The sequence below is a fragment of the Streptomyces sp. NPDC101490 genome, assembly GCF_044767145.1.
GTDB lineage: Bacteria > Actinomycetota > Actinomycetes > Streptomycetales > Streptomycetaceae > Streptomyces.
Window position 1 is genome coordinate 1 of record NZ_JBIWNI010000032.1, and the last position, 51,615, is coordinate 51,615.

Genomic DNA, 51,615 nt, shown 5'->3' on the forward strand with positions numbered 1-51,615 from the left:
CAGCACAACCCACTCTTCGTCCGAGAGCTCATGCCGCCGCACCATGCACCACATGATGCCCCATCAAGGAGTCTTTGAAGACACGCCCTAGGGCCCCCGGGCCCCCGGTGGTCCGTGCGGGCGCGGCCGGGGGTCAGTGCGGGGTGACCTCGCCCAGGTACGCCGAGGTCTTCTCGGGGTCGTAGAAGAAGTTCTCGAAGTCCGAGGGGTCGTTGAAGCCGTTGGCGAAGCGGTCGGCGACGGGCTGGAGGGCGCCCGCCGCGCCGATGAGGTTCAGGACGTGCTCCGGCGGCGGGGCCAGCATCGCGTTCGTCCACTTCGTGACGTGCTGGGCCGTCTCCCAGTAGCGGTCGAAGGCGGCGCGCATCCACTCCTCGTCGAAGGGCCGGTCACCGTGCTCGACGATCGCCGCGAGATACGCGGCGGCGCACTTGGACGCCGAGTTGGAACCCTGGCCGGTGATCGGGTCGTTGGCCACGACGACGTCCGCGACGCCCAGGACCAGACCGCCGCCGGGGAGCCGGCCGACCGGGTTGCGCACGGTCGGCGCGTACCGGCCCGCCAGAGTGCCGCCCGCGTCGGTCAGTTCGACCCGGGTCGCCCGCGCGTACTCCCAGGGCAGGAACTTCTCCATCAGCCCCAGCGTCAGCGCCAGGTGCTCCGAGGGGTCCTTGATCCCCTTGAAGGCGTCGACCGGACCGCCGGGGACGCCCTCCCAGAACAGGATGTCGGCGCGTCCGCTCATGGTCAGCGTCGGCATCACGAACAGCTCGCCGACGCCCGGCACCAGATTGCAGCGGACCGCGTCGAACTCGGGGTGCTCGGGGCGGGGCCCCAGACCGTGGACGTACGCCACCGAGAGCGCGCGCTGCGGGGCGTCGTACGGCGAACGGGACGCGTCCCGGGCGAACATGGACACCAGCTCGCCCTTGCCCGCCGCGACGAGCACCAGGTCGTAGCTGCGGGAGAAGTAGTCGAGGTCACCGACGGCCACGCCGTGGATCACCAGCTGGCCGCCGCGCCGCGCGAAGGTCTCCATCCAGCCGGACATCTTCAGCCGCTGGTCGACGGAGTTCGCGTATCCGCCGAGCTTCCCGACCCAGTCGACCGCACGCGTCGAGTCGGGTGCGGCGACGGAGACGCCGAGGCCCTCGATCCTCGGCGCCTGGGACTCCCAGAAGTCCAGGCCGAGGTCCCGCTCGTGCTGGAGCGCCGTGTCGAACATGCACTGGGTGGACATCACCCGGCCGGAGCGGATCTCGTCCGCCGTGCGGTTCGACATGAGGGTGACCTCGTACCCCCGCGACTGGAGGCCGAGGGCGAGCTGCAGACCGGACTGGCCCGCGCCGACTATGAGTATCTTCCGCATGGGTGGAGCTCCTGGCGTGCTGGTGAGTGCTATTCGGGAGTGGCTTCGAGGGCGTGCGCGACCATCGCGAGCAGGCTCTCGACGACGCTGTACCGCTTGCGCGCGTCCATGATCACAACCGGGACGTGCGCCGGTACGGTCAGGGCCTCCCTGACGTCGTCCACCTCGAACAGCTCGGTGCCCTCGAAGTGGTTGACGCCCACGATGTACGGGATCCCGCAGCTCTCGAAGTAGTCCAGGGCCGGGAAGCAGTCCGTGAGCCGCCGGGTGTCGGCCAGCACGATCGCGCCGATCGCGCCGCGCACCAGGTCGTCCCACATGAACCAGAAGCGCTGCTGGCCCGGCGTGCCGAACACGTACAGGACGAGGTCGTTGTCCAGGGTGATCCGGCCGAAGTCCATCGCCACGGTGGTGGTGAGCTTGTCCGGGGTGGAGCTGAGGTCGTCGGTCTCCTCGCTCGCCCGGGTCATCAGCGCCTCGGTCTGGAGCGGGGTGATCTCCGAGACCGCGCGGACGAACGTGGTCTTGCCGACGCCGAAGCCGCCCGCCACGACGATCTTCGTCGCGATCGGGGCGCGGCTGTGGTCGAGCTGCCAGTCCCGCGCGCCGTCCTCGGGATCGGGGACGCCCGGGGCGGCGGCCCCGGGACGCGGGGCGGGCCTGTGGAACAGGTCCGTCCCGGGCTGCACGGGAATGACCGGCGCCGCCGTGGTGGCGGAGGCGGCGGAGGCGTCAGAGACGACGGAGTCCACTCAGCACCCTTTCGAGGAGCGCGCGGTCGGGCTGGCCGGTGCCGTGACCGGTCCCGTACACACGGATCTTTCCCTGGTCGGCCAGGTCGCTGAGCAGCACCCGGACGACCCCCAACGGCATCTTCAACAGCGCCGAGATCTCCGCGACAGTCCGCATCCGGCGGCAGATCTCGACAATGGCCCGCATCTCCGGCATCAGACCCCGGGCCCCGGGTCCGCCGTCCGTCAGGACCTTGCGCTCGGCGGGCGCTTCGAGCGCCGCCACGAAGGTCTCGACGAGCAGCACGTGGCCGAAGCGGGTACGGCCGCCGGTGAGCGAGTACGGGCGGACGCGCGCGGGGCGCCGCCCGTTCCCCCGGACCGGCAGCCGGTGGGCGTGCGAGGCTGACGTCACTGGACGCTCTCCATCGACTTGCGCAGCTCGCTGCGGACCTCGGGGGTGAGCACATGCCCGGCGCGGCCCACGAAGAGCGCCATGTGGTAGGCGATGACGCTCATGTCGCAGTCGGGCTCTGCGTGCACGCCGAGCAGCGAACCGTCGCTGATCGACATCACGAAGACGCTGCCCTCGTCCATGGCGACCATGGTCTGCTTCACTCCGCCGCCGTCCATGAGGCGGGCGGCGCCGATGGTCAGGCTGCCGATGCCGGAGACGATGGTGGCCAGGTCGGCGCTGGATCCTCGCGGTCCGCCGGGCCGGCCGGGCTCGGCGGCGGCCTTCGTGTTCTGCTGGGCGGCAGGGTCGGACGAGAGCAGCATCAGGCCGTCGGAGGAGACCACGGCGACCGAGCGGACCCCGGGCACCTCCTCCACCAGGTTTCCCAGCAGCCATTGCAGGTTTCGGGCTTCCGAGCTCAGTCCGTACGTTCCCGTCGCGGTCAACTGCGTGCCTCCTCGACTGTGTCCCCCGTCATCTCCTCTGTACGTGCAGTCCTTACGGCCTCCGTGCGCGCCGTGTCCAACTCCACTTCCACGTCTCGGCGGCCCGCTTTGGCCCCCTGGTGGAATCCGCCCAGGCGACGGCGGAGCGCCTCCGCGTCGACACCACCCTTTCGGGTGGTGGCGGCAGCGCCGGTCTGACGCACCACCTGCGGGGTGCGCTTGGGCAGTCCCTTGTCGGTCACGCGTTCCCACTGCGCGGGGCGCGGTCCGGGAACCGTCTGCCCGTCCTCGGGCACGGCGGGGGCCTCCGGGGCGGGTGCGGCGGCCGTGTCGGCGGCGCGCTCGTGGGCGTCCGGCTCCGGCGGCGGGACCGGCAGCCGTACCTGGAGCGTGGTCTCGGAGAGGGACTCGCCGAGCGGGGCGCGCGGGGGGGGTTGCGGGGCCGGGGCCTCGGGGGTGGCGGCGGGCCCGTCGTACAAAGACTCGTGGCGGTCCCCGGGGGCCCCGTATCCGGGGGCGGGCGCCGGGTCGTGGGGGCGTCCGGGGGCGGGTGCCGCCGGGTGCGGCTCGGCGGAGCGGGGCGTCCACTCCTCGGCGGGCCGGGATGTCCGGTCGTCGGCGGGCGGGGGCGTCCGGTCTCCGGCGGGGGCGGGCGTCCGGTCCTCGGCGGGGGCGGGCGCGCCGCCCATCGCCTCCAGGAACGCGCGTTCCGCCGCTTCCACGAGCGGGTCGCGGTTCCGGGACGGCAGGGTGTTGGAGTTGGCCTCGGCGGCCGAGCCGGGGAGCTGGATCACCGGGACGGTGCCGGAGCCCCGTACGGGCTCCGTGACCGACGCGGGCGGGGTGGCGGGCAGCAGCGGCGGCGGCAGGACCACCACGGCCGCCGTGCCGCCCGGCTGCTGCTCCCGGAGTTCGACGCGGACGCCGTGGCGGGCGGCGAGGAGGGCGATCACCCGCATGCCGAGGCCCTCGCCGTCGAAGGCGTCCGGGTCGGCCCCGGACAGGCGCGCGTTGAGCTCGGAGAGGCGGCCGGGCGTCATGCCGATGCCCGCGTCCTGCACGGAGAGCATGACCTCGCCGGTCTCCAGGAGCCAGCCGGAGAGCTGGACCGAGGCGTCCGGCGGCGAGAACGAGGTGGCGTTCTCCAGGAGTTCCGCGACCAGGTGGCTGAGGTCGTCGGCGGCGAATCCGGCGATCTGGGCGTGCGGCGGCAGGGAGTGGATGGTGACCCGCTCGTACCGCTCGATCTCGCTGACGGCGGCGCGCAGCACGTCGACCAGGGGGACGGGACCGGCGTGCCCGTGTCCGTGCTCGTGTCCGGCGAGGACCAGCAGGTTCTCGCTGTGGCGGCGCATGACGGTCGCCATGTGGTCGAGCTTGAAGAGGGTCGCGAGGCGGTCCGGGTCCTGCTCGCGCTCCTCCAGCTTCTCGATGACGCCGAGCTGCCGCTCGACGAGCCCGAGGCTGCGGAGCGAGAGGTTGACGAAGGTGTGGTGGACGGTGCCCCGGAGCCGTTCGAGGTCGGCGGTGAGGAGGGCGACCCGCCCCTGGAGTTCGGCGCGCTGGGTGGCCAGCTGGGTGCCGAGGGCCTCCTTGGCGGCGGCCAGGTCGGCCTGCCCGTCGCCGATCCGGTCGGTGAGCGACTCGTTGTGCGCGACGAGCCCGGACAGCTTGCCGTGCAGGGTGTTGAGGGAACGTACGACCTGCGCGAACTCGTCGTTGCGGCCGGTGAAGCGGACCGGCTCCTCGGTGTGCGCGGCGGGCGCGGCGGCGAGCCGGGCGGCGCCGATGCGGAGCACGGCGAGGGGCCGGGTGAGGGTGCGGGCCACGTAGGTGGAGATGCCGACGGCGACGAGGAGACAGCCGCCGAGGAAGGCGATGCGCAGTTCGAGGCCGGTGACGTCGTCGTCGCGGAGCGCGGCGAGCCGCTCGACGCGCTCGGCGGCGAGCGTGGACTCGACGCCCCTCATCTGGTCGATCCGGGCGGACAGGGCCGCTTCCAGCGCCACCGGGTCGGTCTCGCGCTCGGTCCGCGTCAGCCTGGGCTGGTCGGTGAGGGAGGCCAGGGAGCGCTCGGCGCTCTTGACGTCGGGTCCCGCGACGGTGGCGGCGAGGGAGTCGCGGGCGGTGGAGCCCGCCGCCTGGTCGAAGTCGCCGAGGGCGGCGAGTTCCCGGACGCGGGCCTGCTGGGCGGCGGCGGTGAGGATGTCGCGGGCCCGCTCGGCCTCGGCGGCGCCCTCGGGCTCCTCGGTGACGTTGGTGCCGGTCGTGGGGTCGTAGTGGGTCTCGCCGGTCCCCTGGGGCTGCGGCACGGAGAGCGCGGCGACGAGCAGGCCCCGGGTGGCGGAGGCCTGCTCGACGGCGCGGCCGAGAGCGGCGGGGGCGCGGGTGGCCTCGGTGAGCGCGGTGTCGGCGGCGCGGGCCGGGGTCCTGTCGGCCAGTTCGTCGGCGAGGGCCTGGAGCTTGCCGACGACCTCGGTGTACGCCCGGTGGGCTTCGAGGGCGGTGCCCTTGCCGGTGAGGGCGGTGCGGCGGATCGAGGGGACTCCGGCGAGGTCACGGCGGAGTTCGGTCGTCGCGCCGGGCCGGATCTCGTCGATCTGCCGGTCCACGCGGGTCGAACGGACACTGGTGACCTGGCGCTTGTGCCGGGCGTCGGCACTCTGGTTGTCGCGTCCCGCGGCGATGTACGCGACGACCTCGTCGCGCTCGTCGGAGAGGGAGTGCGCCAGGGTGACGGCCTGCCGGTCGAGTTCGGCGAGGGTGACCAGGCGCTGGGAGTCGTTGAGCTGGGTGGAGGCGGTGAGGAGCACGGGGGCCCCGGCGACGAGGACGGTGATGCCGACGAGGGCGACGCCCGCGACGAGCCGGTTGCGGACGCGCTTGGAGCGGCCCTCGGGAGGTGCCGTGGCCGTGCCGTCCGGGGTCGGTGCTGCGCCGGGGGTCCGGCTCCGCGTGCCGTTGTTGCTCCGAGGCCGCTTCATCTGCACCGGTGCTCGCATTCTTGACTCGTCCGCCCACAAAGCAGAGGTGACGACCGGTCACGTGGAGCGCCCCCCACCCCTGGTACGGCTTCCGACCATTCCAGCGCTTCCGGGAAGGAGACGCGCATCGGCCGCTCCGCCACCCGAACGAGTGAACAGCACTCCCGAGTTGGCGAACAACTTCCCCGGACGGCCGGTACGGGGCTCGGCGGAGCGTCGGTTGGATCTTCCGCGCGGGCTTTGGCAGGATGCCCGCCCGCAGTCCGGCGCGGAGGTCCCTTCCCTGCTCGGGAAGGGCTCCGGGGGCTTGGTACAGGCCATTTCCGGTCATTTGCAGGTCCAGTGAAGGAGTACGCCGGGGCGGGCACACTGGAGGACATGCGCAGTGATGTCGCCACCCTTCCCGGCAGCCCCGAACGCCCCAACGAGGACTGGGTGGCCGCCGCCCTGCCCGCCTCCGGCCGTGGGGGAACCGTCGTCCTCCTCGACGGCGTCACACCACCCGCGGGCGATGACGGTTGTGTGCACACCGTGCCGTGGTTCACGGCCCGCCTCGGCGGCGCTTTGACCGAACTGTCCGCTTCCCGGCCTGACGTGCCCCTGTCCGAGATCCTGTCCTCGGCCATCCGGCGCACGGCGGACGCCCACCGCGACACCTGTGACCTTTCTCACGTGCGTACGCCTCAGGCGACGGTGGTGCTGGTGCGGTGGGACGACGTCTCGGTCGAGCACCTCGTCCTCTCCGACTCCGTCCTCCTCCTGGAGGCCCCGGACGGGGCGGTGCGGGCGGTGCTCGACGACCGGCTGGACCGGCTGCCGGACGAGGTGCTGCGGTCCCTGGAGGCGACGGACCGGCTGCGGAACCGGGAGGGCGGGTTCTTCACGGCGGCGGCCGATCCGGCGGTCGCGGCGCGGGCGGTGACGGGTTCGACGCCCCGTGCGCGGGTGCGGTCCCTGGCCGCGCTGACGGACGGCGCGAGCCGCTGGGTCGACCTGTTCGGCGCGGGCGACTGGACGAAGTGCGTGGGAGTACTGAGGGAGGAGGGCCCGCTGGGGCTGCTGCGGCGGGTACGGGCGCTGGAGGAGGCGGACGCCGGGGCGGGCGGGGTCCGCCGCTGGAAGCGGCACGACGACGCGACGGCGGCCCTGGTGGAGTTCCCGGGCTGACGAAGGCCCGCCGGGGGCGGGGGCGGCCGGGGGCTGTGGGGCCCGGAGGGCTGGGTGGCCGGGCTTTGGCGGTGGGTTCGATCACCGGGGCGCCCACGCGGCCGTCCTCGTGCTCGCCGGGGACTGGGCGGATACGGCCCCCGCATCACCCTCCCCGGCCGCTCTCCCCGGCCACAGCCCCCGGGCCCGCCCGGGGCCGCCGCCTCGCGGGGCCGGTCACCCGGCGCACCGGGAGGCGTGTCCTCGTCGGCGCCGCCGGGCGCCCGGCGGGGCCTCACCCCTCCGAGCGGATGTTGAAGTGGTTGAGGAGGCGGGCCAGTTCGGCGACCTCGGCGCGGTCCCAGTCGGCGAGCTTGCGGACGTACCGCTCGCGCCGGGCGTCCCGTACGTGCCGGAAACGGTCGCGGCCCTCCTCCGTCAGCCGGACGAGCGAGGCGCGCCCGTCGGCGGGGTCGGGGTCGCGGGCGACGAGCCCGAGGTCCTCCAGGGCCCGCAACTGGCGGCTCATGGTCGCCTTCCCCACCCCGAAGTACCCGGCGAGTTCGGTGGCCCGCTGGGGCCCGGCGTCGTCGAGCCGCACGAAGAGGCCGTAGGCGGCGGGCTCCAGTTCGGGGTGCACCTCGCGGGCCATCTCGCCGGACTGGGCGCGGGCGCGCCGCAGGAACACCGCCAGTTCGCGTTCGAGCGCCAGGAACTCACGGTCGACCGTGGCGGGCGGGGACACCCGGCCCCCGCTTCCCGTACCGCTTCTGTGCACGACAGGACCTCCCACACGTTCTCCGGTGCCCGGCCGGTGGCTTTCGGGCCGCTGAAAGTTTCTTCCGGCCGAGGCCGTCGCCGCAGCTCCCCCAGTATTTCGCAGGAGTAGACCAACGGCGGAATCCTGGACCTCTTCCGTCGGCCGGGTCTCCGCGCGTAGCGTCGCACTCGGACCTGAAATGACATGTCCACACCAGGACATGGTCATGCCTCTCCCTCCACCGAGTCCCCCCACCGAGACGTTCGGAGGCACGCCATGCGTGTGCACGGATCCGGAACGACGACCCTCGCCGCGGCCGCACTCGCGGCGCTGGCCCTCCTCCTCCCCCTCGCCGGACCCGCCGGCGCCGCCCAGGACCCGGACGGGCGGGCCGCACCCCCGCGCGGTTCCGCCAGCATGGGCATGGGCGTCCTCAGCCACGACGGGCGCGGCTCCGCCCCCGGCGGGGGCTCCTCCCGGGCCGTCCAGACCGAGGGCGTGGACGTCTCCAGCCACAACGGCGACGTGGCCTGGCCCACCCTGTGGAACAGCGGCGTCACGTGGGCCTACGTCAAGGCGACGGAGGGCACTTACTACAAGAACACCTCCTTCACCCAGCAGTACAACGGCTCGTACGACATCGGGATGATCCGGGGCACCTACCACTTCGCCACCCCGGACACGACGACCGGCGCCGCCCAGGCCGACCACTTCGCCGACAACGGCGGCGGCTGGTCGAAGGACGGCCGGACCCTGCCGGGCGTGCTCGACATCGAGTGGAACCCGTACGGCGCCACCTGCTACGGCAAGTCCCAGGCCGGAATGGTCGCCTGGATCCGCGAGTTCACCGACCGGTACAGGTACCGGACCGGCCGGGACGCCGTCATCTACACCGCGACCAGCTGGTGGACCCAGTGCACCGGCAACTCCGCCGCCTTCGCCGCCACCAACCCGCTGTGGATCGCGCGGTACGCCGCCACGGTCGGCGAACTCCCCGCCGGATGGCAGTACTACACGATGTGGCAGTACACCTCCTCCGGCCCCACGGTCGGCGACCACAACCGCTTCAACGGGGACTACTCACGGGTGCGGGCGCTCGCCAACGGCTGACGCCCCGCGTGGGACGGCCCCCGGGGGCGGGGGGACCTGGGGGCAGGGGGACCCGGGGGCGGCACCCGGGGGTCGTCGCGGCTTTTTCCGCCCGACCCCTTGCTCATTGGTATGGACCAATGCGACGCTCTATCGCGGTAGCCCGGAATTCAACTTCCGTGCACTCAGCGCGCGTTGCTCGTACCTTTCCTCCCCCCACGAGAGAGAGCCCCCGCATGTTGTCCTACCGCCGTGCCGCCACCGGCGTCGCCGCCCTGTCCGCCGCCACCGCATTCGTCGGCCTGACCCCCACCTCGGCCGCCGCACACGGAGCTGTCTTCAACCCGGTCAGCCGCGTTGCCGCCTGTTACGCCGAGGGTCCCGAGGCCCCCAAGTCCCAGGTCTGCAAGGACCTCGTCGCCGACTCCGGCACCCAGCCGCTCTACGACTGGAACGAGGTCAACATCGCCAACGCCGCAGGTCAGCACCAGGCGCTGATCCCGGACGGCAAGCTCTGCTCGGCGAACCGCGCCAAGTACCGGGCCCTGGACTGGGCGCGCACCGACTGGCCCGCCACGGCGGTCGCCACGGGCGCCTTCAACTTCAAGGTCCGCGTCACGGCCGCCCACTCGGGCACCATGACCGTCTACATCACCAAGCCCGGCTTCGACCCCACGCAGCCCCTGAAGTGGTCGGACCTCGACGCCACCCCCGTCGCCGTCCACAACACCGCCCGTACCGCCACGGACGGCTTCTACAACTTCACCGGCAACCTCCCCGCCCGGACCGGCCGTCACATCGTCTACAAGGTGTGGCAGCGCAACGACAGCCCCGAGGCGTTCTACAGCTGCTCCGACGTCACCTTCGGCGGCGCGGCGGCCACGCAGGCGAAGGCCCAGGCGCCGACCGAGGCGAAGATCGCGGCGGGCGTCGCCCTGTCCACCGTGAGCCACGCGGGCCACGGCGGCGACGAGAAGGCCCCGGCGCTCTCCGCCGAGACCACGGGCACCTCGTCCTCGCCGCTGGTGCCCGCCCTCGCGGGAGCGGGTGCCCTCGCCACCTTCGCGGCGGGCAGCCTGCTCCTGAGCCGCCGCCGGAACTCCTCGGCCTCCTGAGGACCCGTCGGGCCCTGAGGGCCTCCGGACCACCGAGGGCCTTCGGCTCCCGAAGGCCCTTCCTGATCCGGGACCTCTCAGGGCCCCTCGGGGCCTCCCGGTCCCGGGGGTTCCCACGGCCCCCGGGGCCCGGTCCCTCCGCCCGCCTCCCGATGACGATCAGGAGGCGGGCGCCCCGACCGGGAAGAGGGCGGTGAGGCGGGGCAACGCCACCCCTTCCGAGCGGGACCCCCGCGAACCGCCGCCCTCTTCCCCCTCACTCATCCGGCCACCGGGGAAATCCGGCTCCCGGCCACCGGGGAACTCCGGCTCCCCGCGACCGCCCGCGAGCCCTCGGCCCGCCGGGAAGTCCCGGTCGCCCGGGAACTCCCGGCCCGCCGGGAACTCCCCGCCAACCAGCGGTCCGTGACCCTCCGGGAGCTCCCACTCCTCCCACTCCCCCGCCGCCACGGCGGCCTCCTCCGCCGCCTCGACGGCGTCGAGGAACTGCTCCCCGTCGTCGTCCTCCTGGCCGGTCAGCTCGTCGAACGCGTCCTGTGCCGCGTAGTCCAGCTCCTCCCACTCCGGCCACTCGTCGTCGTGCCAGAGGTCACCGGGACGGCCCGCCAGCGCCCGTATCCCCGGCAGACCGGCCAGCGCGTCCGGATCGTCGAGCACCGCCCCGTACACCTCGCTCCCCTGCGCCACCAGCCAGAGCGTGAAGTAGTGGAAGCCGTCGTCGGTGCAGGCCCCGCCCTCCACTCGGTCCACCGCCCTCCACAGGTCCTCCCGCTGGGCCACCGCGCAAGCCCGCTCCAGGCGTGCCTGGAACACCGCACTCTCGGCGGCCGGCCGCAGCAGCAGCCGCCCTGTCAGCCACTCCAGCCGCTCGTCCCGGTCACCGGGCCGTCGGCTCAACTCGTCGATGAGAGCCCAGAAGGCGTCTTCGTCCATGCGTACGAGCATCGCAGCCGCCACTGACAGCGGAGCACGACGAAGCGGGGTGTTCCGTACGGAACACCCCGCTCACCACTCACCGTTCACCACCGGCCGGTCCGTCACGGCCGGTCCGTACGGCCCCACCCGTCCGGACCGGCCGTAGGGTCACCTCCCGCGCACGACCGCCCCGGCCGTACGGTCGTCACTCCCGCACTGCCGTCTACTCCCGTACTGTCATGCCTCCCGTACAGTCACGGCTTCCGCACGGTCATGGCTTCCGTACGGAAGTCGTGACCGTTCCTCGCGGTCAGGCCGCCACGCCCACCGGGACCGATGCCGGGGCCAGCGCGATCTCCAGCACCTGCCGGACGTCCGTCACCGGGTGGACCTCCAGCTTCTCCAGGATCTCGGCCGGGACGTCGTCCAGATCGGCCTCGTTCCGCTTGGGGATCACGACCGTCGTGATGCCCGCCCGGTGCGCCGCGAGCAGCTTCTGCTTCACCCCGCCGATCGGCAGGACCCGGCCGGTGAGGGAGACCTCGCCGGTCATGGCCACGTCCGTACGGACCAGCCGCCCGCTCAGGAGCGAGGCGAGGGCCGTCGTCATGGTGACGCCCGCGCTCGGGCCGTCCTTCGGCACCGCGCCCGCCGGGAAGTGGATGTGCACGCCCCGGTCCTTCAGACCGGTGACGGGCAGCTCCAGCTCCGCGCCGTGCGAGCGGAGGAAGGAGAGCGCGATCCGCGCCGACTCCTTCATCACGTCGCCCAGCTGGCCCGTGAGGGTCAGTCCGGCGGCTCCGGTCTCCGGATCGGCGAGGGACGCCTCCACGAAGAGGACGTCACCGCCCGCGCCGGTCACCGCGAGCCCGGTGGCCACGCCCGGCACGGCGGTCCTGCGCTCCGCCGGGTCCTGCGCCGACTCGGGCACGTGGTGCGGTCGCCCGATGAGGTCCCTCAGATCGTCCGGGCCGACCGTGAACGGCAGCTCGCGGTCGCCCAGTTCGTGCTGGGCCGCGATCTTGCGGAGCAGCCGGGAGATCGCCCGCTCCAGGGTGCGGACCCCGGCCTCGCGGGTGTACTCGCCCGCCAGCCTCCGCAGGCTCGTCTCCTCCAGGACGACCTCGCCGGGCGCCAGACCCGCGCGCTCCAGCTGCCGGGGCAGCAGGTGGTCACGGGCGATGACGACCTTCTCGTCCTCCGTGTAGCCGTCGAGCCTGACCAGTTCCATCCGGTCGAGGAGGGCCTCGGGGATGGCGTCGAGGACGTTGGCCGTCGCCAGGAAGACGACGTCGGAGAGGTCGAGCTCGACCTCCAGGTAGTGGTCGCGGAAGGTGTGGTTCTGCGCCGGGTCGAGGACTTCGAGGAGGGCCGCCGCCGGGTCGCCCCGGAAGTCGGAGCCGACCTTGTCGATCTCGTCGAGCAGGACCACCGGGTTCATGGACCCGGCCTCCTTGATCGCCCGGACGATGCGGCCGGGCAGCGCGCCCACGTAGGTGCGCCGGTGGCCCCGGATCTCGGCCTCGTCCCGTACGCCGCCGAGGGCCACGCGGACGAACTCGCGGCCCATCGCGTGGGCGACGGACTCGCCGAGGGAGGTCTTGCCGACGCCGGGCGGGCCGACGAGGGCGAGGACGGCCCCGCCGCGCCGCCCGCCGACGACGCCGAGACCCCGCTCGGAGCGGCGCTTGCGGACGGCCAGGTACTCGGTGATGCGCTCCTTCACGTCGTCCAGACCCGCGTGCTCGGCGTCCAGGACGGCACGGGCGCCCCGGATGTCGTAGCGGTCCTCGGTCCGCTCGTTCCACGGCAGTTCGAGGACGGTGTCCAGCCAGGTGCGGATCCAGGAGCCCTCGGGGGACTGGTCGCTGGACCGCTCCAGCTTCTCGACCTCCTTGAGGGCGGCCTCCCGGACCTTCTCGGGCAGGTCGGCGGCCTCCACGCGGGCGCGGTAGTCGTCGGACTCGTCGCCCTCGGCCTCGCCGTTGAGGTCCCGGAGTTCCTTGCGTACGGCATCGAGCTGGCGGCGGAGCAGGAACTCGCGCTGCTGCTTGTCCACGCCCTCCTGGACGTCCTTGGCGATGGTCTCGGCGACGTCCTGCTCGGCGAGGTGCTCGCGGAGCTGGGCCGTGGCGAGCTTCAGCCGGGCGACCGGGTCGGCGGTCTCCAGGAGGGCGACCTTCTGCTCGACGCTGAGGAAGGGCGAGTACCCGGAGTTGTCGGCGAGGGCGCCGACGCCCTCGATCTGCTGGACGCGGTCCACGACCTGCCAGGCACCGCGCTTCTTGAGCCAGCTGGTGGCCAGCGCCTTGTACTCCTTGATCAGGTCGGTGACCTGGCCGGGGAGCGGTTCGGGCAGGGTCTCCTCGACGGTGCTGCCCTCGACCCAGAGCGCGGCGCCGGGGCCGGTGGTGCCCGCGCCGATGCGGACGCGGCCGATGCCCCGGATCAGGGCGCCGGGATCGCCGTCGGACAGCCGTCCGACCTGCTCGACGGTGCCGAGGACACCGGTCCCCGCGTAGGTCCCGTCGACGCGGGGCACGAGCAGCACTCTGGGCTTGCCCGCGCCGGGCCGCGCGGCGGCCTGGGCTGCCTCGACGGCGGCGCGCACATCGGCGTCGGACAGGTCGAGCGGTACCACCATTCCGGGCAGCACGACCTCGTCGTCGAGCGGCAGCACCGGCAGAGTGAGCGCCACGGACGGCTTGGACTCAGAAGCCATGATCTCCCCTTCGGCAGTCAAGTTGAGCTATGTGCACTCAATGCATGTGAGCCGGGGAATGTTCCCAACCGCCCGTTCGCTCTGAGCGATCAGTTCCGCCCCGCCCGCGCGGGGGCGGCGTCGACGGTGAGCCCGGGGCTCTGCTCCGTTCCCTTTCCGCCCCGCCCGTGCGGGGGCGGTCGGGACGCCGCTTCCGGTTGCGCCCGCCGCCCGGCGCACCGCTTCCGGAGGCGCGGAGACGGCGGTCCGGCTCTCCCCTGACGTCACCACACCGCCGTCCGGTCCCCGCATCCCCGGCGCCGCCCATGGTCACGATGCGACCAAGAATTCCACCGGACGCCGACAGCGGGCGCCACCTGCGGCTGTAATCCCTCCATGGATATCGCAGCCATTACATCTGCCTGGGTCGCGGGCTGGACCGTCTCCCGGGGCACCCCCGCCGCCGTCGCCGAGCCCTGGGGCCACCGGATCGACGTGGGCCTGCCCCGGCACGTCGTACGGCATGTGCTGCCCGCCCCCGACGCGGCCGTCGTCGGCTCGCTCTGCGCCCGGCTGACCACCCCGTACAGCTGGCTCAAGATCATGGCGGAGCCGGAGGAGGCGGCCGGGTGGATCGGTGAGGGGTGGACCGTCCCGGACGACCCCGGTTTCATGATGGTCAAGCCCCTCGACCCCGGCGCCCGGCCCGCACCTCCCGAGGGGTACGCCAGGACCACCGAGGTCCGGGACGGCGTCATCAGGGTCCGTGTCCTCGCGCCCGACGGCACCCTCGCCGCGCAGGGCCGGATCGCGCCGACCGGGCCGACCGCCGTCGCCGACCAGATCGAGACCGATCCGGCGCACCGGCGACGGGGCCTCGGCTCCAACGTCATGCTCACCCTGGAGGCGGCGGCCGCCCAGGCGGGCGCCGGTACGGGGGTCCTCGCCGCGACGGTCGACGGCCTCGCCCTCTACGACTCCCTCGGCTGGCGCCACCGAGCACCCCTGACCGGGATCGTGCGCGACGCCGACTGAGACCCCACCCCCCGCCCCACCGGACCGGCTCCGGAGCAGCCTCGAACGGGTTTCGAAACCGGCTCCGGACCGGCTCCGGACCGGTCGTCGGGTGCCCGTACGGGTGGCAACCCTCCGGTACGGCTGCGCCCGGCACCCGGGGCGGGCATCCTCGGACCATGGTGCGAGGCGTACGGGGAAGACGACGCGGGACCCTGCTGCTGGCCGGAGTCCTGGCCTTCGGAGCGAGCGGCTGCGGGCCCGGGGACGTACCCGCACCCGGCGGTCCGCCCTCGGTGACCAGCGGCGGCCCCGCCCTGCCGGACACGGCGACCGGCCCCGGCACCCCGGCGACCGAGCCCCGGCCGGACGAGGTCCTCGTCGAAGTGGTCGTCAGCGGCGGCTTCGCGGGCATCCACAACCGGCTCGTGGTGCGGTACGACGGGGCCTGGACCAGCGCTTCCGGCGGCGGTCCCGCCCGTACCGGCCGCCAGACCGCAGCCGAGGCGGGGGCCCTCCGGGCCGCGTTGGAGGACCCGGCGTACGCACAGGTCCCGGACCGGCCGACCGGCCGGCCGATCGCCGACGGGTTCCGGTACGAGCTGACCCACCGCGGCCGTCTGGTCGTCGCGGCCGACGGGGAACGCCCGCCTGCGCTCCAGCGGGTCTTCGCCGCGCTCCCGGAGGGCGGCCCGCCGACCAGCCCGTGACCGGTCGGCCCGAAAGGGTCCGTGACCGGTCCGCCCCACCGGGTCGGCCCCACCGGGTCGGCCCCACGGGATCGGCCCCACCGGATCCGTCGACGGATCGATCCGTCCGAGGGTCCCCGCCCGGCCCACCCAACCCGTCCTCCCCCTTTCCTTTCCCGAGTCCTCCTTCCCCTCTCCCTCCTCCCGCCCGACCCGCCCGCGCGCCGCTCCGGACCCGGGCCCGGACACGGCCCCGGCCCCGACGAGACGGCGAGAGCTCGCCACCCTCCCCGGGTTCACCCGGCGCGGGACCGGGGTACGCGCGGTCGGGGAGGCCCGTACCCATGACTCTTCCCAGGTTCGTGAACCGCCGGACCGGGTACGCGCGCGGTGGACCGGGCATCCGGCCGCCGCACCCGCCGGAAGGACCCCGGCGCGGCGACGGCCGGGGTGCTCATGGCCGGAACCGGTCCCTCCGTGCGGGCGGGGGACGCACCACGCGAACGGCCGGAACCCGCCCACGTCCCCGTAAAACGTTTGTCCCGTCGCCCGCGCCCGCGAAGGATGGGCGCGAGCGGTCCCCGAGCCGAGAAGCGGAGAGAACGCCCGTGCCCCCACCCCAGACCCTCGACCGCCGTGAAGGACCGTACGGAGAGGTCGTGCTGCGCCGCCGCGACGAGCACTTCGAGATCATCGCCAACGGGACCTTCCTCATGGACACCTCCGACGGGCGTTCCGAGCGGCTCCTGATCGACGCGGCGCGGGACGCGCTGCCGGAGCGGGCCAGGCCCGGGGCCTCGGTCCTCGTCGGCGGGCTCGGGGTCGGCTTCTCGCTCGCGCACGCCGCCGCCGACCCCCACTGGGGGCGGATCGCGGTGGTCGAGCGGGAGGAGGCGATCATCGACTGGCACCGGCAGGGCCCGCTCGCCTCGATCTCCGGGGCCGCGCTGGCCGATCCCCGGACCGTGATCCTGCACACGGACCTGGTGGAGTACCTCCGCACCTCCCCCGACACCTACGACGTCCTGTGCCTCGACATCGACAACGGGCCCGGCTGGACCGTCACCGAGGACAACGAATCCCTGTACGCGGCGGACGGGTTGGCGGCCTGCGCGGCACGGCTGAAACCAGGCGGTGTGCTCGCCGTGTGGTCGGCCCGGCCCTCCGCCGATTTCGAAGAGTCCTTGCGGAATGCCGGATTCAACGGGGTACGGACGGAAGAGGTGCCCGTTGCCCGAGGCGTCCCCGACGCGGTCCATCTCGCGGTCCGTCCCGGGAGACTCGCCGGATAGCCGGGACACCGCCGGTACCTCTAGGCTGCTGCACCGACATCGGCGACGCGAGGCGGGGCAATGGACCAGACACACACCACTCACCACGGTGCGGCGGCCACTCCCGGGGCCCAGCGGCGCGTCCTGGTGGTCGAGGACGACGCCACGATCGTGGAGGCGATCTCCGCCCGGCTGCGCGCGGAGGGCTTCCTCGTGCAGACCGCGACCGACGGACCCGCCGCCGTGGAGGCCGCCGAGGCGTGGCAGCCGGACCTGATGGTCCTCGACGTCATGCTGCCCGGTTTCGACGGTCTGGAGGTGTGCCGCCGGGTCCAGGCCCAGCGGCCCGTCCCGGTCCTCATGGTGACCGCCCGTGACGACGAGACCGACATGCTGGTCGGTCTCGGCGTGGGCGCGGACGACTACATGACCAAGCCGTTCTCGATGCGCGAGCTGGCCGCCCGGGTGCACGTCCTGCTGCGCCGGGTGGAGCGGGCGACGCTCGCCGCGACCGCCCCGCGCAGCGGCACCCTGCGCCTGGGCGAACTGGAGATCGACCACGCGCAGCGCCGGGTGCGGGTGCGGGCCGAGGACGTGCACCTGACCCCCACCGAGTTCGACCTGCTGGTCTGTCTGGCGGGCACCCCGCGCGCGGTCCTCTCCCGCGAGCAGCTGCTCGCGGAGGTGTGGGACTGGGCGGACGCCTCGGGCACCCGGACCGTGGACAGCCACATCAAGGCGCTGCGCCGGAAGATCGGGGCCGAGCGGATCCGTACCGTCCACGGTGTCGGATACGCGCTGGAGACCCCGGCGCCGTGAACCGGCGCGGGTCCGAGGGGCCGCGGGAGGCACGGGACGCCGACGGGCCGCGCCGGCCGGTGCGGGAGTGCGGCGCGGGCGCGCGGCGGGCGGCGCGGGGCCCGGGTCCCGGAGCGCCCCGGCACGTGCCCGGCGCGGGGGTCCGAAGGCCGCGGCGGATCGTGATCTCGATCAAGACGAAGCTGGGCGCGCTGGTCGTCGGGGCGGTGCTGCTGACCTCCGGTCTGGCCCTGGTGGCGATCCGTACGTCCACCGAGTTCCGGTACATCACGATCTTCGCGATGATCGCGACCCTGCTGATCACCCAGTTCGTGGCGCAGTCGCTGACGGCTCCGCTGGACGAGATGACCACGGTGGCCGGGACGATCTCGCGCGGGGACTTCTCCCGGCGGGTGCGGGGCGCGGACCGGCGGGACGAGCTGGGCGACCTGGCCTCGACGATCAACCGCATGGCGGACGACCTGGAGGCGGTGGACCGGAACCGCAAGGAGCTGGTCGCCAATGTGTCGCACGAGCTGCGGACCCCGATCGCCGCGTTGCGGGCGGTCCTGGAGAACGTCGTGGACGGGGTGTCGGAGGCGGACCCGGAGACGATGCGGTCGGCGCTGCGGCAGACCGAGCGGCTGGGACGGCTCGTGGAGACGCTGCTCGACCTGTCCCGGCTCGACAACGGTGTCGTCACGCTGAAGGTGCGCCGCTTCGAGGTCTGGCCGTATCTGTCGGGCGTGCTGCGGGAGGCGAACCTGGCCGCGTCGCAGCGGGGTCTGTCGTCCACCTCGGGCCTGCACCGGCGGACGGACGTGCATCTGCACCTGGACGTGTCGCCGCCCGAGCTGGTCGCGCACGCGGACGCGGAGCGGCTGCACCAGGTGATGGCGAACCTGATCGACAACGCGGTGAAGCACTCGCCGCCGCACGGCCGGGTCACGGTCCGGGCCCGGCGCGGTCCGTTTCCCGACTCGCTGGAGCTGGAGGTCGAGGACGAGGGGCCCGGCATCCCGGAGTCGGAGCGGCACACGGTCTTCGAGCGGTTCAACCGGGGTGCGGTGCCGCGCCGCCGGGGTCCGGGGAGCGACGGCGGCACGGGGCTCGGCCTGGCGATCGCCCGCTGGGCGGTGGATCTGCACGGCGGTGGGATCGGCGTGGCCGAATCGTCACGCGGGTGCCGGATCAGAGTCACCCTTCCGGGAAGCCTTCCACCACGGGATTGACGTAGGGTTCGAACTGGAGCAGCACGTTCTGCGTGTACATGAGCAGGAGGTGTGCTCGGGAGCGGCCGAAACGGGGTCGCGCCCGGGCTTTTCCGTACCCTGACGCAGCGGAACCACGTTTGTTTCCCGCCAATCCCGGCTCCGAAACACCGCGTCAAGTGTGACTTGCGCGACGTTGGAGCGCCCGGCCTGCACCTCCAGGCCGGACAGGCGTAGCCTTTATTTCCGCTGTCCATCACCTTGTGAAGCGGAAGAGGGCGGTTGCCGCCGTGTCGTCTCAGTCCCCCAGTACCCCGAGCTCCCCGACCGCCCAAGACGGGCAGGGCCAGAACCCTGCGACCGCCTTCGGCGCCAATGAGTGGCTCGTCGACGAGATCTACCAGCAGTACCTCCAGGACCCGAATTCGGTCGATCGTGCCTGGTGGGACTTCTTCGCCGACTACAAGCCGGGCACGTCGGAGACCCCGACCGCCCCGGCCGCCACCACGCCGAGCGCCCCCGCCGCGCCGCAGACGGGCCCCGCACAGGCCGCGCCTGCCGCTCCGGCGGCCGTACCGGCTCCCGCGCCCGCCCCGGTCGCGGCCCCCGCCCCGGCTCCCGTGAAGCCCGCTCCGGCTCCCGCGCCGGCCGCCGTGCAGCCCGCCGCCGCTCCGGCCGCCGTCAAGGCCGCCCCCGCGCAGCCGGCCGCCCAGGCTCACGCGGGGCCCGAGCTGATCACGCTGCGTGGCCCCGCCGCCGCGGTCGCGAAGAACATGAACGCCTCCCTGGAGGTGCCGACGGCCACGTCCGTCCGCGCCGTCCCGGTGAAGCTGCTCTTCGACAACCGGATCGTGATCAACAACCACCTGAAGCGCGCCCGGGGCGGGAAGATCTCCTTCACGCACCTGATCGGCTACGCGATGGTGCAGGCGATCAAGGCCATGCCGACGATGAACCACTCCTTCGCGGAGAAGGACGGCAAGCCGACCCTGGTCAAGCCGGAGCACGTGAACTTCGGTCTCGCGATCGACCTGGTGAAGCCCAACGGCGACCGCCAGCTCGTCGTCGCGGGCATCAAGAAGGCCGAGACGCTCAACTTCTTCGAGTTCTGGCAGGCGTACGAGGACATCGTGAAGCGGGCCCGCGTGGGCAAGCTGACGATGGACGACTTCACCGGCGTCACGGTCTCCCTGACCAACCCCGGCGGCCTCGGCACCGTCCACTCCGTGCCGCGTCTGATGCCCGGACAGTCGGTCATCATGGGCGTCGGCTCGATGGACTACCCGGCCGAGTTCCAGGGCACCTCCCAGGACACCCTGAACAAGCTGGGCATCGCCAAGGTCATGACCCTGACCTCGACGTACGACCACCGCGTGATCCAGGGCGCCGCCTCCGGCGAGTTCCTGCGCGTCGTCGCGAACCTCCTCCTCGGCGAGGAGGGCTTCTACGACGAGATCTTCAAGGCCCTGCGCATCCCCTACGAGCCGGTCCGCTGGCTCAAGGACATCGACGCCTCGCACGACGACGACGTCACCAAGGCCGCGCGGGTCTTCGAGCTGATCCACTCCTACCGGGTCCGCGGCCACGTCATGGCCGACACCGACCCGCTGGAGTACAAGCAGCGCAAGCACCCCGACCTGGACATCACCGAGCACGGCCTCACCCTGTGGGACCTGGAGCGCGAGTTCGCGGTCGGCGGCTTCGCCGGCAAGTCGATGATGAAGCTCCGCGAGATCCTCGGCGTGCTCCGCGACTCGTACTGCCGCACCACCGGCGTCGAGTTCATGCACATCCAGGACCCGAAGCAGCGCAAGTGGATCCAGGACCGCGTCGAGCGCCCGCACTCCCGCGTGGAGCGCGAGGAGCAGCTGCGCATCCTGCGCAGGCTGAACGCGGCGGAGGCCTTCGAGACCTTCCTGCAGACCAAGTACGTCGGCCAGAAGCGCTTCTCCCTGGAGGGCGGCGAGTCCGTCATCCCGCTGCTCGACGCGGTCATCGACTCGGCCGCCGAGTCGCGCCTCGACGAGGTCGTCATCGGCATGGCCCACCGCGGCCGGCTGAACGTCCTGGCGAACATCGTCGGCAAGTCGTACGCGCAGATCTTCCGCGAGTTCGAGGGCAACCTCGACCCGAAGTCGATGCACGGCTCCGGCGACGTCAAGTACCACCTGGGCGCCGAGGGCACCTTCACCGGCCTCGACGGCGAGCAGATCAAGGTCTCCCTCGCCGCGAACCCCTCGCACCTGGAGGCGGTCGACCCGGTCCTGGAAGGCATCGTCCGCGCCAAGCAGGACGTCATCAACAAGGGCGGCACGGACTTCACCGTCCTGCCCGTCGCCCTCCACGGCGACGCGGCCTTCGCGGGCCAGGGCGTCGTCGCCGAGACGCTGAACATGTCGCAGCTGCGGGGCTACCGCACCGGCGGCACGGTCCACATCGTCATCAACAACCAGGTCGGCTTCACCGCCGCCCCGGAGTCCTCGCGTTCCTCGATGTACGCGACCGACGTGGCCCGCATGATCGAGGCGCCGATCTTCCATGTGAACGGTGACGACCCGGAGGCCGTGGTCCGCGTCGCGCGGCTCGCCTTCGAGTTCCGCCAGACGTTCAACAAGGACGTCGTGATCGACCTCATCTGCTACCGCCGCCGCGGTCACAACGAGGGCGACAACCCCTCGTTCACCAACCCGCAGATGTACAACCTGATCGACAAGAAGCGTTCGGTGCGCAAGCTGTACACCGAGTCGCTCATCGGTCGCGGCGACATCACCCTGGAAGAGGCGGAGCAGTCGCTCCAGGACTTCCAGGGCCAGCTGGAGAAGGTGTTCGCGGAGGTCCGCGAGGCCACCGCCGCCCCGTCCCCGGCGCACGTCCCGGACGCGCGCGCCGAGTTCCCGGTCGCCGTGACCACCGCGGTCTCCCAGGAGGTCGTGAAGCGGATCGCCGAGTCGCAGGTCAACATCCCGGAGCGGATCACGGTCCACCCGCGTCTGCTCCCGCAGATGCAGCGCCGCACCGCCTCCATCGACGACGGCACCATCGACTGGGGCTTCGGCGAGACCCTCGCCATCGGCTCCCTGCTGATGGAGGGCACCCCGGTCCGGCTCTCCGGCCAGGACACCCGCCGCGGCACCTTCGGCCAGCGCCACGCGGTCCTGGTGGACCAGGAGACCGGCGAGGACTTCACCCCGCTGCTCTACCTGGCCGAGGACCAGGCCCACTACAACGTCTACGACTCGCTGCTCAGCGAGTACGCGGCGATGGGCTTCGAGTACGGCTACTCGCTGGCCCGTCCGGACTCCCTGGTCGTCTGGGAGGCCCAGTTCGGTGACTTCGTCAACGGCGCGCAGACCGTCGTCGACGAGTTCATCTCCTCGGCCGAGCAGAAGTGGGGCCAGACCTCCGGCGTCACGCTGCTCCTGCCGCACGGCTACGAGGGCCAGGGCCCGGACCACTCGTCCGCGCGCCCGGAGCGCTTCCTCCAGATGTGCGCCCAGGACAACATGACGGTCGCCATGCCGACGCTGCCGTCGAACTACTTCCACCTGCTGCGCTGGCAGGTCCACAATCCGCACCACAAGCCGCTCATCGTCTTCACCCCGAAGTCGATGCTGCGTCTGAAGGCGGCGGCGTCCAAGGTGGAGGAGTTCACCACCGGCGGCTTCCGCCCGGTGATCGGTGACAGCACGGTCGACCCGGCCGACGTCCGCAAGGTCGTCTTCTGCGCCGGCAAGGTCTACTACGACCTGGAGGCCGAGCGCCAGAAGCGCGGCGACAAGGAGACCGCGATCATCCGGCTGGAGCGCCTGTACCCACTGCCGGGTGCCGAGCTCCAGGCCGAGATCGCCAAGTACCCGAACGCGGCGAAGTACATCTGGGCCCAGGAGGAGCCGGCGAACCAGGGTGCCTGGCCGTTCATCGCGCTCAACCTGATCGACCACCTCGACCTGGCGGTCGGCGCGGACATCCCGGCGGGCGAGCGCCTGCGCCGGATCTCGCGTCCGCACTCCTCCTCCCCGGCGGTCGGCTCGGCCAAGCGCCACCAGGCGGAGCAGGCCCAGCTGGTCGGCGAGGTCTTCGACGCCTGACCGGCCGTTCCCGTACGCGTCCGTGTACGGGAACGGCAAGAGGCCCGGTACCCCGAGGGGTGCCGGGCCTCCGGCGTTCTCCCGACGGGCTCAGAGGTTGGCCTCGAAGTCCCAGTAGGGGCGGTTGCGCTGGCGGGCGGACAGGGTGTGCGGGTGCTGGGCGCCGAGGGTCCTGGTGAGGGAGAGCAGGGCGTCCTCCTCCAGTTTCCCGGCCTCGTCGGTCTCGCGCAGCCCCCGCAGGTCGGTGGCGAGCGCGATCTGGCAGGAGAGCGTCAGGGGGTGCTCACCGCCGAGGGAGTGCCGGGCCCTGCGCAGGGTGTCCCGGCTGAGTTCGGCGGCCTCGACGACCCTGCCGTTGAAGTTGCGGGCCGCGGTGGCGTTGAGGGCGCAGCCGAGCACCCAGGGGTGGTCGGGGCCGAGCGTGACGGTGAGTCCGGCCAGCGCGGACTCCAGCATCGTCAGGGCCGAGGCGCGGTCGCCCGACGCCTGCATGACCAGGGCGGTGTTGGCGAGGACGCCGGTGGAGACGGGGTGGGCGGGCCCGAGGAGGGCCCGGTAGCCGGCCTCCGCCTCGGTGATGAGTTCCCGGGCGAGGTCGAGGTCGCCGTGCTCGCGCAGGAAGTTGGCGTAGTTGGTGACGGCGGAGAGCGTCACGTAGTGGTCGCGGCCGTACGCCTGCTCCAGGTGTTCCAGGACCCCGGCCATCATGGCGCCGATGCCCTGCTGGCCGCCCTCCCTGCGGCGGCAGAGGGCCAGTTGGCTGCGCGCGTACAGGGTGTGGAGGTGCTGCGGTCCGAGGATCTTGACGTGCAGCCGGACGTTGGCCTCCTGGCGGCCGAGGGCCTCCCGGTAGCGGCCGAGCAGCCGCAGGTCCTGGGCGACGGCGTTGTTGGAGTTGAGCGTCGAGGCGTGGTGCGGACGCAGGACGCTCTCGCAGCGGGCGAGGGTGTCGGCGTCCTGTTCGTACGCCTCCTGGTAGCGGCCGAGCATCCGCAGGACCACGCCGAGGTTGTGGCGGGCGACGAGGGTGAGGAACTGGGTCTCGCCGAGGAGGCTCCGGGCCTCGGCCAGGCTCTCCCGCTGGAGCTTCTCCGACTCCTTGTACTGGCCGAGGAAGCGCAGGTCACGCGCGAGGGAGACCTTGGTCTGCAGTTCGCCGAGCCGGTCGGTGGTCCCGGCGGCGGCCAGCCGGTCGCGCTGGGCGACGTCGAGGTCGTACGCCTCGCGGAAACGCCCGTAGCGGCGGAGGATGTCGCCTTCGAGGGTGGCGAGTTCCTGCATGTGCGGGGCGAGCGGTTCCATGAAGGCCGTCCACTCGTCGCGGATGCGGCCCGCGAGCCGGATGCCCGCCTTGTACTCGCCGCTGCGGTCGCAGAAGCGCAGGCAGTTGAGGACGGCGACCTGGATGCGCGGGTCGGTGGAGCGGAGCGCTCCGGAGGGTTCCAGGTGCGGGAGGAGTTCGGAGTAGCGGGGCCACTGCCTGCTGTCGGTGGGGTTGCCGGGGTCGGCCTCGGCGAGGAGGGCACGGACGGCCCTGCGGTGGGCGTCGCGGTGCTCCCCGTCGGTGAGCCGGGCGACGATGTCGTGCACCAGCCGGTGCATGTGGATCGACTCCTGGTGCGGGCCGATCTCGTCGGTGGTCATGGGGCCGCGGGTCTCGCGGGTGAGCACCGAGTAGTTGACGAGGGTGTCGAGGGCCCGGGTCCAGGCGGGCAGGTCGGTGGCCATCCACCGCAGGTCCTCGGGCAGTTGGGCCTGCGGATAGGCGCGGACGATGCCGAGGGGGATGCGGCCGGGGGCGAAGCTGGCGCACAGGCTGAGGATGTCGATGGCCTGGGGCTGGGCGCGGCGGAGCCGGTTGATCAGTATCGACCAGGAGGTGAGGGAGGCACTGGGCATGCCGTCGCCCGTCATGGGGTCGTCGACGGTGGAGAGGCGTCCCTCGCGGACCATGCGCAGGTACTCGGGCGCGTCCATGCCGGACTCGCCGAGCCAGGCGGCGGCCTGGACGAGCGGCAGGGGTACGTCTCCGAATTCGGCGGCGACCTCGTCGGCCTCGGCGGCGTCGAGCTGCGGGGCGCGGCGCATCAGATAGCCGGTGGACTCGGCGCGGTCGAAGCTGGGGATCTCCAGGACGTCGGTGTGCTCGCGCCAGCCCCGGTTGCGGGAGGTGATGAGGACGTGGCCGGGGCCCTGCGGGAGCATGACGTCGATGCCGTCGGTGTCGTCCCAGCCGTCGAAGACGACGAGCCAGCGTCCGTGCGGGTCGCCGCGGCGCAGGGCCTCGCGGACGGCGCGGATGCGTTCGCCAGGTTCGTTGCCGACGGGGAGGTGGAGTTCCACGGCGAGTTCGCCGAGACGGTCGCGCTGGACGTTGCGGTCGTCGGAGCTGACCCACCAGACGGCGTCGTAGTCGGGGCCGAAGCGGTGGGCGTACTCGGCGGCGATCTGGGTCTTGCCGATGCCGGACATGCCGAGGAGGGTGCACGCGGCGTTGCCGCGCTCGGCGTCCATGAGCCGTTCCTGGAGGTCGGTGAGGAGGTCGTCGCGGCCGGTGAAGCGGGGGTTGCGGCGGGGGACCTCGCCCCAGATCTCGGGCGGGGTGTCGGGGTAGCGGACGAGGGCGCCGGGTGGGATGCGGCGGCCTCCCCTGCGGGGTTCGATGCCAAGCCTGCCGAGGAGGCGTGCTTCGGCCTCCTCCTCGCCGACGCCCCAGAGGCTGACCGGTTCGAGGACGGCGGTGGCCGGGAGGAGCGGGCGGTTGGTGAGGTTGACGGCGGCGAAGCGGTCGGCGTGGGCGGCGACGAAGCCGCGCAGGACGTCGTTCCACTCCCCCGCGGGCCGGGGCCCGAGCTCGAAGAACCAGTCGTTGAGGACGAGGAGGACCTGGCCGCGGGCGAGCAGCAGGTCGCCGAGCGAGTCCTCCAGGGGGACCTCGCGGGGCGGGTCCCAGCGCTGGAGGGTGGCGCGTACGCCGTGTGTGTCAAGACGCTGGTTGATCCAGGCCGCCCAGGGCCGGTGGTATCCGGGGAAGACCACCAGGACGTGTTCGAAGATGTTCCTGCCTCCGTGGCCCTCGGGGCCCCCGCCCGGCCGCTGTTCCGCCATCTGTCCGTCTCCCGTCCCGCTCGCGCGCAACGCAGTGTCATGTGCCGTGGGCACAGTGTTACCCACGGGCCCCGGGACTTGTGCCGAGGCTCGCATGGAGCTGCCGCATGTGTCGGGCGAACTCCCGGCCCTCGTTGGTCAGTTCATCGGATTCAAGCAGCATCGCCAGTGCTTCGCCCACCTGATCGTGGACATGGTCGAACTGCTGCGCGGCCCGGGTGCTCCAGGCCCCCGGCACGCGGGGGGCGTCCCGGGCCCTGCGCCACAGATCGGCCAGTGCCAGATGGGCGTAGGTCCCCTGGAAGACCCCGGCGACCGGGCGCTCGTCGGCGCGCCAGCCGACCCGGTAGAGCACGGCGGTGCCGCCGGACCGGTAGAGCGGGACCAGTTCGTGGAGGGTGGACAGCTTGCCGTGGTGCAGCTCGTGCACCAGGGTCTCCGCCATGTCGAAGGCACCGGCGGACGGGGTCATGAGAACGGCCCCGGGGGCGACGCTCAGGGTGGCGCCGACGGCCCGGGGCCCGTGCGGGAGCAGCGGTACGAGCGCGCCGACCGTCCGGCCGATCTCCGCCGCCCGCGCCGGGTCGGTCCGCCGCAGCAGCTCCCGGGCGGCGCGCCAGTGCGCGGACCAGGCGGGGTGGTCGATGTCGGGCCGTTCGGCGGCGACCCTGGCCGGGGTGCCCACGCCGCCGGGGGGCACCCGGTACGGGTCGAGGTCCTCCAGACGGGCGGCTCCCCCGGCGAGTTCGCGCAGACCGCGCCAGCCGGGGCCGCTGCCGGTCACGGCGCCGGTGCGGGGACCGGCGGGCCTGAGGAGCGCGGCCGGGGCGCCGGGAGCGGCGGCGGAGTGGACCCGTACGACCTGGGAGCGGGAGATCAGCCGGACCGGGCCGGGGGCCACCACGACGCTCCCGGCGCCGGGCAGGCAGAGCACGCCTTCGGGGGCCCGCAGCACCAGGTCGAGGGGGCGTCCGGAGCGTACGGCGGCGGTGGCGGCGAGCGGTTCGAGATGGGCCAGGTGCCGGTCGAGGGCGGGACCGGGAGGGGCGGTGAGGGCGGCGGCGAGCCAGGCGCCGGTGGTCGGGTAGTCGAGGACGGCACGGACCACGCCGGGGGCGCCGCGCTCGGTCCGTTCGAGGAGGTTCCAGGCGGCTTCGAAGCCGCGCAGGGTCTCGGGGGCGATCCGGTCGCGGTACCGCCGCACCCGCACGAGCAGGGCCTTGAGCAGCAGCAGCCGGCGGGCGTGCACCCCGGACCGCAGGAAGGCCGTGTCCGCCGGGCCGGGCCGGGTGGCGGCCAGCGCGGCGAAGGCCGCTGGCCTCGGCGGCGCGGCGATCACTCCCGGCCCCCGGACCGGACCGGACCACGCGTCCGCGCGGGCCGGACCCGGGGAAGCGTCCGCGCGGGGCGGGGCGCGGGAACCGTCTCCGGGAGGCGGGGCGCGGGTGCCTCCGGGCGGCCTTCCGGCGGCCGGGAACGGGGCCCGGGGCCCAGCGGTCCGGGGCGGGGCCGGTCGTACGGCCGTCCGGGGCGGGGCCAGGAGAGCGCGCGTCCGCCGCGGGGTGCGGGGGCCGTGGGCCCCGCGTCGGAGGGTCCGTGCGCGGGGCGGGGGCCGAGGGCGTGTTTCACAAGTGGCGCCGTCTGCCCGGAGGGCAGGCCTGGCGGCGTCTGGTGCGTGCGATCGCAAGGCGGAGGGTCGCCCCGATACTGGATGTATCGGGGTGATCCCGACAACGCGGCGAGCGTGCGTGCCAGGCGTCGCCAGGCAGGCGGGACTTTCGAAACACGCCCCAGGGGCGGGCCCGGAGTGGTGCGGTCGGCTGGATTCCGCCGGTCGGTCGGGGGACGGGCAGGGTTCGGCCGGGCGGCCCGGGCCGCCCGGCCGTCAGTCGGTGAGGGCGTCCTCCGGCCAGGAGACGACCAGATCCGAGGGGTTGCGCAGTACTCTCTCGACCGCCGCGCCGAGGACGGCGTCGTCCATGACCCGCAGGGTCCGCAGGTCGACGGCGGCGAGATCGGGCCGATGCGGAGACCGGTCGGCATGGCGGCCGGCACCGATCGCCCACTCCGTACGCTCGAACACTCCCGGCTCCTCCTCACCGACGCTGTCCCCCACGGTCGTAGCGGCGCAGCGGTTCTTCCCGACGCGGGTAGACCGGAAACCCATTCGATTCAACTGCGCTCATTCGCGCCCCCGTTATCCAGCCGTTCCGTCGGACGCTCGTCCGCCGGTGTCGCTCCAGGTCCACCAGGGCGGCGCGATCCGCCGCCGGTCCCCCTCCGCGGGGTGGGCGTTCGGCCGGTCGTGGACGCCCGCCACCTCCGTGAGCAGGGCCCTGGTCCGTTCCACGTCCGCCCGGTCGACCTCCACGAGCCGCCCCGTGAGCCGCCGCCACTGTTCGGCCGCCGTCAGCAGTTCCCTCCTGGCCCGGCCGGGGCGGCCCATCAGCCAGAGGGTCGCGCCCAGGGCGTGCCGGGCGCGGGCGCCGGTGACCGTGCCCGGGTCGTCGCCGTGGGCGGCGCGGGACTCCTCCGCCGCGTTGCGGTACGCGGCGAGGGCGTCGCCGATCACACCGTCCCAGGCCACCTCCGCCAGTTCCAGGCGTACCCGGCCCAGTTGCAGCCAGACCTCGGCCCGCTCGCCGGGGTCGTCGGTGCCCCGGAGGGCCTGTTCCAGGAGGTGGCGGCTCTCGAAGAGGTCGGGCAGGAATCCGGCGCGGTGGAAGCGGAGGGCGAGGACGCTGCCGATCAGGGTCCGTGCCCTGGCCCGTTCGGGCGCTCCCGAGGGGAGCCGGGTGAGGGCCTCGCGCAGCACGCCCTCGGCCCGGTCGACGGGGGCCGTACCGGTGTCGGCCGCCGCCCGCCGCAGCAGCGAGCCGCCCCAGGTGAGCAGGAGCGGGCCGCGCTGCGCGCTGTCGGCGGGCGCGAGGAGGGTGGCCTCCTCGTACGCCTCGTCGGCGGCGGTCCCGTCGCCCTCGGTGTCGTACAGGCGGGCGCGCGCGGTGGTGAGGCGCAGCCGCAGGGCCTGGCCGTCGCCGAGGAGGGGTTCGGCGCGGTCGAGCGCGAGACGGACGCGCCCGGGCTCGGCCCCGGCGAGGTGCAGGGCGTCGGCGAGGTCGAGGAAGGCGGCGGCGCTCTCGCGGAGGGTGAGGGCGGCGTCGAGTTCCCCGGCGGCGGCCTCTCCGTCGCCCCGGGCGAGGAGCAGTCGGCCGCGCCGCAGGTGGAGGGTGTGGCGGGTGGTCCCGGGCCAGTGCGCGACGTCTCCGGCGAGGGCGGTGAGGGCGGCGTCGAGGTGGCCGGGGTCGTGGGTGTCGCGCCACAGGGCGTGGTGGACGACGGCGAGTTCGAGTCGGGCCTCGGCCCACGCCTCCTCGCCGGTCCTGGCGAGTTCACCGGCGCGTACGAGGGTCTCGGCGGCCCGGCCGAGGAGTTCGGGGCGGCGGCCGGTGCGGCGGGCGGCGGCGGTGCCCGCCTCGGCGTACAGGGCGCGGGCGAGGACGATGCGGGCTTCGACGGGTTCGGCGGGGAGGGCCGCCTCGGCGCGCTCGCGGGCCCCGGCGAGCAGGGCGGGGTCGGACTGGCCCCGGCCCTGGGCGAGGAGGCGGCGGGCCTCGGTGAGCGGGTCGGGGGTGACCAGGTCGGGGTGGTAGAAGCGGAGCACGCGCGCGGGGATGCGGGCGAACAGTTCGGTCTCGGCGCCCTCGGGGCCGAGGGGTTCGTCGGTCTCCTCGGGGAGTCCGGCGCGCCCGGTCCCGCCGTCGCCGGGGGCGGTGTCCGTGCCCGAGAGGCGGGCGGCGGCGAGCGCGGGGAAGTTCCTCATGCCCTGGCCGAAGTTGCGCTCCACGTAGGCCGAGCAGTGTTTGAGGACGAGGGCGGCGGCGCTGGGGTCGAGCGAGCCGAGGAGGTGCTGCTGGATGCCGGGCGGATAGCTGAAGCAGGGGTACGGGGTGGGGCCCGGGAGCCGTCGCAGGAGGCCGCTGAGGAGGACTTCGGCCAGTTCCATGGGTCCGGTGTCGGGGAGCATGGCGCGCTGCACGAGCTGCATGACGGGCAGGGTCAGCGGGGCGGCGGCGAGGTGGACGGCGAGCCGGAGCGCCCCGGGCGAGGCCCCGGCCCGGAAGGCGCGCAGGAGTTCGTCGTCGGCGCGGGGGGCGCGGGGCGTTCCGGGGGTGCGGGGCGCGGTCCGCTCGGGTCCGAGCCAGGCGCCCCAGCCGCGTACCGCGTCGCCGCCGTGTCCGGTGTGCAGGCGGGTCCAGGAGGCGAAGGCCTCGGGGGTGGGGGTGAGCACGGGGACGGCCCGGCGGCCGGGGACGGACGGTCCCCAGGGTTCGTCGTCGGAGCGGAAGGCGGGGTGGCCGCCGGGGACGGCGGAGCGCTGGAAGGTGCCGGGTTCGGCGGGGAGCGCGGTACGGGGCCACAGCCTCGGCGGCAGGGGCTGCACGAGGGCGAGCGGGGAGCGGCGGGGCCACTGGCGGAGGAAGCGCTGGGCGGCGCCGCTCTGCCAGAGGGGTCCGACGCAGTCGCTGACGACCAGGGTGAGGCGGCGGCCGGTGGGGTCGTGGAGCTGGTCGACGGGGCGCAGCCGGGGGCGGCCGTCGGCGCCGGAGGTGGTGGTGACGAGCGGGGGTCCCTCGCCGGTGTCGTGGAGGCGGTGGACCTGGACGTCGCGGAAGGCGCCGGACTGCTGGCAGGCCTGGCGGAGTTCCTCGACCATCCGGCTCCAGACGACCATGGCGGGGCCGGTGTCCATGAGGAGCTGGATGTCGGGGCGGCGGCCCGCGGCGGGGCGCATGACGGGGGTGAGGATGCCCGCGGCGGCGCTGCGTTCGGCGGTGGCCTCCTCGTCGAGGGTGCCTTCGCCGGGGCGGTGCGGGGCGAGGGTGTAGTCGCGCAGGGGGCGCAGGGCCTTCTGGAGGCCGAGGAGTCCGGGGAGGGCGTTGGCGCCGGGGGCGCGGACGGGCAGGGTCGCGCCGCGCTCGGATGCTCCGGCGGGCCGGGGGACGACCCCTGTTCCGGTGGCCATGTGGAGGCCCACGGAGTCGCGGACGGGCGTGTCCCCGGGGGCGGGCGTGGCGGTCGCGGTGCCGGTGGGCCCGTCCGGCGGGCCGTCGCCGGGGGTGTCGCCCGAGGTTCCCGGACGGTCGCGGCGGGCCGGGTCCCCCGGGGCGTCGGGGCGCTCGGTGTCCTCCGGCCCGGACCGGTCCTGGCGGGCGGCCGGGGGTGCCGGGCCCTCCGGTTCCGCGGGTTCCTCCGGCGGAGGGCCGGGCAGCCACCGGGACAGCCAGACGGCGTCGGCGATGTCCTCCGCGGTGGGGTCCTGGCCGGCGGCCCGCAGTCTGCGGGTCAGCTCCTCCAGCTGGGTCCGGAGCATCCGACCGTCACCTCGGCTGGTCGAGTGGCTGCATGAGCATGTCGGCGATGCGTTCCCTGGTGACCCGTTCCGCGCGGGAGGCGTGCTGGGTCAGGTAGAGGGCGTTGAGGAGCTGGTCGGTGGCGATCACCTCGCCGGGTTCCCGGTTGAGGAAGCGCTGGACGAGTCCCCGTTCCGCCTCTCCGGCGGCGGTGTCCCCGCCCAGGTGCGCCTCGATCATCGCGCCGACCTGCTCCTCGCCGGGCGGTTCGAGTTCCAGCCGGATGCAGCGGCGCAGCAGGGCGGCGGGGAAGTCCCGTTCCCCGTTGGAGGTGAGGACGATGAAGGGGAAGGTGGTGCAGCGGACCCGGCCGCCGAAGACGCGGACCTTGCGGCCGTCGTCGCTGAGCACCTCCACGACGGGTTCGCGGTCCGCGAGCCGTTCCAGCTCGGGGATGGCGAACTCGCCCTCCTCCAGGGCGTTCAGAAGGTCGTTCGGCAGGTCGAGGTCGCTCTTGTCGAGTTCGTCGATGAGCAGCACCCGGGGCTGCTCGGAGGGGAGCAGCGCGGTCCCGAGCGGTCCCAGTCTGATGTACGAGCCGATGCCCGCGGGGGCGGCCGCCGGGGCTCCGGGCGCCCCCGTCTGGGCGCGTTCCAGCTGGACGTCCTGGAGGCGGCCGATGGCGTCGTACCGGTAGAGGCCGTCCTGGAGGGTCGTACGGCTGACGATGGGCCAGCGCAGGACCCGGCCGAGGCGCAGTTCGTGGGCGACGGCGTGCGCGAGGGTGGACTTGCCGGTGCCGGGGTTGCCGGTGACGAGCAGGGGGCGGCGCAGGTAGAGGGCGGCGTTGACGGCGTCGGTCTCGGCGGGCCGGGGGTGGTGGTTCTGGACGAGCCTGCGCCGGACGCCGAGCCGCCGGTCGGCACCGGCCAGGGTGTCGTCGGCGCCGCCCGTCGAGAAGTCGCGCCAGGGCGGCGGGGCGGGCAGCCGCTGGATCTCGTCGTGCGGGAGACCGGCACCACGGTAGATCCGCCAATCGTTCACGAGGGACTCCTCCTGGCTGTGGTGTCGTTGCCGGGCCCGTCGAACGTACCGCCCGGAGGCGGCGCCTGCCGACGGGCCTTCCGGACGGATCGCGGGCGCCCGGTCCCGGTGGCCGCACCCGTCACTGCTCCCCCTCCCCGAGCAGGGGCGGGGCTTCCAGCCGCCCGCCGTGCGGGGGCCGGTCGGGCGGGTCGAGCAGGACGGCGATGCTCTCCGCCCAGGCGTACGCGGCGCGTGCCTCGGGTCCGGCGGCCCGGTCCGTCGCCCGGGTGCGCAGGGAGCGGACCGGGCCGCGCACGCCCCAGGCGGTGGCGGCGTCCGTGAGCAGCCGGTCGGCGCGCTCGTGGAACTCGGCGCAGTCGGTGTGGTCGTGGGCGCCGGTCCGCCAGAGCGCCAGCGGATGTCCGGCGGCCAGCGCCGCGTTCATCGCCATGAGTCCGTCGCCGCTGCCGACCGGGCCGCAGTAGACGGGGACGGTGCCGCCCGCCGCGTCCCTGAGCCGGTCGTACGTCTCCGCCCAGGTCTCCCGGCGTACGCGCGGGGTGTGCGCGTCGGGGCCCGCGCCGGGCGCCTCGGCGCGCAGCGGGGCGGCGTGCAGCGGGCCGCGCTCCCCGGCCTCCCAGCGCTCGCGCCATTCGGGGGAGGGTTCCCTGGCGTGTCTGCGGGCGTCCCGGATGACGACGATCCGGCGTTGGCCGAGAGTCGTCGTCCAGTCGTCGTCGGGGCCCGGGGGCGGTTCGAGACGCCAGGTGTCGAGGGGTTCGTCGAAGAGTTCGCGGGGGAGCACGGCCTCCACGGCTGCCAGGTGGGGTCCGCTGTCGCCATGCCGCAGGGCGTCCGCGAGGGGTTCGCGCAGGGTCTCCCTGAGCCTGGCCCTCTCGACGCCCCGGTCGTCGCCGTGGAGGGGGCTGACGGTCTGCCCGTCGAGCAGCAGCTTGACCCGCCACGGGTAGCGGCGGTCGTAGCGGGGGGTGTCGATCTCCAGGAGGACGTCGGCACGCGCGCGTGGTTCGCGTACGGACAGGGGGGCGGGGCGGCCGGGGCTGACGAGTCCGTCGATCTCGCGGCGCAGGAACCGGCCCGCGTCGCCCGACTCGTCGATGATCCAGCGGGTGAGTCCGGCGGTGTCGGCCCGGGGCCCGTACCGGCCGGCGACGTGCCGGACGACATGGGCCGCGTACAGGAGCACCGCGTCCGGTTCGAGGTCGGCGACGCCGTCCCTGCGGGGGGCGCGGAGTCCGCGCAGGAGTCCGGCGCCCTCGCTCCAGGTGCGCGGGTCGTGCTCCAGGGCGTCCGGCAGGTCGTCCTCCCTGATCCAGGCCTTGACCTGGTCGACGAGGTCGAGGATCTCACCGGGCGCGGTGGGGGCGGGCAGGTCGGCGAAGTGTCCGTAGAGATGGGTGCGCTGTCCGGGGGTGAGGCCCTGCGAGGCGGGCAGCAGCCGCTGGGCGCGGGTCCAGTCGGGCCGGTCGTCCAGCGAGCGGTAGCGGGCGAGGTGGTGCCGGTCGTGGGCGCGCAGGGCCTCGCCCACGGCCTCGCCGCCCGGCAGGTCGTGCAGTCTGCGCAGGGCGGTGACGGGGACGACGGCGCCCCCGTCGGGTCCCCGGCCCTTGTTGAGCCCGATGACGGCGCCCTGCCGGTGGTCGAGGACGGGGCCGCCGGAGCAGCCCTCGACGGGCATGACCCAGTCGGTGAGGAGGGCCTTCCCGTCGCTGCCGTTCAGGGTGCCGTGGACGTGCCGGACGCCGAGTTCGCCGGTCTCGCGGGACCAGCCGTGCAGTCCGACGGTGGTCGGCAGCGCGGGCGGGCGTTCGCTGAGCCGTACGCACGAGGCCTTCTGCGTGCCGGGGACGCGGACGAGCGCGAGGTCGGGGAAGGGCCACCGGTCCGGCGGGGCGTCGGGATGCTCGGGGCGGGGCAGTGCGAGCGCGACGGTGCCGACGGTCTCCCGGGTGGTCTTGCCGTCCTCCCAGATGATGCCGACGGCCGGTTCGCTCCTCCACACCGCGCTTCCTCCCTCGGCCACGACATGGGCGCAGGTCAGCACCCAGCCGGGGGCGATGAAGAAGCCGGTGCCCCAGTACCGGTCGCCGCCGGGGTCATACCCGCCGCCGGGAGCGGCGATGCGTACGAGAGCGGGGCGCACGAGAGCGTCGAAGGGGCTCATGCGGTGCCGTCTTCCGTCGGCCCTCCTTCGGGGGCTCTTTCCGGGGCGCCGGAACCGGCCGGGGGCGCGGGCGGCGCTTCGGCCGACGGCACTTCGGCGGGGGGTGCGGCGGGCGTCGGGGGCACGGTCGGCGCGGGCGGGACGTGCGGGGCGGGGGGTACGTGGGGTACGGACACGGGGGCGGTCGGGGGTACGGGGGCGGGCGGGGTTCCCGGTGCCGCGCCTCCCGGTGCCGCGCCTCCGGGGGCTTCGCCGGACGGGGCACCTCGGGGAAGGGCTCCGGCGTCCTGGGCGGGGAGGTCGGTGGCGCGGCCCGGTTCGGTCCAGGTCAGGGAGACGTTCACGGAGGCCGTGCCGGAGCCGTCGGCGAGGACCCCGATGACCTTGCCCGACTGCGCCGACAGTTCGATCCCGAAGCTGACGGCGACCTCCACCGGGCCCCTGGGTTCGAGCCCGGCGCGCAGCGAGCCGACCACCCCGCGCACCACGTCCGTGAGCCCGCCGGTCATCGAGACCACCCGGTCCCTGACACCGGTGTCCTGGAACCCGCCGCCCCGGCCGAGTTCCTGCACGTCACGGACCCTGGCCCACACCGGTGTGCCGTCATCCAGCCGAACCCTGGCGATTCCGTCCGTCACAGCGGCCCCCGCTCCCCGAAACGATGATGAGGAAGGCTAGTCGGTGGGACTGACAGGCGACAGGGGACAAGGGGCGTGCGCCTATCCTGATCGCATGTACTTCACCGACCGTGGCATCGAGGAACTGGCGAAGCGGCGAGGCGAGGAGGAGGTCACCTTCGAGTGGCTCGCCGAGCAGCTGCGGACCTTCGTCGATCTCAACCCCGACTTCGAGGTGCCGGTCGAGCGCCTCGCGACCTGGCTGGCCCGTCTGGACGACGACGAGGACGACGACGAGTAGGAAGCGCCGGGCGCGCGGGCGAGGGCGCGGTGCCACGCGCGCGCGTGGCCTGTTGGGCGGGGGTACGCGTGGGCGTGTCCCCGCCCATCGGCGTCTCCGGGGCCTCCCGCCGTCGGCGCGGCGCGGACGGCGTGAGTCATCGGGGCGGGTCCCGCGCGCGTGGGACCGACTCGTTCGCCGGGATCGGTAGGTCGGCGGGTACGGGTCCCCCGCGCGCGGGCCGCGCGGGCGCGGTACCGAGGACATGGTGGCGCTGCCCGGCGCGCGGTTCCGGCCCGTTCGGTCAGTTCTCCCGGAGCCGGTCGTAGAGCAGCCCGAGCGCGCCGTGTGCCACGAGCAGCGCCCCGGCCGTCGTCCAGCCGCCGCTGCGGCGGCCGACGCCCCAGCACAGCAGCGGCACTCCCGCCGCGAGTTGGACCCCGGCCAGCGCACGGGCCCGGGGGCCGCGCAGATACGGGCCGAGGGGGCCCTCCTCCACCGCGTCCAGTTCCGCGCGCACGGCGTCCCGCCAGCCGGGCCATTCGAGCTGCTCGGCGCCCTGGGCGAGGGCCACGGAACGGAGCCGGTCGGCGCTCTCGCCGGGGAGGAGTCCGGTGGGCAGGGCGAGTCCGACGCGTCCGAGGACGGCGACGACACCCAGGAGACGGCTGGCGGCGTCGGCGTCCGGGTCGGGCCCGGTGAGCGGCTCCAGGGCCTGAACGTCCAGGACGGGGTCGAGGGCGAGCCGGTCGGCGAAGGTGTGCATGGCCTCGTCCTCGCCGACGGGCGTGCCGTCCGCGAGCCAGGTGTAGCCGACCGTGCGGCGGAACCCTGCGGCGAGGGTGAGTCCGGCCCGGTCGCGGTCCCACCAGAGCGCGACCACCGGCCAGGCGGCGGCGGAGACGGCGAGGGCGGTGGCCCAGCCGGTGACGACCTGCTCGACGGACTCCCCGTCCTGGAGCCAGGGCCTGCCCTCCGGTACGAGGACGCTCCAGTCGTCGCCCGCGGGGGCGAGGAGAAGCTGTTCGCGGAGCAGCTGGGCCGGTGGGCGGACCGCGGGAGGGTCGGCACGGCAGAGCAGCAGCGCCCCGGCGGGGCTCGGTCCGGATGTCGCGTTCATGGACCCCACGCTAAGACAGTTTGTCCGTGTACGGCAGCCATTGCCCCCGACCCTGTCAGGGAAGAGTCAGGGTTGACTTCACTTGGCCGCGATATATCGTGTCTAGCGAGAGACGCGATATGTTGCGTTGCCGAAACGGGAGGTCAGCACCATGACAGAGTGGTCCGTCACCGAGCCGACGAAGCTGGCACCGCCCGAGCCCGTGACCCGGTTGCGGGTCCGCATCGTCAACGGCACGGTGAACGTGGTGGGGACGGAGGAAAGTTCCGCCCGCGTGGAGATCAGCGAGATCGAGGGACCGCCGCTGATCGTGTCGCAGGACGGCTCCACCCTGACCGTGAGCTACGAGGACCTCCAGTGGAAGAGCATCCTCAAATGGCTCGACCGCAAGGAGTTCCGGCGCCGGGCGGTCGTCTCCGTCGCCGTCCCCGCGGGTGTCGACGTCGAGGTGGGCGTGGTCGGCGCCGAGGCCGTCGTGACCGGCATCAAGGGGCGCACGGAGGTGCGGGGGGTCACCGGTGACACCACCCTCCTCGGGCTCTCCGGCCCGGTCCGCGCCGAGAGCGTCTCGGGCAGCCTGGAGGCCCAGTCGGTCACCGGCGCCCTGCGGTTCCACTCGGTGACCGGGGACGTGACGGTGATCGAGGGCGCGGGCGCCTCCGTGAAGGCGGAGACCGTCAGCGGCGACATGGTCATCGATCTCGACCCCGCCGAGACCGACGGCCCGCCCGCCGACATCCAGCTCTCCAGCGTCTCCGGCCAGGTCGCCATCCGCCTCCCGCATCCGGCCGACGCCCGGGTGGAGGCCAGCACCACCAGCGGCTCCGTTTCCAACGCCTTCGAGAGCCTGCGGGTGGGCGGCCAGTGGGGTGCCAGAACCGTCACCGGCACCCTCGGTTCCGGCCGGGGCACCCTCAAGGCGACCACCGTCTCCGGTTCCATCGCCCTGCTCCGCCGTCCGGAGCCCGACGAGGACACCGGTTCCTCCCCCTCCGCCACCCCCTCCGCGTCCGGAAAGGTGCTCTGACATGCCGCCCGTCTTCGCGCACGGCCGCCTCCGTCTGTATCTGCTCAAGCTGCTCGACGAGGCCCCGCGCCACGGCTACGAGGTGATCCGCCTGCTGGAGGAGCGCTTCCAGGGGCTGTACGCGCCCTCGGCCGGCACGGTCTACCCGAGACTCGCCAAGCTGGAGGCCGAGGGCCTCGTCACCCACGCCAGCGAGGGAGGCCGGAAGGTCTACTCGATCACGGACGCGGGCCGCGCCGAACTGGCCGGGCGCGGCGCCGAACTGGACGACCTGGAGCGGGAGATCCGCGAATCGGTGTCGGAGCTGGCGGCGGAGATGCGCGAGGACGTGCGCGGCGCGGCCGGCCGGGTCCGCAGCGAGATGCGCGCGGAGGCGGGCCGGACCCGTACCGCGGAGTCCTCCTCGTTCGCCGAGGCCAAGGAGGAGCTGCGCCGGGTCGGGCAGGAGTGGAAGGAGCAGGCCCGGCAGGCCCGTGCCGAGGCGAAGACGGCCCGCCACCAGGCGAAGGAGTTCCAGCGGATCGCCCAGCAGGTGCAGGACGAGGTGCAGGACCGCTTCTCCCGGGGCGACTGGCCCAAGGGCGTCTGGGAGGGCCTCTCGGACATCACGTCCCAGCTCGGCGGCCTGGTGACGGGCACGACTCCCCCGAAGGCCGCGCCCCAGGAGCCGGCGTACACCCCGGCTCCGCCCGGCGAGGCCCCCGAGTGGGCCAGGGACACCGAGGGCTCGGGCGACCCGGCCCGCGACCTGGACCGTCTTCTCGACCGGTTCCGCGACGAGATCCGCGACGCCGCACGCGACCACGGGGTGAGCCAGGAACAACTGGCCGAGACCCGCGACCGCCTGTCGGCGGCGGCGGTCGGGATCACCGGCCTGCTGCGGTCACGGGAAAGGAGCTAGGGGCATTTCGGAAGGAGCGCCGCCTGCCCGGGCGGGCAGGCCTTGGGGGGGCAGGCCTGGTCGGGCAGGCCCGGCAGCGTCCGGTGCGTGCGCTCGCAAGGCGGAGGGTCACCCCGACACCTGATGTATCGGGGTGACCCCCGCAACTCGGCGAGCGTGCGTGCGTGCCGGACGCCGCCGGGCAGGCGGGACTTTCACGACCCGCTCCGGGAGGGCGGGGTCAGCCCGGGAGGGCGGGGTCAGCCCGGGAGGGCGGGGTCAGCCCGGGAGGGCGGGGTCAGCCCGGGAGGGCGGGGTCAGCCTCGGGTGACCGTGACGGTCACCCGGGCTCCCGGGGCGGCCAGGACCCAGGCCCTGCCCGGGCCGGTCCGGAGGACCAGCGCACCGCCCCGGGCCGTCACCCGCCAGTCGCCGGGCGGCAGGGACAGCTCGGTGACCCGGGAGCCTCGTCGGCCCGCGGAGTCGTAGACGAGGCGGTAGACCCCGGCCGTGGGGTCGTAGGCGGTGGAGCGGACCGTGCCCGCGACGGCCTCCGCGTAGGGCTCGGCCGTCAGCTCCTTGTTCGTCCGGAAGGCTCCGGCGCCGTCCACCGCGCAGTAGCCGCCGCCGTAGCACCACACATAGCCCGCCGAACCGGAGCTGTAGCGGCCGAGGGAGGCCATGGCGTCCCGGTAGAAGCGGTTCATGTTCGGGAGGGAGTTGTTGAGCGGCCCCCACTCCCCCACCACCACGGGGACCTTGTACTCCTCGGGGTAGCGGATGACCGCCTGTTCGTAGGTCTCGATCCAGCGCGCGGCGGGGTCGTAGTCGGCGCCCGCCTCCATGCCGGTGTTGTAGAAGTGCGGGGCGTAGACGATCTTCGGGTCGTCGATCCTGCCCAGCCCGGTGGGCACGCCCTCGCCGACGATCGGGGTCGGCTCGACGAAGATCCAGCGGGACCTGTCGACCGTACGGACCGCGTCCGCGAGCCGGTTGTACATCGGGGTGAGCTGGTCGCGTTCGATGCGGCGGGCGGCCGTGGCGAGGTCCTCGCCCTCCTTGAGCTCTCCCATCGGTTCGTTGATCAGGTCGTAGCCGAGGACGGCCGGGTGGTCGCCGAAGCGGTCGGCGAGCAGCCGCCACATGCGAGCCTGGGCGCGCCGGAGGTCCCCGTCCTCGTAGAGGTGGGTGAAGGCGCGCTGGACGGCGGGCTGGAAGTACTCGGAGAACCAGTCGTCCGGGTTCGGGGTGAAGGGCAGTCCGTCGGTCCTGGTCGCCCAGGCGGGCACGCCCCGATGGCCGAACGCGGGCCCGAAGACGTCCTGGTGGGCGTCGATGAGGACCTTGACGTCGTACTTCGCGGCCCAGTCGAGGATGCGGCCGATCTTCTTCAGATAGCCCTGGCTGTACTGGCCGGGCCGGGGTTCCAGGTCGTCCCAGAAGACCAGGAGGCGGGCGAAGTTGAAGCCCTTGGCCCGCATGTCGCGGAAGTGGCGTTCGGTGATGGCGGAGAGGGCGGCGTCGCCCCGGTTGGCCTTGTCCTCGACGTTCCAGCCCCGCAGGGTGAGGGTGCGGCCGTACGCGTCGGTGAGGGCGGGGATCGCGGGGCGGTCGGCCCGGACCCCGGCCATCGCCCCGGGCGGGGCGGGGCGGACCGCCGCCCCCGTTCCCCCGGAGGTGGCCCGGGACGCGCCGCCCGGGGCGGCGTGGGCGGCCGTCGGGACGAGGAGCGCGGCGACGACTGCGGTCGCGGCAAGGGTGGTTCGCAGCAAGGAAGACCTCCGGCACAGAGATGTGAGCGATGTTCACCTTTCGCGTGCCGGAGATCCCATCAGGTGTCCTGACGCGTCATCAAGAGGTCGTCAGCACGATCTTTCCGAAGAGTTCGCCGGAGGCCATCCGCGCGAAGCCCTCCCGTGCCCGGTCCAGGGGCAGGACCTCGTCGACGACGGGCCGGACACCGGTGGCGGCACAGAAGGAGAGCAGGTCCTCCAGTTCGTCCTTGGAGCCCATGGTGGAGCCGACGACCTTCAGTTCCAGGAAGAAGATCCGGGTCAGTTCGGCGTGCGCGGGCCGGTCGCCGCTGGTGGCACCCGAGATGACGAGGGTGCCACCGGGACGCAGCGACTTGACCGAGTGCGACCAGGTGGCGGCGCCGACGGTCTCGATGACCGCGTCCACCCGGCCCGGGAGCCGGGCGCCGGGCTCGTACGCCTCGACCGCGCCGAGTTCCACGGCCCGTTCGCGCTTGGCCTCGTCGCGGCTGGTGGCGAAGACCCGCAGCCCCGCGGCCTTGCCCAGGACGATGGCGGCGGTGGCGACCCCGCCGCCCGCGCCCTGTACGAGCACCGAGTCACCGGGCCGTACGCCCGCGTTGGTGAAGAGCATCCGGTACGCGGTCAGCCACGCGGTGGGCAGACAGGCGGCCTCCTCGAAGGAGAGTTCCTTCGGCTTGGGCAGGACGTTCCAGCGGGGCACGGTCACCCGCTCGGCGAAGGTGCCCTGGTAGCGCTCGGTGAGGATGGAGCGGGGCTCGTCGGGCCCGACGCCGTGCCCGGTCTGTCCGATCACGGAGTGCAGGACGACCTCGTTGCCGTCCTCGTCGATGCCCGAGGCGTCACAGCCGAGGATCATCGGCAGCTTCTCCTGCGGGAGCCCGACCCCGCGCAGCGACCAGAGGTCGTGGTGGTTGAGCGAGGCGGCCCTGACGGTGACGGTGGTCCAGCCGGGCCGCGCCTCGGGTTCGGGGCGTTCGCCCAGTTCGAGGCCGTTCAGGGGCTGGTCGCGGTCGATTCTGGCGGCGTAGGCAGCGAACATGGCCCCGACCCTAGGGGCCCGCCGACGGCCGGGGAACCACACTCCGATGTGACCCATGTCGCCCGGCGGGTCGCCGCTCTCCGGCCATCGCCGGACACCCGGAGCGAGCACGCCGCCCGCCGCCCGACGCCCGCGGCCGCACCGCACCGCACCGCACCGCACCGGACGCCCCCGCCGCCCCCACAGACCACACCCAGGCCCCACAGCCCCCTCAGGCCCCACACAACCCCCACCCCATGCCGTACGCCCGACCCCGGACACGCCGAAGGGCCCCGTCCCGGTCCGGAACGAAGCCCTCTGGCGTACGGATGCCGCGTCCCCGCATGGACACGGCACCGGGTGGCGCGTCAGCGGCGGGCGACGCCCTCCGCGCGGGCGGTGGCGGCGACCGCGGCGGCGACCGCCGGGGCGACGCGCTCGTCGAACGGGGACGGGATGACGTAGTCGGCGGCGAGCCCGTCACCGACCACGTCCGCGATCGCGTTGGCCGCGGCGATCTTCATGCCCTCGGTGATCCGGGAGGCCCGGACCTGGAGCGCGCCCGCGAAGATGCCGGGGAACGCGAGGACGTTGTTGATCTGGTTCGGGTAGTCCGAACGACCGGTCGCCACGACGGCCGCGTACTTGTGCGCGACATCGGGGTGGACCTCGGGGTTCGGGTTGGCCATGGCGAAGACGAAGGCGTCCGGGGCCATGGAGGCGACGGCCGCCTCGGGGACCGTACCGCCGGAGACGCCGATGAAGACGTCGGCACCGGCCAGGGCGGCGTCCAGGGAGCCGCTGATGCCCGCCTTGTTCGTCAGCTCGGCGATCTCACGCTTGACGTCCGTGAGGTCGTCCCGGTCACGGCTGACGATGCCCTTGCGGTCGGCGACGGCGACGTCACCGAGACCGGCCTCCAGGAGGAACTTGGCGATGGCGATCCCGGCCGCGCCGGAGCCGGAGATGACCGCGCGCAGCTCGCCGAGGGTCCGGCCGGTCAGCTTCGCCGCGTTGCGGAGAGCGGCGAGGGTGACGATGGCGGTACCGTGCTGGTCGTCGTGGAAGACGGGGATGTCGAGGCGCTCCTGGAGCTTGCGCTCGATCTCGAAGCACCGCGGCGCCGAGATGTCCTCCAGGTTGACGCCGCCGAAGGAGGGGGCGAGCCGGACGACGGTCTCGACGATCTCGTCGGTGTCGGTGGTCGCGAGGGCGATCGGGACCGCGTCCACTCCGCCGAACTGCTTGAAGAGGATGGCCTTCCCCTCCATGACCGGGAGGGAGGCCTCCGGGCCGATGTCACCGAGGCCGAGCACGGCCGTCCCGTCGGTCACCACGGCGACGACCTGGGACTTCCAGGTGTAGTCGTTGACCAGCTCGGGCTGCTCGGCGATCGCGGTGCACACCTTGGCGACGCCGGGCGTGTACGCGAGGGACAGGTCGTCCTTGTCCCGGAGGGGAACGGTGGCCTGGATGGCCATCTTGCCGCCCCGGTGGAGGGCGAAGACAGGATCGAAGAGCTCTTTGGGAGCCCCTTCCGTACCGCTGTCATTGCGAGGATTGACGATCTCCGCTGCCATTGGGTTGACCCCTTAGGTCTTTTCATTTGAGGGTGGCCACTCCCGGTTGAGGAGGGGTGGGGAGGCACCGCGGCCGCCGTGTCTGGCAGCCGCTCGGGCGCGCCGCACAACGCGCCCTGAGCCCCGGATGAGGGGTGTAAGGATCCTTCTTACCGGACGGACAGCACCGCGGACGAGTCCATATCTGCTCGGTGACATGACTCATACCCAGCGCATCCGGACACGGACGGAGAGCGACACGTCACACGATGTCCCGATAGATGGGCCCCGGGGATGATTGGCGGCCTTCCCGTCGTCCGTATGGCGAGATGGGCGAGAAATCCTCCGGCCGCACGAGGGGTGGACCGCAGATGGTCCGGCCTTGTGGCACAAGGCCATGGGCGTCAGAAGGCCACCCGTTACCCGATTTTGACATCCGTGGCCGTCTGTTTGAGCTGGTCCGAATGGCAAGATGCCGTCATCACACGGGGTCACGACCATCGAAGACGTGTACGTGACCTCCCTGGCAACTCCCTCATACGCCGGAGGAACCCGATCATGACCGCACGCACCACGCGCTGTACGACCGCCAAGACCCGCACGTCCCGTCTTGCCGCGGTCGCCGCCCTCGCGGTCGCCGGCTCCGTCCTGCTGACCGCCTGCGGCGACCAGACCGACAACGGCGCGGCCACCACCCCGACGAAGGGCGGTGGCTCGGCGTCCGAGAACGCCGCGCCGCTCTTCTCCAAGCTGCCCGCCGACATCCAGAAGTCCGGTGTCATCAAGGTCGGCACGGACGCCTCGTACGCGCCGATGGAGTTCACCGAGGGCGGGAAGATCGTCGGCGTCGACCCCGACATCGCGCAGGCCCTGAGCAAGCAGCTGGGCGTCGAGCTCCAGTTCACCTCGGGCACCTTCGACGGTCTGATCACCTCGATCTACACCGGCCGCCAGCAGCTGATCATGTCCTCGATGACGGACAACAAGAAGCGGCAGGAGGGCCTGGACGACAACGGCAAGAAGATCGGCAAGGGCATCGACTTCGTCGACTACTTCAGCTCCGGCGTCTCCCTGCTGGTCAAGAAGGGCAACCCGCAGGGCATCAACTCGCTCGACGACCTCTGCGGGAAGACCGTCGCCGTCCAGCGCGGCACGATCTACGAGGACACCTTCAAGGCGCAGGCCACGAAGTGCGGCGACAAGAAGCTGACGGTCCAGGCCTTCGACAGCGACGCCGAGGCCCAGACCCGCGTCAAGGCCGGTGGCGCCGTGGCCGACCTGAACGACTACCCGGTCGCCGCGTACATCGCGAAGACCTCGGGCGGCGGCAACGACTTCGAGGTCGTCGGCAGCCAGAGCGACGTCGGCCTCTTCGGCATCGGCGTCTCGAAGGAGAACACCCAGCTGCGCGACGCCGTCAAGGAGGCGCTCGACGCGATCATCAAGGACGGCACGTACGCCCAGGTCCTGAAGAAGTGGAACGTCGAGGGCAGCGCCGTCGCGTCGGCCACCGTCAACGCCGGCAAGTGACCTCCCCGCTCCACTGAAGGGCAGTCGTCATGACTGACAGGATCAGCAAGGAACCGGCCGCGGCTCCGGCCGGTTCCGGTGCCCCGGGCACCCCGTACGAGGCGATCAAGGCCATACCGGTGCGGCACTACGGGCGCTGGGTCAGCGCCGTCGCGGTGGTCGCGCTGCTCGGCTGGCTCGTCTACGCCTTCTCCCAGGGCGATGTCATCTGGGACACGGTGTGGGACAAGGTGTTCGACCCGTCGATCATCAGCGGTCTCTGGAACACGGTGGTCATCAGCGTCGCCGCCATGGCCCTCGGTCTGGTCCTGGGTGTCCTCTTCGCGGTGATGCGGCTCTCCAAGAACCCGGTGACCGGCGCGGTCGCCTGGCTGTACATCTGGTTCTTCCGAGGCACCCCGGTCTACGTCCAGCTGCTGGTGTGGTTCAACCTGTCGCTGATCTTCCAGTACATCGACCTGGGGCCGGTCTACAAGAACGAGACCGTGGACGTCATGACGCCGTTCATGGTGGCGCTGCTCGGCCTCGGCCTCAACGAGGGCGCCTACATGGCGGAGATCGTCCGCGCGGGCATCCAGTCGGTCGACGAGGGCCAGACCGAGGCGGCGCACGCGCTCGGCATGTCCCGGACGAAGACCATGGGCCGCATCGTGCTCCCGCAGGCCATGCGGGTGATCGTGCCGCCGACGGGCAACGAGTTCATCAACATGCTGAAGACCTCGTCCCTGGTCTCGGCCGTGCAGTACACCGAGTTGCTGCGGGCCTCCTCGAACATCGGCAACACGGCCGGTGCCGTGATGGAGATGCTGTTCGTCGCCTCGATCTGGTACCTCGCGCTGACCAGCGTGTTCAGCGTCGGCCAGTACTACCTGGAGCGCCGTTTCGCCCGGGGTTCGATCCGTGACCTGCCGCCCACCCCGTGGCAGCGCATCACGGCGAACCTGACCACCTTCAAGCGATCGGCGGTGTCCGGATGACCGGTCAGCCCATGGTCAAGGCCGAAGGCGTCCACAAGTCCTACGGCACGGCCCACATCCTCCGGGGCATCGACCTGGAGGTCCGCAACGGCGAGGTCTTCTGCCTGGTCGGGCCCTCCGGCTCCGGCAAGTCGACCTTCCTGCGGTGCATCAACCACCTGGAGCGCGTCGACGGCGGCCGGCTCTCGGTCGACGGGCAGCTGGTCGGCTACCGCCAGAAGGGCGACAAGCTGTACGAGCTGAAGGACAGCGAGGTCGCCCGCCAGCGCCGGGACATCGGCATGGTCTTCCAGCGCTTCAACCTCTTCCCGCACATGACGGCACTGGCCAATGTCATGGAGGCGCCGATCCAGGTGAAGGGCGAGTCGAAGGCGGTGGCCAGGGAGCGCGCCGAGCGGCTGCTCGACCGGGTGGGCCTGCGGGACAAGACGGGCAACTACCCGGCCCAGCTCTCGGGCGGCCAGCAGCAGCGCGTGGCCATCGCCCGCGCGCTGGCGATGGAGCCGAAGCTGATGCTCTTCGACGAGCCGACCTCGGCGCTCGACCCGGAGCTGGTGGGTGACGTCCTCGACGTCATGCGGGACCTCGCCGAGTCGGGCATGACGATGATCGTCGTCACCCACGAGATGGGCTTCGCCCGTGAGGTCGGCGACTCGCTGGTCTTCATGGACGGCGGCGTGGTGGTCGAGTCGGGCAACCCGAGGGACGTCCTGGGCAACCCGCAGCACGACCGGACGAAGGCGTTCCTCTCCAAGGTGCTGTAGGGCCCACGGGGACGGAAGAAGCCGGAAGGGGCGGTACGGGTATCCCGTACCGCCCCTTCGGCGTGTCCTCGCCACCCTTCGGGCGTGCCCGGCCCGCCACGACACCACGAAGAGTGGGCCCCGCTTCAAGGCCCCGTCTACTTCACCGCGAGGAGCAGGGTGTCGGAGGGCGAGGCCCAGACGGCCCTGGCCTCGCCGAATCCGGCGGTGCGGAGGGTGTCGGCGTGCCAGCGCGGGGCGGGCATGTCGCCGTCGGCGTGCTCGCCGTAGATCTCGAAGCGGCGGGCGGTGGGCCCGGCGAGGACGGGGTCCGCGGCGGCGAGGGCCCACCACTCGGCCCAGTCCAGGGCGCCCCCGGCCTTGGCGCGGTCCATGACGGCATGGCGCTGGGCGCGCTCGGCGGCGTTGATCCGGGGGGTGGTGCCGTCGATCATGTGGTCGGCGTTCATGAAGACGCCGCCGTCGCGTACGAGCCCGGCGAGCTGCCCGTAGAGGGTGGTCAGCGGCCCGCTGTGGAGCCAGTGCAGGGCGGTGGCGGTGAGGACGGCGTCGTACGAGTCATGGGGCAGCCGTCCGGCCCACTCCGGGTCCTTGAGGTCGGCGGTCACGAAGGTGACGCGCGGATCGTCCGCGAAATACCCCTCGGCGATGGCGAGGAGGGCCGGGTCGAGATCGACACCCGTACTGGTCGCCTCCGGGAACCTCCGGAGGAGCCGATCCGTGATACTTCCCGTACCGCAGGCGAGGTCGAGGACACGGGGCTTCGGTCCCACGAGGGCCTCGACCATGTCGAGCATCACGCGGAACCGCTCCTCACGGTCCGGCATGTACCACTCCTGCTGACGGTCCCAGCTCTGCTGCCAGGCCGCCCAGTCGGTTCCGGTCATCGTCGTTCCTCCCCGCATTCGTAATACCCTCAAAGGGGAAACAGCCGTTACCCCTTCCGGTCGAGACACTAGCCCGCCGAAGTAAGGACTACAAGTGGAACTGGCCCATTACTCGGATTTCGCCGTGCGTCTGGTCAACACCGAGGAGCCGGCCCGCGGCAAGGACACGCTGACCTCCGTCGAGGTGCTCAGGGACCTCTTCGGCCCGGCCGGTCAGATGGCCCGCCGGGTCACCGAGGCCGACCTGCCCCGCTTCCGCACCGTGCGGGCCAGGCTGCGGGCGGTCTTCACCATGGCCGACGAGGGCGACCACACGGGGGCGGTGGACCTGCTGAACTCCCTGCTCCTGGAGTTCCCGGTCAGCCCGCAGATCTCCGGGCACGAGCACCTGGACGAGGAGGGCCACCCCCGGTGGCACATGCACCTCGCCGACCACTCCTCGAACGCGACCACGGGGTACGCGGCGATCTCGGCGATGGGCCTCGCCTTCCACCTGACCGAGTTCGGCCCGGACCGCTTCGGCCTCTGCCAGGCGGCGCCCTGCCGCAACGCCTACCTGGACACCTCCACCAACCGTTCCCGCCGCTACTGCTCGGACCGCTGCGCGACCCGCGCCAACGTGGCCGCCTACCGGGCCCGCAAGCGCCTGGAGGCCGACCGGCCCGACCGTACGGGCCGCACCGCCGAGAACAGCCAGGAGAGCGTCACCCCCGCCGACCGCTGACGCCCCGGCGTCAGCGGCCGGTACCGCGCCCGGACCCGCCCGAGGACCAGCTCGGGCGGTACGGCTCCGAAGACCCGGCTGTCCCCCTCGGCGGCCGGGTTGTCCCCCAGCACCCACCAGCCGCCGTCCCGCCGCTCGACCAGCCGCTTGACGATGAGCAGGTCCTGCTGGAGCGGATGGCGCAGCACGGCCACACAGCCGGGCCGCAGCCGCCCGCCGTAGTGCACGAACAGCCGGTCGCCGTGGAGCAGCGCGGGCACCATCGACACCCCCGTGACCTCGGCGACCCCGAACGGCGGCCCCGCGTCGACGCCCCTCCCCCACCCCGATTCCCTCATCCGGCACCTCCCGGTCCGCTCGTACGACGGCTCGTCCGCTCGTACACGAGTCCGATGATGACCCTGGACTTTTGACCTAAGCCCCAGGGGGCGCCCGCGAAAACGCCCTTCTCACCGAGTAATGTCCCACCTGAGAAGACGATCACGAGGAAGGACGGCTCAATGCTCTCCCGCCTGTTTGCCCCCAAGGTGAAGGTCAGCGCCCACTGCGACCTCCCGTGCGGCGTGTACGACCCGGCCCAGGCCCGCATCGAGGCCGAGTCGGTCAAGGCTGTCCAGGAGAAGTTCCTGGCGAACGAGGACCCGCACTTCCGGGCCCGCGCCACGGTCATCAAGGAGCAGCGCGCGGAGCTCGCCAAGCACCACGTCTCGGTGCTCTGGAGCGACTACTTCAAGCCCCCGCACTTCGAGAAGTACCCCCAGCTCAACCAGCTGGTCAACGACACCCTGAAGGCCCTCTCGGCCGCCAAGGCGTCGACGGACCCGAAGACGGGCGAGAAGGCGCTGGAACTCATCGCCGAGATCGACCGCATCTTCTGGGAGACGAAGAAGGCCTGATCTCAGCCTAGGCCGCCTGACCTGCACTTTCGCGGGTCCGGCTGCCTACCTGTCCGCACCCGGTCCGCAGGCCGCCGAGCACGGCGTCCATGACGGCCCGGGTGCGGTCTTCTTCCCCGGGCCACAGGTGCGCGTAGATCCGCAGCGTGATGACGGCGGACGCGTGCCCGAGGACGAGCTGCACCTGCTTGACGCTCGCGCCACCGGCGATGAGCGCGGAGGCGTAGAAGTGCCGCAGGTCATGGGTGACCATGTGGGGCAGCTCGACGGCCTTACGGCCTTCCTGCTCGGCGGCCCCGCTCTCGGACGCCTGGAGCGCCTTGCGAGCCCCATTCCACTCGGTCTTCCACCGCCGGTAGTTGAGCGGCTCGCCCTCCTCCATGGTGAACAGCCACTCCCCGGAGGGGCGTGCGGCGAGATGCACGAGGAGCGCGTCGGTGACGACCTCGCCGACCGGGACCGTACGTCGGGACTTCGCGGTCCTCGGCGGGCCGATCTTCCCCGACTGGAGCCGCTGCCGCTCGACGCGGATGGCGCCGGCCTTGAAGTCGACGTCCGACACCCTCAGGCCGAGCAGCTCGCCTATGCGAAGCCCTGACCCAGCGAGGGTGACGACGGCCGCGCGGATGTACGGCGGCATCACCCGCGCCATCGACCCGACCTGCTCAACCGTGGGCGGGGTGACCTCCTCGTCCGGCACGGCGGGGAGGATGATCCTGCGGCACGGGCTGGAGGCGATGACCTTGTCGTCCACGGCCGCCGTCATGACGCGTACGAGAACGTCGTAGACGTTCCGCACACTGCCGGGACCGGAGCTGGTCGGAGAGGTGCTTGAAGAGCACCTGGATGTCGTTGCGGGCGTATCGCCGCCATGGAGCGGGCGCCCAGCGCCGGTACGAGGTGGAGCCGTAGCGCGTTGCCGGTGATGCGCTCGCCCGCCTCACTGGCGATGAGCGAGCCCTCCCACTTCTCGGCGTACTTCTCGAAGGTGACGCGGCCGGCACGCGGATCGACGTACTGGCCGGTGACCATGCTGGCCGTGACCTCGTCGAGCCAGCGCTGAGCATCGAGCTTCCGCTCGAAGTGACGGGCGTGCTCCTTGCCGTCGAGATCGCGGTAGCGGGCCCGCCACTTGCCGTTGGGGTGCTTCTAAATGTTGGCCAAGTGGCCTCTGCTTCATGTCGGTTGTCAGTAGTGGCCGCCGTCCGCGATGTCGTTGCTGAGTGTGCGAGCCATCCACCGAGGAACCGTGCCCGAGCGCGCCAAGCCGGTGCTGGACCGCGTCGAGCAAGTAGTCGAAAGCAGCTACCTGCTGATCGACCGCCTCCTGAGGAAGGCACCGCGCATGGTTCCTGACGTCTCCACCGGCTCCGACAGCCGCGGACTGATCGTCTACCTCTTCGGTCCCGGCCGCCGCGACGAACACACCGACCCGCACATCGTCGCCGCCTGGGACATGGCCGGCGCTCCCGACCCCGGCCGCGACCCGACAGCCACCTACACCCAGCTCGCCAAGCGCCTCGACGCCCACGTCGACCTGCGCACCCGCGAGCTGGGCGGCAAGAATCCGCCCCAGCACGTCTGGCACTGCCCAGTCCGTACCGCGCCCCGGCGACCGCTACCTCACCGACACCGAGTGGGCCGACGTCGCCCGCCGCATCGTCCACGCCACAGGCATCGCCCCCGAAGGCGACGAGAAGGCATGCCGATGGATCGCGGTACGCCACGCCGACGACCACATCCACATCATGGCCACCACCGCCCGCGCACCCACCGCGACGGACAGCGGGCCCAAGCCGAGTGCCGCAAGGTCGAGGCCGAGTTCGGCCTGCGCCGCCTGAAGTCCGGCGACCTCACCGCGCCCCGCACCCCCACCGGCGCCGAACGGGCCAAGGCCGAGCGTCAGGGCCAGACGGTAACAGCACGCCACTGGCTGCGCGAGCAGGCGTACGCGGTCGCCGCCGCCGTACGAACCGAGGCCGACTACTTCACCGTGCTGCAGTCCCTCGGCATCAAGGTCAAGACACGCCTCGGTCCCGAGGCCGGCGACGTCATCGGCTACAGCCTCGCCGCACCCGGCGACACCAACGCGGCCGACGAACCCGTCTGGTACGGCGGCTCCAAACTAAGGCCTGTCTGACAATTCCCGCCTGCCGCGCGACGCCATGCACGCACTCTCGCCGCACCGGCCCCAGACCCACGTACATCCAGTACGCGGGCCTGGGGCAGGCACGCCGAGAGCACGCACCTGACGCCGCGCGGCCGCCCTGCGGGCGACGCCGCGAATTGTCAGACAGGCCCTAGCCCCCGACCTCTCCATCAACCGGCTACGCGAACGCCTCCCCGACCAGGAGGTGGCCGACCGACCTCAATGCGTGGCAGACCTCGCCGACCCATGGCGGCACACCACCACCGCCATACACGCGACACGCACCGTCCTCGACTCCGATGACGATGCCGCCGCCCAGGGACACCTGGCCGCCTTCGGCGACGCCCTGTACAACATCGCCAGCGCCACGACCGGCCCACACCGGGCAGAACTACGAGCGCCGGCAATGGCGTTCAACCGCGCCCGCCGCTCCGCCACCCGCGCCGACCACCAGGCCGCCACCGCCCTGCGCAAGGCCGCCAAGGAACTCGCCTACGCCTCCAACGAGCCGGGCGGACTCGCCATCGCCCTGCTCTTCGCCACCGTGCACCTGGCCCGCGCCGCCGCCAAATGGCACGAGCAACGCGGCCACGAACAGCAGGCCGCTGCGGCCAGGGAAGCCTTCCGCCACCTGCAGGCGGGCTACCAGCAGGCCGCCCCACCCGTCCTCGCGCACTTGGCCCGCCGCGCACCGCGAGCCGCGACCGCCCGCCGCTTCGAACAGGACGTTCGTGCGGCCCTCCCCGACCGGATCCTCGCCGACCCCACCTGGACCGCCCTGACCACAACCCTCGCCCACGCCGAGACCGCCGGCCACACCCCCCGACGCCTCTTGGCCGAAGTGGGCACCCAGCGAGAACTCAGACCGCGTTTGAGATCTGCCATGGGACGATCGGTCGGTGACTCGACTCGTGGACCGTGACCGCTCCCTTGAGGAGCTTGAGTGTGACCGCTG

At 72.8% G+C, this 51,615-nt stretch carries 38 protein-coding genes and 3 pseudogenes; 19 read left to right on the plus strand and 22 right to left on the minus strand.

Features of this window, described 5'->3' with window-relative positions; translation table 11 throughout:
* Nucleotides 1–133: 133 nt before the first annotated feature.
* Genes ACIRQY_RS33065 through ACIRQY_RS33085 form a run of 5 tightly spaced genes read right to left on the minus strand, consistent with a single transcriptional unit; the run spans nucleotide 134 to nucleotide 5,993 of the window.
* The gene (locus tag ACIRQY_RS33065; protein ID WP_403931863.1) at nucleotides 134–1,369 is read right to left on the minus strand and encodes a styrene monooxygenase/indole monooxygenase family protein; all 1,236 of its coding nucleotides are present in this window, start codon (nucleotides 1,367–1,369) and stop codon (nucleotides 134–136) included.
* A 29-nt stretch (nucleotides 1,370–1,398) separates the two neighbouring features.
* Nucleotides 1,399–2,121 (minus strand): GTP-binding protein, encoded by a 723-nt coding sequence (locus ACIRQY_RS33070; protein ID WP_403931865.1) that lies wholly within the window; start codon nucleotides 2,119–2,121, stop codon nucleotides 1,399–1,401.
* Nucleotides 2,102–2,515: a DUF742 domain-containing protein gene (locus ACIRQY_RS33075; protein ID WP_366440286.1), complete on the minus strand. Its 414-nt coding sequence runs from the start codon at nucleotides 2,513–2,515 to the stop codon at nucleotides 2,102–2,104. Before ACIRQY_RS33075 ends, ACIRQY_RS33070 begins: the two co-directional genes overlap by 20 nt.
* Entirely contained in the window at nucleotides 2,512–3,003 is a 492-nt protein-coding gene (locus ACIRQY_RS33080; protein ID WP_351781882.1) for a roadblock/LC7 domain-containing protein, read from the minus strand. Before ACIRQY_RS33080 ends, ACIRQY_RS33075 begins: the two co-directional genes overlap by 4 nt.
* Nucleotides 3,000–5,993, minus strand: coding sequence for a nitrate- and nitrite sensing domain-containing protein (locus ACIRQY_RS33085; protein WP_403931919.1), 2,994 nt, complete (start codon nucleotides 5,991–5,993; stop codon nucleotides 3,000–3,002). The genes ACIRQY_RS33080 and ACIRQY_RS33085 overlap by 4 nt, the downstream gene beginning before the upstream one ends.
* A 372-nt stretch (nucleotides 5,994–6,365) precedes the next feature.
* Here ACIRQY_RS33085 and ACIRQY_RS33090 point away from each other — a divergent pair, with 372 nt between their 5' ends.
* Complete coding sequence (locus ACIRQY_RS33090; RefSeq protein WP_403931868.1) at nucleotides 6,366–7,154, plus strand: hypothetical protein; 789 nt, start codon at nucleotides 6,366–6,368, stop codon at nucleotides 7,152–7,154.
* Nucleotides 7,155–7,428: 274 nt separating this feature from the next.
* Here ACIRQY_RS33090 and ACIRQY_RS33095 read toward each other — a convergent pair whose 3' ends face one another.
* Nucleotides 7,429–7,911, minus strand: a complete 483-nt coding sequence (locus ACIRQY_RS33095; protein WP_403931870.1) for a MarR family winged helix-turn-helix transcriptional regulator — start codon at nucleotides 7,909–7,911, stop codon at nucleotides 7,429–7,431.
* Nucleotides 7,912–8,169: 258 nt separating this feature from the next.
* Here ACIRQY_RS33095 and ACIRQY_RS33100 point away from each other — a divergent pair, with 258 nt between their 5' ends.
* Nucleotides 8,170–9,003: a lysozyme gene (locus ACIRQY_RS33100; RefSeq protein WP_403931873.1), complete on the plus strand. Its 834-nt coding sequence runs from the start codon at nucleotides 8,170–8,172 to the stop codon at nucleotides 9,001–9,003.
* Between the two features lie 215 nt (nucleotides 9,004–9,218).
* On the plus strand, nucleotides 9,219–10,097 hold the full coding sequence (locus tag ACIRQY_RS33105) for a lytic polysaccharide monooxygenase (RefSeq protein ID WP_403931875.1): 879 nt from the start codon (nucleotides 9,219–9,221) through the stop codon (nucleotides 10,095–10,097).
* A 159-nt stretch (nucleotides 10,098–10,256) separates the two neighbouring features.
* Here the strand turns inward: ACIRQY_RS33105 and ACIRQY_RS33110 are convergent, their stop codons facing one another.
* Nucleotides 10,257–11,030 carry a DUF4240 domain-containing protein gene (locus tag ACIRQY_RS33110; RefSeq protein ID WP_403931878.1) on the minus strand — a complete coding sequence of 258 codons (774 nt, stop codon included), beginning with the start codon at nucleotides 11,028–11,030 and terminating at the stop codon, nucleotides 10,257–10,259.
* A 292-nt stretch (nucleotides 11,031–11,322) separates the two neighbouring features.
* Nucleotides 11,323–13,734: an endopeptidase La gene (gene lon / locus ACIRQY_RS33115; RefSeq protein WP_403931881.1), complete on the minus strand. Its 2,412-nt coding sequence runs from the start codon at nucleotides 13,732–13,734 to the stop codon at nucleotides 11,323–11,325.
* 375 nt (nucleotides 13,735–14,109) lie between these two features.
* On the opposite strand from lon, the gene ACIRQY_RS33120 reads away from it, so the two are divergent.
* From ACIRQY_RS33120 to ACIRQY_RS33145, 6 genes are all read left to right on the plus strand, one after another.
* Nucleotides 14,110–14,748, plus strand: a complete 639-nt coding sequence (locus ACIRQY_RS33120) for a GNAT family N-acetyltransferase (protein ID WP_351781865.1) — start codon at nucleotides 14,110–14,112, stop codon at nucleotides 14,746–14,748.
* Nucleotides 14,749–14,906: 158 nt separating this feature from the next.
* Nucleotides 14,907–15,437, plus strand: coding sequence for a hypothetical protein (locus ACIRQY_RS33125; protein ID WP_351781863.1), 531 nt, complete (start codon nucleotides 14,907–14,909; stop codon nucleotides 15,435–15,437).
* Nucleotides 15,438–16,024: 587 nt separating this feature from the next.
* The gene (locus ACIRQY_RS33130; protein ID WP_403931885.1) at nucleotides 16,025–16,708 is read left to right on the plus strand and encodes a spermidine synthase; all 684 of its coding nucleotides are present in this window, start codon (nucleotides 16,025–16,027) and stop codon (nucleotides 16,706–16,708) included.
* Nucleotides 16,709–16,768: 60 nt separating this feature from the next.
* Entirely contained in the window at nucleotides 16,769–17,506 is a 738-nt protein-coding gene (locus tag ACIRQY_RS33135; protein WP_351781859.1) for a response regulator transcription factor, read from the plus strand.
* Between the two features lie 125 nt (nucleotides 17,507–17,631).
* The gene (locus ACIRQY_RS33140; protein WP_351781857.1) at nucleotides 17,632–18,717 is read left to right on the plus strand and encodes an ATP-binding protein; all 1,086 of its coding nucleotides are present in this window, start codon (nucleotides 17,632–17,634) and stop codon (nucleotides 18,715–18,717) included.
* A 269-nt stretch (nucleotides 18,718–18,986) separates the two neighbouring features.
* Complete coding sequence (locus tag ACIRQY_RS33145; RefSeq protein WP_403931888.1) at nucleotides 18,987–22,784, plus strand: multifunctional oxoglutarate decarboxylase/oxoglutarate dehydrogenase thiamine pyrophosphate-binding subunit/dihydrolipoyllysine-residue succinyltransferase subunit; 3,798 nt, start codon at nucleotides 18,987–18,989, stop codon at nucleotides 22,782–22,784.
* Between the two features lie 90 nt (nucleotides 22,785–22,874).
* Here the strand turns inward: ACIRQY_RS33145 and fxsT are convergent, their stop codons facing one another.
* The 7 genes from fxsT to ACIRQY_RS33180 all read right to left on the minus strand — a co-directional run bounded on the left by fxsT (nucleotide 22,875) and on the right by ACIRQY_RS33180 (nucleotide 35,092).
* Nucleotides 22,875–25,892 (minus strand): FxSxx-COOH system tetratricopeptide repeat protein, encoded by a 3,018-nt coding sequence (gene fxsT, locus ACIRQY_RS33150; RefSeq protein ID WP_351781853.1) that lies wholly within the window; start codon nucleotides 25,890–25,892, stop codon nucleotides 22,875–22,877.
* Nucleotides 25,893–25,950: 58 nt separating this feature from the next.
* On the minus strand, nucleotides 25,951–27,231 hold the full coding sequence (locus tag ACIRQY_RS33155; RefSeq protein ID WP_403931891.1) for an HEXXH motif domain-containing protein: 1,281 nt from the start codon (nucleotides 27,229–27,231) through the stop codon (nucleotides 25,951–25,953).
* 546 nt (nucleotides 27,232–27,777) lie between these two features.
* The gene (locus ACIRQY_RS33160) at nucleotides 27,778–27,975 is read right to left on the minus strand and encodes a hypothetical protein (protein WP_351781850.1); all 198 of its coding nucleotides are present in this window, start codon (nucleotides 27,973–27,975) and stop codon (nucleotides 27,778–27,780) included.
* A gap of 114 nt (nucleotides 27,976–28,089) precedes the next feature.
* Nucleotides 28,090–31,263 carry an SAV_2336 N-terminal domain-related protein gene (locus ACIRQY_RS33165; protein WP_403931893.1) on the minus strand — a complete coding sequence of 1,058 codons (3,174 nt, stop codon included), beginning with the start codon at nucleotides 31,261–31,263 and terminating at the stop codon, nucleotides 28,090–28,092.
* 7 nt (nucleotides 31,264–31,270) lie between these two features.
* Nucleotides 31,271–32,287 (minus strand): MoxR family ATPase, encoded by a 1,017-nt coding sequence (locus ACIRQY_RS33170; RefSeq protein ID WP_351781846.1) that lies wholly within the window; start codon nucleotides 32,285–32,287, stop codon nucleotides 31,271–31,273.
* A 121-nt stretch (nucleotides 32,288–32,408) separates the two neighbouring features.
* Nucleotides 32,409–34,454, minus strand: a complete 2,046-nt coding sequence (locus tag ACIRQY_RS33175) for a trypsin-like peptidase domain-containing protein (protein ID WP_351781844.1) — start codon at nucleotides 34,452–34,454, stop codon at nucleotides 32,409–32,411.
* Nucleotides 34,451–35,092, minus strand: coding sequence for a CU044_2847 family protein (locus ACIRQY_RS33180; protein WP_403931896.1), 642 nt, complete (start codon nucleotides 35,090–35,092; stop codon nucleotides 34,451–34,453). Before ACIRQY_RS33180 ends, ACIRQY_RS33175 begins: the two co-directional genes overlap by 4 nt.
* A 94-nt stretch (nucleotides 35,093–35,186) precedes the next feature.
* Here ACIRQY_RS33180 and ACIRQY_RS33185 point away from each other — a divergent pair, with 94 nt between their 5' ends.
* Nucleotides 35,187–35,372 (plus strand): DUF6104 family protein, encoded by a 186-nt coding sequence (locus ACIRQY_RS33185; protein ID WP_403931899.1) that lies wholly within the window; start codon nucleotides 35,187–35,189, stop codon nucleotides 35,370–35,372.
* A 283-nt stretch (nucleotides 35,373–35,655) separates the two neighbouring features.
* Here ACIRQY_RS33185 and ACIRQY_RS33190 read toward each other — a convergent pair whose 3' ends face one another.
* Nucleotides 35,656–36,471 carry a hypothetical protein gene (locus ACIRQY_RS33190; protein WP_403931901.1) on the minus strand — a complete coding sequence of 272 codons (816 nt, stop codon included), beginning with the start codon at nucleotides 36,469–36,471 and terminating at the stop codon, nucleotides 35,656–35,658.
* Nucleotides 36,472–36,622: 151 nt separating this feature from the next.
* On the opposite strand from ACIRQY_RS33190, the gene ACIRQY_RS33195 reads away from it, so the two are divergent.
* Both ACIRQY_RS33195 and ACIRQY_RS33200 read left to right on the plus strand, forming a co-directional pair.
* Nucleotides 36,623–37,498, plus strand: coding sequence for a DUF4097 family beta strand repeat-containing protein (locus ACIRQY_RS33195; RefSeq protein WP_403931904.1), 876 nt, complete (start codon nucleotides 36,623–36,625; stop codon nucleotides 37,496–37,498).
* A 1-nt stretch (nucleotide 37,499) separates the two neighbouring features.
* Nucleotides 37,500–38,399 (plus strand): helix-turn-helix transcriptional regulator, encoded by a 900-nt coding sequence (locus tag ACIRQY_RS33200; RefSeq protein ID WP_403931907.1) that lies wholly within the window; start codon nucleotides 37,500–37,502, stop codon nucleotides 38,397–38,399.
* Between the two features lie 296 nt (nucleotides 38,400–38,695).
* Here the strand turns inward: ACIRQY_RS33200 and ACIRQY_RS33205 are convergent, their stop codons facing one another.
* From ACIRQY_RS33205 to ACIRQY_RS33215, 3 genes are all read right to left on the minus strand, one after another.
* On the minus strand, nucleotides 38,696–40,009 hold the full coding sequence (locus tag ACIRQY_RS33205) for a cellulase family glycosylhydrolase (protein ID WP_403931922.1): 1,314 nt from the start codon (nucleotides 40,007–40,009) through the stop codon (nucleotides 38,696–38,698).
* A 220-nt stretch (nucleotides 40,010–40,229) separates the two neighbouring features.
* Nucleotides 40,230–41,195, minus strand: a complete 966-nt coding sequence (locus ACIRQY_RS33210) for a zinc-binding dehydrogenase (RefSeq protein WP_403931909.1) — start codon at nucleotides 41,193–41,195, stop codon at nucleotides 40,230–40,232.
* A gap of 347 nt (nucleotides 41,196–41,542) precedes the next feature.
* Nucleotides 41,543–42,754: an NADP-dependent malic enzyme gene (locus tag ACIRQY_RS33215; RefSeq protein ID WP_403931911.1), complete on the minus strand. Its 1,212-nt coding sequence runs from the start codon at nucleotides 42,752–42,754 to the stop codon at nucleotides 41,543–41,545.
* Nucleotides 42,755–43,291: 537 nt separating this feature from the next.
* Between ACIRQY_RS33215 and ACIRQY_RS33220 the strand changes: the two genes are divergently transcribed.
* Genes ACIRQY_RS33220 through ACIRQY_RS33230 form a run of 3 tightly spaced genes read left to right on the plus strand, consistent with a single transcriptional unit; the run spans nucleotide 43,292 to nucleotide 46,004 of the window.
* The gene (locus ACIRQY_RS33220) at nucleotides 43,292–44,263 is read left to right on the plus strand and encodes an ABC transporter substrate-binding protein (RefSeq protein WP_403931913.1); all 972 of its coding nucleotides are present in this window, start codon (nucleotides 43,292–43,294) and stop codon (nucleotides 44,261–44,263) included.
* Between the two features lie 29 nt (nucleotides 44,264–44,292).
* Nucleotides 44,293–45,240 carry an amino acid ABC transporter permease gene (locus ACIRQY_RS33225; RefSeq protein WP_351781826.1) on the plus strand — a complete coding sequence of 316 codons (948 nt, stop codon included), beginning with the start codon at nucleotides 44,293–44,295 and terminating at the stop codon, nucleotides 45,238–45,240.
* Entirely contained in the window at nucleotides 45,237–46,004 is a 768-nt protein-coding gene (locus ACIRQY_RS33230; protein WP_351781824.1) for an amino acid ABC transporter ATP-binding protein, read from the plus strand. Before ACIRQY_RS33225 ends, ACIRQY_RS33230 begins: the two co-directional genes overlap by 4 nt.
* Before the next feature lie 137 nt (nucleotides 46,005–46,141).
* Here ACIRQY_RS33230 and ACIRQY_RS33235 read toward each other — a convergent pair whose 3' ends face one another.
* The gene (locus tag ACIRQY_RS33235) at nucleotides 46,142–46,909 is read right to left on the minus strand and encodes a class I SAM-dependent methyltransferase (protein WP_403931916.1); all 768 of its coding nucleotides are present in this window, start codon (nucleotides 46,907–46,909) and stop codon (nucleotides 46,142–46,144) included.
* Nucleotides 46,910–46,985: 76 nt separating this feature from the next.
* Between ACIRQY_RS33235 and ACIRQY_RS33240 the strand changes: the two genes are divergently transcribed.
* The gene (locus tag ACIRQY_RS33240) at nucleotides 46,986–47,615 is read left to right on the plus strand and encodes a CGNR zinc finger domain-containing protein (RefSeq protein ID WP_351781820.1); all 630 of its coding nucleotides are present in this window, start codon (nucleotides 46,986–46,988) and stop codon (nucleotides 47,613–47,615) included.
* Here the strand turns inward: ACIRQY_RS33240 and sodX are convergent.
* Nucleotides 47,519–47,953, minus strand: coding sequence for a nickel-type superoxide dismutase maturation protease (sodX, locus tag ACIRQY_RS33245; protein ID WP_351781818.1), 435 nt, complete (start codon nucleotides 47,951–47,953; stop codon nucleotides 47,519–47,521). The two genes, ACIRQY_RS33240 and sodX, sit on opposite strands and share 97 nt — an antisense overlap.
* Before the next feature lie 162 nt (nucleotides 47,954–48,115).
* On the opposite strand from sodX, the gene sodN reads away from it, so the two are divergent.
* On the plus strand, nucleotides 48,116–48,511 hold the full coding sequence (sodN, locus tag ACIRQY_RS33250; protein ID WP_384856509.1) for a superoxide dismutase, Ni: 396 nt from the start codon (nucleotides 48,116–48,118) through the stop codon (nucleotides 48,509–48,511).
* 7 nt (nucleotides 48,512–48,518) lie between these two features.
* On the opposite strand, the pseudogene ACIRQY_RS33255 reads toward sodN, so the two are convergent.
* Nucleotides 48,519–49,660: pseudogene (locus ACIRQY_RS33255) on the minus strand (tyrosine-type recombinase/integrase); the annotation flags it as partial.
* 196 nt (nucleotides 49,661–49,856) lie between these two features.
* Between ACIRQY_RS33255 and ACIRQY_RS33260 the strand changes: the two are divergent.
* Nucleotides 49,857–50,636 (plus strand): annotated as a pseudogene (locus tag ACIRQY_RS33260) (mobilization protein); the annotation flags it as partial.
* 175 nt (nucleotides 50,637–50,811) lie between these two features.
* Nucleotides 50,812–51,543: pseudogene (locus ACIRQY_RS33265) on the plus strand (mobilization protein); the annotation flags it as partial.
* Nucleotides 51,544–51,615 lie beyond the last annotated feature (72 nt).

Coding starts and splice junctions, on each gene's coding strand:
- ACIRQY_RS33175 (WP_351781844.1), bottom strand. CDS start 34,454: ATGAGCCCCTTCGACGCTCTCGTGCGCCCCGCTCTCGTACGCATCGCC.
- ACIRQY_RS33090 (WP_403931868.1), top strand. CDS start 6,366: ATGCGCAGTGATGTCGCCACCCTTCCCGGCAGCCCCGAACGCCCCAAC.
- ACIRQY_RS33205 (WP_403931922.1), bottom strand. CDS start 40,009: ATGGCCGGGGTCCGGGCCGACCGCCCCGCGATCCCCGCCCTCACCGAC.
- ACIRQY_RS33200 (WP_403931907.1), top strand. CDS start 37,500: ATGCCGCCCGTCTTCGCGCACGGCCGCCTCCGTCTGTATCTGCTCAAG.
- ACIRQY_RS33120 (WP_351781865.1), top strand. CDS start 14,110: ATGGATATCGCAGCCATTACATCTGCCTGGGTCGCGGGCTGGACCGTC.
- ACIRQY_RS33195 (WP_403931904.1), top strand. CDS start 36,623: ATGACAGAGTGGTCCGTCACCGAGCCGACGAAGCTGGCACCGCCCGAG.
- ACIRQY_RS33215 (WP_403931911.1), bottom strand. CDS start 42,754: ATGGCAGCGGAGATCGTCAATCCTCGCAATGACAGCGGTACGGAAGGG.
- ACIRQY_RS33125 (WP_351781863.1), top strand. CDS start 14,907: ATGGTGCGAGGCGTACGGGGAAGACGACGCGGGACCCTGCTGCTGGCC.
- ACIRQY_RS33105 (WP_403931875.1), top strand. CDS start 9,219: ATGTTGTCCTACCGCCGTGCCGCCACCGGCGTCGCCGCCCTGTCCGCC.
- ACIRQY_RS33190 (WP_403931901.1), bottom strand. CDS start 36,471: ATGAACGCGACATCCGGACCGAGCCCCGCCGGGGCGCTGCTGCTCTGC.
- ACIRQY_RS33185 (WP_403931899.1), top strand. CDS start 35,187: ATGTACTTCACCGACCGTGGCATCGAGGAACTGGCGAAGCGGCGAGGC.
- ACIRQY_RS33110 (WP_403931878.1), bottom strand. CDS start 11,030: ATGGACGAAGACGCCTTCTGGGCTCTCATCGACGAGTTGAGCCGACGG.
- ACIRQY_RS33225 (WP_351781826.1), top strand. CDS start 44,293: ATGACTGACAGGATCAGCAAGGAACCGGCCGCGGCTCCGGCCGGTTCC.
- ACIRQY_RS33220 (WP_403931913.1), top strand. CDS start 43,292: ATGACCGCACGCACCACGCGCTGTACGACCGCCAAGACCCGCACGTCC.
- ACIRQY_RS33230 (WP_351781824.1), top strand. CDS start 45,237: ATGACCGGTCAGCCCATGGTCAAGGCCGAAGGCGTCCACAAGTCCTAC.
- sodX (WP_351781818.1), bottom strand. CDS start 47,953: ATGAGGGAATCGGGGTGGGGGAGGGGCGTCGACGCGGGGCCGCCGTTC.
- ACIRQY_RS33100 (WP_403931873.1), top strand. CDS start 8,170: ATGCGTGTGCACGGATCCGGAACGACGACCCTCGCCGCGGCCGCACTC.
- lon (WP_403931881.1), bottom strand. CDS start 13,734: ATGGCTTCTGAGTCCAAGCCGTCCGTGGCGCTCACTCTGCCGGTGCTG.
- ACIRQY_RS33210 (WP_403931909.1), bottom strand. CDS start 41,195: ATGTTCGCTGCCTACGCCGCCAGAATCGACCGCGACCAGCCCCTGAAC.
- fxsT (WP_351781853.1), bottom strand. CDS start 25,892: ATGGCGGAACAGCGGCCGGGCGGGGGCCCCGAGGGCCACGGAGGCAGG.
- ACIRQY_RS33165 (WP_403931893.1), bottom strand. CDS start 31,263: ATGCTCCGGACCCAGCTGGAGGAGCTGACCCGCAGACTGCGGGCCGCC.
- ACIRQY_RS33065 (WP_403931863.1), bottom strand. CDS start 1,369: ATGCGGAAGATACTCATAGTCGGCGCGGGCCAGTCCGGTCTGCAGCTC.
- ACIRQY_RS33135 (WP_351781859.1), top strand. CDS start 16,769: ATGGACCAGACACACACCACTCACCACGGTGCGGCGGCCACTCCCGGG.
- ACIRQY_RS33235 (WP_403931916.1), bottom strand. CDS start 46,909: ATGCGGGGAGGAACGACGATGACCGGAACCGACTGGGCGGCCTGGCAG.
- sodN (WP_384856509.1), top strand. CDS start 48,116: ATGCTCTCCCGCCTGTTTGCCCCCAAGGTGAAGGTCAGCGCCCACTGC.